Genomic DNA, 55,955 nt, shown 5'->3' with positions numbered 1-55,955 from the left:
CACGGCCGAGTCGGTGGGCGGTGTTCATGTCGCGGGTCCACACGCCCGCACCGAGACCGTAGAGGGTGTCGTTGGCGATGCGGATCGCTTCGTCGACGGTATCGAAGCGGGTGACCGCGACGACCGGGCCGAAGATCTCCTCCTGGAAGATCCGCATCGTATTGTCACCGGAGAAGACCGTGGGTTCGATGTAGTACCCACCCGGTAGACCGTCGACCTTGCGTGCTTCCCCTCCAGTGAGCACGCGGGCGCCTTCGGCTCTGCCGATGTCGAAATAGGACAGAATCTTCTCGTACTGGTCGTTGCCGGCCTGTGCGCCGATCATCGTCTCGGTGTCGAGTGGATGACCGGACACGATGGCCTCGGTGCGGGCGATGGCGCGGGCGAGGAATTCGTCGTAGATCGACGAGTGGATCAGCGCCCGCGACGGGCACGTGCACACCTCACCCTGGTTCAGGGCGAACATGACGAACCCCTCGACGGCCTTGTCGAGGTAATCGTCGTCGGCGGCCAGCACATCGGGCAGGAAGATGTTGGGGCTCTTGCCGCCGAGTTCGAGAGTGACCGGAATGATGTTCTCGCTGGCGTACTGCATGATCAACCGGCCGGTGGTGGTCTCGCCGGTGAAGGCGATCTTGGCCACCCGCGGGCTCTGTGCCAGCGGTTTGCCCGCCTCGACACCGAAACCGTTGACCACGTTGAGCACTCCGTCGGGCAACAGATCCGCGATGAGTTCGACGACGAGCAGCAGTGACGCCGGTGTCTGTTCGGCCGGTTTGATGACCACGCAGTTGCCCGCCGCCAGCGCGGGCGCGAGTTTCCAGGCGGCCATCAGGATCGGGAAGTTCCACGGAATGATCTGCCCGACCACACCGAGCGGTTCGTGGAAGTGATAGGCGACCGTGTCGGCGTCGATCTGGGACAGCGATCCCTCTTGGGCGCGCAGCACACCCGCGAAATACCGGAAGTGATCGATGGCCAGCGGGAGGTCCGCCGCCAGGGTTTCGCGCACCGGTTTGCCGTTGTCCCAGGTCTCGGCCACGGCCAGCGGTTCGAGACTGTTCTCGATCCGGTCGGCGATCTTGAGCAGGATGTCGGCCCGCTCGGTGACCGAGGTCGCGGCCCAGCGCTCGGTGGCGCGGTGAGCCGCCTCGAGCGCCATGTCGATGTCGGCGGCGGTGGAACGGGCCACCGCGCAGAAGGTCTCACCGTCGACCGGTGAGGTGTTGTCGAAATAACGGCCTTCGACAGGGGGCGACCAGTCACCTCCGATGAAGTTGTCGTATCGGGCGGCATAGCTGACTATGCCGGTATCCGATCCGGGTTTGCCGTAGATCATTCGCCTCGCTCCTCGCGACCTCTGCGTGGTGCCCCACACTATGGTCGGCGAAGGTTGGTACGAGGTTGGTGACGGCGTCTGCGCAGGTCAGCCCTGGCGTGCGGTGAAAAGTCGGGCCGTCACGACGGCGCGGCGGACATCGTCGCGAGGCAGTAGCCGCAGGGCGTGCTCGTGCACGGCGACATCGCCGGGGCAGCGCTGCCCGAACGCGACCGCGTGCTCGGGCCGGTCGCTACCGAGCACGGCGTTGCGGATGCCGACATCGAGGTGGGCGCGCCACTGTTCGACGCCGGGCAGATCCGAACCGGGCAGCAGCGGTCCGCGATACAGCCACAGCGCCGAGGTGAGGTCGCCGCCCTCGATGGCGGCCAGCAGGTCCACCGCGTCGCAGGACACCTCGCCGGTGAGCATGTAGCGCCGGTTGGTGATCTCGCCGCGGGTGGCGCGGCGCAGGTGCGACACATCGGCTTTGAGCGTGTTCAGCGACACCGACCGCTCTCCGTAGACCGCGGCGTGCAGCTGTTCGGGGGTGTACCCGTCGGGCTCGAGCGCCAGCAGCGCCAGGATCTCGAGTTGGCGCGGCGGCAACGGCACCGGTCTGCCGTCGCGCAAAAGGCGTGCGGCGCCGAGACATTCGAGCCGAACACCCGGTGCCGGGGTGGGTGCCTCGGCGCGCAGCATCGTCTCCACGGCGGTGACCAGCGCGCGGACCGAGGTCATCACCATCGGATGCGAACGTTCCCAGGTCGAGGACAGATCGAGCACACCCACCGTGCGGCCGTCGGGGCCGTGAATGGGCGCGGAGTAGCAGACCCAGCCGTGCAGCGCGGCGACGAGATGCTCGGCGGAGAACACGGTGACGGCCCTGTCGTCGTGCAGGGCCAGCGATAACCCGTTGGTACCCATATGGCTTTCGTCCCAGACCCCGCCCGGCGCGAAGTTCACCGCTTCTCCTTGACGGCGCAGCGTGCGATCGCCCGCGGTCCACAGGATGGTGCCCGATTCGTCACTGACGACTGCCAGATAGCCCGATTCCTCGGCCATTCCGCGCAGCTGACCGGCGAGTTCGGTGACCGGCCTGCGCAGCGGGGATTCCGACCAGCGGTCGCTGATGTCGTTGAATCCGGGAGCGACCTCGGTGGCGGGGTCGACGGTGTGCAGGGAACGTTGCCAGGACTTGGCGACATCGTTGCGCACCGCGCCGGTGTCGCGGGGCAGCGTCAGCGGGCGTGAGGGTGCGGCGAGGCGATTCCACTGCTTCTCGAGTTCGACCCGGTAGTCCGAGAGCCGTTCGGGCCGGTGCGGTCCGGCGATCGGGTCGTTGTGGGCGCCTGGTGCCCTTCCCAGTTCCTCGCCCACGTTCACTCCCTGCTCGTCGGTGACGCACCGTTCCAGCGACGAGAACGGGTGTGGCGCTTACTGTCTATCAGCTGTGCCACCGCCGCGGGAACATTTGTGCCGAGGACGACCGATCACCGGTCGCCGGGCTGTCGCGTCGCCTTGACGTCGCTGACTACTTGTTCAGGAAGATCCCGGCGATATCGGCGTTCTTGATCGGGGTGTCGACATTGCGCTGAGTCGCGCACAGCAGATCGACCTGCACGATCATCGAGTCGACGACGGTGCCCGCCGGTTCGTTGTCGTTGCCGGTCTGCTGCTTGATCGCCTTGGTGATGGTGATCCGCTTGGTGTTCGCGTCCTGGTTGACGTAGTCGCGACAGCTCGTGTCACCGCCCTGGTTGAGCACTCGCTCGACCTCGGCGCATCCGGTGGCCAGTGCCGCCAGCACCGCGACGCCCACCGCGATGGCGCCGGTTCGGGTGTTGGCGTGCATGATTCCTCCTGGAATGGTTCGGTGCGCGCGGTTGCGCGTCGACGCCAGCTTATGCGGTGGTGCTCAGGCGCGATGGATTCGCAGGGGAACCCGCAGCTCGGCGGCGGTGAGCGAGCCGTGGTGGCCGAGCATCATCGATTGCAGCGGTTCGGCACCCGACCGCACGACACCGCCGTCGCCGCTCGCGATCACGACGAGATCGCCGATGCGCGCGGCGGCGTCGCGGGTGACGACCGGGCCGAACCAACCTGCCTCGATCGCCTCGTCTCGGGTGCGTACCAGGAATCCGCTCCCGAGGACGCCGCGCCAGGTGTCGGCGACCGCGGCGGGGTCGTCGGTGTAGACGTGGCGGGCGCGTGGTTCACCGCCGAGTGCCGCGACATTGTCCGACAGGTGCGGGTGGGTGTCGAAGTCGACGCGCTCGCGCAGTTCGATCATGCCGTGATCGGCGGTGACGATCAGCGCCGAGCGAGCGGGCAGGCGCGCGGCGATCTCGGCGGCGATCCGGTCGACATTGGCGAGTTCGAACCGCCATGCCCGGCTGGCGGGCCCGCGGGCGTGGCCGGTGGTGTCGAGTTCCGAATGATAGGTGTAGACCAGGGTTTTCGGTGCCGAGGTGAGGGCGTTGAGAACTCCGTCGACGAGATCGCCGACCGAGTAGGCCGTGCGGAATTCGCCGCCGCGCCAGCCGGCCAAGGTGAGGCCGGAACCGTCCTGGTAGCTCGGTGCGACCTGCACGGCGGCGATACCCGCCTCGGTGGCGCGCTCGAAGACGGTGCGATGCGGCTGGATCCGGTCCGGTGGGAGCGTGGCGCGTGCGTCGACCTTCGGTCCGTCGCCCATGAGTTGCCACCTGAGCGAATTGAACAGGCGTTCCTCGCCGGGCAGACGCATGCAGTAGCCGACGATGCCGTGCTCGCCGGCGGGCAGGCCGGTGCCGAGGGTGGTCAGGCTCGTCGCGGTGGTGCTCGGGAACCCGGCGTCGATGCTCGCCTCGGGCAGGCTCGTCAGGAACGGGGCCGCTGCGGATTCGGCCGCCAGCGCTTGTGCGCCGAGCCCGTCGACGAGCAGTACGCAGACCCGGTCGACATCGAGATCGAGGCCGAGCCGGTCGGTCTCGCCGGGGACGCCGAGGCAGCTGAGTATCGACGGGAGGAGATCGGAGAGTGCGGCTGTGCCGTAACGCGGGGTCAGCAGAAGATCGTCGCTCACGCCTGTCCTGTTTCGAATCGGCTGATCAGCCCGTCGCGCAGGACGAACTGCCAGGTGGTACGCATCGAACCCCACCGGCTGTTGGTGTAGTCGGCGGTGAGGGCGAGGCCGTCGTCGGAGTCGACCGTGTCCACGACCAGATGTCCGTTGCTGCTGAAGATCTCGGCCTCGGTCCACTGGGCGAGATTGCGTTCGACACCGTCATCGGACATCGTCGCGTCCTCGGTGAGCACACCGTAGAACTGATCGGTGTCCTGCGCGTTGAGCGCGTCGACGAACGCTTCGACCACGGGATCGAGTTTCGCGGTGCCGGACATCGGGCCTCCTGCTCGAAACGGGTACGCGAGGACAAAGACGGTCCTACCCACTCTAGGTGAGCGCACGCACCGGGACGCCGGAATATCGGCGGCGCGTCAGTCGGTGGCCGGGCCCGGCGCGATCAGCGCGGTGAAGGTGCGCATGATCGTGTCGACGAGGTCGGGCGCGTGCGTGCCCATCTGTTCACTGCGCTTTTCGAGATGTCCGTCGAGCCACAGCGATGCCAGCCCGTGTCCCAGTCCCCACCAGGCGACGGCGAGGGTTTCGGCGCGATCGGCGGGCAGCGCCCCGACGGCGACACAGTCGGCGACCGTCCGGACCAGCACGTCGAAGGCGGCGTCGCCGGCGGCGTGGGCGTCGGGGTGTTTTTCCGGCTGGGACAGTTCGGGCCGGAACATGAGCCGGAACTGGGCCGGGTGTTCGCGGGAGAACCGCACGTAGGCCTCGCCGAGTTCGGTGAGGGCCGCCAGCGGGTCGGTGGTCGTGGCCCTGGCGGCGGTCAGATAGGCCGCCAACTGCTGGAAGCCGTCGATCGACAGGGCGGAGAGCAGCGCGGCGCGGTCGGCGAAATGGTGATAGGGCGCGCCGCTGCTGACTCCGGCCTCCCTGGCGACCCGGCGCAGACTCACCGCGGCCAGGCCCTCGCTCTCGATCAGGCGCAGGCAGGCGTCCATCAGCGTGGCGCGCAGATCGCCGTGGTGGTAACTGGTGCGCTTCACCCTCCGAGCGTATGCGAGACCGCCGCCGGAATTGGCACTGGACAGGAAATCTATGCAGTGTTTAGATTAATTGAGCATCGCTTAGATGTGTGCTCCACCGAATCGACGGAATGGATGATCACCATGACCACCCGGGTACTCGTCACCGGCGCGACAGGTTTCGTCGCCGGCCACTGCATCGCCGAACTCCTCGACCACGGCTACGCCGTCCGCGCCACTGTGCGCGACCTCGCCGCCCACACCACCCGCGCCCACCTGACCGAACTCGCCCGCCGCACCGGGGGTGAGCTGGAATTCGTCGCTGCCTCCCTCGACGACGACGCGGGCTGGGCCGCGGCGGTCACCGGCTGCGACACCGTGCTGCACGTCGCCTCGCCGTTCCCCGCGACACCGCCCGAGAACGAGCAGGACCTGATCGAGCCCGCGGTGCAGGGCACCCTGCGAGTGCTGCGCGCCGCAGCGGCCGCCGGTGTACGCCGCGTCGTGCTGACTTCCTCGGTCGCCGCCGTCGCCTACGGCCACGACACCGACGAAGTGCGCACCGAGGACGACTGGTCGGTGGTCGAGCGCATTCCCGCGTATCAGAAGAGCAAGACCCTCGCCGAGCGCGCGGCCTGGGACTTCGTCGAATCCCTGCCCGCCGCATCGGATCTGGAACTGGTGGTGGTCAATCCCGGCATGATCCTGGGCCCGCTGCTCGAGGCCAGGACCAGTACCTCCCACGAGCCGGTCCGCAGGCTGCTGGCCCGCGACGTCCCCGGTTCGGTGAAAACCGGCTGGACCCCCGTCGACGTGCGCGACCTCGCCGTGGCGCACCGGCTGGCGATGGAAGTCCCCGAGGCCGCGGGCAATCGATACATCTGCGCGGCCGACCCGCTCTGGATGGGGGAGCTGGCCGGCCTGCTGGCCCGCGACTACGCCGCCGAGGGCTTCCGTGTCCCCACCCGGGTCCTGCCGAACTGGGTGATCCGCCTGGTCGCCGTCTTCGACAAAGGTGTGCGCCTGACCGTGCCGGTCCTGGGCCGCACCGAACACGTCAGCGCCGACAAGGCCCGCCGCGAACTGGGCTGGACCATGCGCCCGATCGAGGACACCGTGCGCGACACCGCCGACAGCCTGATCGCGTTCGGCATCGTCACCGCACCCGGACGGCCCGCGAAGTCGTCGCGTGCTGCTGTCGGAACTCGTTGAGCGGGCAGGCAAGACGATGTTGATCACCGCACTCGTCCTCGCTCTGCTCGGCGTCGTCCGCCGGAAGCTGCGCGGCCGCGCGGACAACGAGACCACGGGGCGTCCAGCCCTCGGAACCAGGCTCGGACGGGCCGGTGTCGCAGTGCGGCGCGGCGCGACCCGGTTGGTGCGAGAACCGGCCCCGGCGTTGTCGGCGGCGGTCGCCCTCCTCGGGTTAGTCGTCGTCGGTACGCACCTGGCTTGTTCGGGGCAGGTCTGAGCTCAACGCCATTCTTGGCGTTGCAGATCCAGGATCACCGGCCGCATCAGCGTCGAGACCTCGGGGTCGACCGCTCGGCGGTCCGGTGGGAAGACGGTGGCCGCGGTGAGGGTGGTCTCGTCCAGGGAACGCAGGGGACCGGGGCTGCGCAGGGACGGAGCCGGCGCCGCGCCGGCCGAGGCCAGTACGAAGCCCCAGTCGCCGAAGCTCGGGACGTCCACGTGATACGGGGTGGTGTGCAGGCCCGCGGAGCGCACGGTGGCGTCGATGGTCCAGAAGGAGCGCGGGGCGAAGAAGGGCGAGCCCGATTGGACGACCATGCGGGCGCCGGGGGCCAGCACGTTGGCGGTCATCGCGTAGAACTCCTGCGAGTACAGCTTGGCCACCGAGGTCTGGTCGGGATCGGGCAGGTCGACGATCACCGCGTCGAAAAGCCCTGGGGCACTGCGTAACCAGGTGAAGGCATCGGCGTTGACCACGGTGACCCGTCGGTCGTCGAACGCGCGGCGGTTGAGATCGGTGAGCCGGTCGTCGGTGCGGGCCAGCTCGATCATCGCCGGATCGAGTTCGACCAGGGTCACCTCGGCGATGTCGCGATAGCGCAGGATCTCACGCAGCGCGAGGCCGTCGCCGCCGCCCAGCACCAGCACCGAACGGTGCGGGCCCGCCAGCACCGGATGCACCAGCGCCTCGTGATAGCGGTATTCGTCGACCGAGGAGAACTGGAGTCCGCCGTTGAGATAGAGGCGGGTGTCGGTGGTGGCGAACGGGGAGAACGATTCGGTGAGCACGATCTGCTGATAGGGCGTGCGCGTCTGCCACACGATCGGGTGGGCGAACAGCGCCTGCTGCGCGGTCGCCTCGAAACGGTCGGCGTAGAGGTAACTTCCGGTCAGTCCGCAAGCCACCACGACGGTCGCGGCGATCAGGGTGTGGCGGGCGCCGCGCGTCATCGTGTCGCGAAAGAAGAAGAACGCCAACGCGAGTCCGGCGATCGCGTTCACCACCCCGACCACCAGGCTGCCGCGGATCTGCCCGAACACCGGCAGCAGCAGGAACGGAAACGCCAGGCCACCCAGCAGCGCACCCACGTAGTCGGCCGCGAACAGGTCGGCGACCGCACTGCCGGCCTCCTGCTCGCGGATGTCCTGGAGCAACTCCATCAGCAACGGAATCTCCGCACCGACGAGCATCCCGATCACAGCCGACGCCAGCACCAGCGTGCCGGTATAGATATTGAGCCACGCGTAACTGGCGTACAGGGCAGCCACCGACAGGCCGCCGACGACGGCCAATGCCAGTTCCACGGCCACGAAAGCCGCGGCGGCACGCGACCGGAGCGGTTTCGCCAGCAGCGCGCCGACACCCATCGAACAGACCATCACGCTCAACGTGATCGACGCCTGCGCGGCGGTGTCACCGATCAGATAGCTGCCCAGGGTGACCAGCGACAGCTCGTACACCAAACCGCATGCCGCGCAGACGAACACGGTCGCCAGTAGCGCCGCCCTGGCCAGGCGGTGCCGGGGCATCAGGTCAGGCCCGCGGCCACCACCAGCGCGACCGCGACATGCGCCGACGCCGTGACCCACACCGCCGGATGCGGTTCGGCGTCGGCGACGACGGCCCGGAAGTCACCGGGGGTGAGCGCGTCGAGCAGCACGAACGCCACCGTCATCGCGGCCAGCCCGATCACCCCGTAGATCGCGCTGGACAGCAGCGCCTCGGCGATCTTGCCTTCCGAGGTCCAGATGGCCACGGCCACGATGATCCCGACCCCGAACAGGTTCGAGGCGAGCAGGATCGCGGCGTTGCGGTTGCGTTCGATCCAGATCTGGGCGCGCAGGTCGCCCGGGGTGAGCAGGTCGACGACGCCGAATCCGACGGCCATCAACACGATTCCCACCGCGGAATAGGCGAGCGCGGCGCCCGCGTCCGCCGCCAGGTCGGCGAGCATGAGTGTCCTCCTGTGCTGTGCGGGCGAGATGCCCCGAATGAACTACTTGCCGCCGTTGTCGCTGCCGCCGCCGCGGTAGTCGCCCGCCGCGGAGCCGCTGGTCCAGCCGTAACCGCTGGTGTGGGCGTGATGGCGGCGCGTGCCGTTGGCGTAGCTGTCGACGAGGATCAGGGAGCCACTGGCATGCGGTGACACCGCGACGAGATCGTGGTCGAAGCGCAGATAGTGGTTGTCGCCGGTATTGCGCCGGCCGCGTGGGTCGGTGGCTTTCGCGATCGTGGCGGCCACCGCGGCCGGTGCGGCGGTGGCGAGGAAGGCCAGGCCGTTGTTCGCCTGATCGAGTTGTTGCGCTCGCCGGTACTTCTCCGCGACGAATTCACGTGGATCCTCGTCGCGGGTGACCACCACGACGACGACCACCGCCACGACGACCGCGACCACCGCCACCAGGCTCGCGATGATCCACCTGGTGCGATTCATCGAGCCGACCCCCCCGAACCCGGTGCGCCACCCAACTGTCCGTGTTGCGTTGATGACTGACCCTCCCCATCGAAAAATCCTGCCGGACTGTATCACCGGGTGGGCGGACCTCCCGCATCGATTCGGACAATACGGACCGACGGAGGGGGTCGGGTCAGCCAGCGGTGTCGCGGTGACAGCTCAGCGTGGGCGCTGCCAGCGCAGCGTGTAGCGCCACATCAGGCGGCGGTGGATCTCGGCACCGGGCAGGTGTTCGGCGGCGGCGGAACGGATTTCGGCGAGGGTCTCGCGTGGATCGGCCAGCGCGACATCGGGGCCGCCGCGCGACCGGCGCCGCCACCGATCCAGGCCCCAGATCGCGGGCAGGAGGGGGAGATAGTGGAAGTCGCTGACCGGGTGCATCTTCCAGAGGCCGACCACCGCGAGGGTGCCGCCGGGGGCGACGAGATGGCGCAGGGCGGTGACGCCCTCCCGTACCGGGACATGGTGCAAAGTGGCGACGGCGGTGACCACGTCGAAGGTTTGGTCGAGGTCGCGGAAGTCGGCGTGTTCGAGGTGGACGTTGGGGGCGGCGGGTGCGTTGGCGATGACCCGGTCGTCGATGTCGACGCCGAGCACCGCGTCGCAGCGGGTCGCTAATTTGCGGGCGAGTAACCCGTCACCGCAGCCGATGTCCAATGCCGTGCGGGCAGTGTCGGGCACCTGATCGAGTACCCAGGGGTGGTAGTGCGTGTTGTGGTTCCAGTAGGGGTCGGTCGGCATGACCGGTGAACGCGCCGGGCCGCGGATGGGTTCCGGAACTGGTGTGCGTCACAAGCTGTTTCGAGGACTATCGCCCGGAGGCGTGATCGGACAGCCATTCGCCGAACCGGGTGAGATCGTCCAGGACCACATCGGCGCCCGCGGTCCACAATCCGTCGGCGTCGTAGGGTCCGGTCGTGACGCCGACGGCCACCACGCCCGCCGCCTTGGCGCCGCGCATGTCGCCCGCGTGGTCTCCGACGAAGATGTGGGCCGACTCCTCGCGCAACACATCGGCCTTTCCGGTCGCCCACAGGTCACCGGCGAGGCGATCGACCTGCCAGCCGAGATGATCGACGTGCAGGCGCGCGTGCGGCTCGAATTTCCCGGTGACGACCAGCGTCCGACCGCCGCCCGCCCGCACGGCGGCCAGGGCGTCGTCGGCGCCGGGGAGGGCGCCGATGTGGCCGATGACATCCGGGTACAGCTCGCGGTACCGGGTGACCAGGTGGGGGATCAGATCGTCGGGCGCGCCCGCGTCGCCGAGCAGCGTCGCCAGTGGCGGGCCGAGGTGCTCGGCGAAGTGTGAGCCGACCATCGGGAGATCGAACTCGCGCGCGAGGGTGTCGATCGCCAGGGCGACGCCCGGACGTGAATCGATGAGAGTCATGTCCAGGTCGAAGCCGACGGTGAGAGTCACGCTGTCGAGCCTATCGCCGCGGGCCACCGGCCCTGTCGGTCACTGCCCGACCCGCCCCGAACTGCACTGATTCACGTGGAACCCCGGCTGCACTCGATGCCGAAAACGGTTGGGGGAGTGCGGTGCAGCCAAGCACGGTGTGCGTCATGGCATTTGAGTCCTACCGCCTGGTCACCGGAAAATCCGCAGGTCACACCCTCATCGAAAGATGTTGGGCCAGCGCGCCACCCGGCGAACGGCAGCAAGGGCAAGGGTGCAGAGACTGCCATTCCAAGGGCTCGGCTCGAACCTCGAGGCGCGCCCCTGAACCGGGGTGCGCCCTGAGGCGTCAGCTACTGGCGGCCGCGGTGAACGGCGCGACGGTGGGCACCGACACCGGCCGCGAGGGGTGAGTCCACACACCCTTGCGCTCCAGGATCGGCAGCACGCCCTCACCGAACCAGTACGCCTCCTCCAGATGCGGATACCCGGACAGGATGAAGTGGTCGATCCCGATGGCGGCGTACTCGAGCAGTCGATCGGCCACCTCGGCGTGCGACCCGACCAGCGCCGTGCCCGCGCCCCCGCGCACCAGGCCGACGCCCGCCCACAGATTCGGGGCGATCTCGAGCCCATCGGTGCGCCCGTTGTGCAGACGCGCCATCCGGCGCTGCCCCTCGGAGTCGCTCTTGGCCAGGTTCGCCTGCACCCGTTCGATCTCACCGGGGGAGATGCCGTCGAGGAGCCGGTCGGCCTCGGTCCACGCCTCGGCGGCGGTATCGCGGCTGATCACGTGGATGCGCAGGCCGAAGTCGACGCTGCGGCCCTCGATCGCGGCCAGCCCGCGAATCCAGTCCAGCTTCTTCGCGACCGCGTCCACCGGTTCGCCCCAGGTGAGGTAGGTGTCGGCGTAGCGGGCGGCGATCGGCCCGGCAGGCCCTGACGAACCGCCGAAGAACACCGGCGGAACCGGATCGGGGCGGGCGCTGAGGATCGCGTCCTTGACCCGCAGATGTTCGCCGGTGAAGCTGAACGGCTCGGTCGACGACCACAGTTCGCGCACGATGTGCAAGAACTCGCCGGTGCGCGCGTAGCGCTCGGTCTTGTCCAGGAAGTCGCCGTAGGCCTCCTGCTCGCGCTGCTCGCCACCGGTGACGACATTGAGCAGCAGACGCCCGGCGGAATGCCGCTGGAACGTCGCCGCCATCTGGGCGGCCAGGGTGGGGCTGGTCAGGCCGGGACGCAGCGCGACCAGGAACTTCAGCGTCTCGCTGGTCTGCACGAGCATGGCGGTGGTGAGCCACGCGTCCTCGCACCAGGCGCCGGTCGGGGTCAGTACACCTTCGAAGCCGTTGTCCTCGGCCGCGGCGGTGAGCTGGTTGAGATAGCGCAGCGTCGCGGGGCGGTCACCGGACATGAAGCTGCCGTGTCCGCCCGCCATCAGGCCGCGTGAGTCGCCGTAGGTGGGCAGGAACCAGTGAAACGACAGTCGGTGATCGGTCATCCCTCGATGCTGACCGGTGCGCCCGCCCTCGTCACGGATTCCGATCACCGTGCGCGCAACCCCCGACACGCCGCGGCGCAGCCACACCGAACTAGACGTAACTATGCGAAACACGTAACCTCGTGGAAAGCTCGGGCGACGGTGCTCGGGCCGGCGACCCTACGAAACGAGTTTCCTCAATGACGCGGCATGTCGACGTACTGATCATCGGCGCTGGCCTCTCCGGAATCGGTACGGCCTGTCACCTGACTCGCGAGCAGACCGGACGCACCTACGCGATCCTCGAGCGCCGCGAGAACATCGGTGGTACCTGGGACCTGTTCAAGTACCCCGGCATCCGCTCGGACTCGGACATGCTCACCTTCGGCTTCGGTTTCCGCCCCTGGATCGGCACCAAGGTGCTCGCCGACGGCGCCAGCATCCGGCAGTACGTCGAGGACACCGCCAAGGAATACGGCGTCACCGACCACATCACGTTCGGCCGCAAGGTCGTCACCGCCGATTTCGATCGTGGCACCGCGCTGTGGACCGTGCAGGCCGTGATCGAGGCGACCGGCGAGACCGAGACCTGGACCGCGAACTTCGTCGTCGGCGCCAGCGGCTACTACAACTACGACAAGGGCTACCAGCCCGAATTCCCCGGTCAGGACGACTTCAAGGGTCAGATCGTGCACCCCCAGCACTGGCCCGAGGATCTGGATTACGCGGGTAAGAAGGTCGTCGTCATCGGTTCCGGCGCCACCGCGATCACGCTGATCCCGTCGATGGCCGACACCGCCGCGCACGTCACCATGCTGCAGCGTTCGCCCACCTGGATCCAGGCACTGCCCTCGGACGACCCGGTCGCGATCGGATTCAAGAAGTCGCGCGTGCCCGACGCGATCGCTTACAAGATCGGTCGCGCCCGCAACATCGCCCTGCAGCGCGCCAGCTTCCAGCTCTCGCGCACCAACCCCGAGCTGGCCAAGAAGCTGATGCTGGCTCAGGTGCGCCTGCAGCTCGGCAAGAAGGTGGACCTGCGCCACTTCACCCCCAGCTACAACCCGTGGGATCAGCGCCTGTGCGTGGTGCCCAACGGCGACCTGTTCAAGGTGCTCAAGAGCGGCAAGGCCGACATCGTCACCGACCGCATCGCGAAGTTCACCGAGAAGGGCATCCTGACCGAGTCGGGCCAGGAGCTCGAGGCCGACATCATCGTCACCGCCACCGGCCTGAACGTGCAGATGCTCGGCGGCATCACGCTCACCATCGACGGCACCCCGGTGAAGTTCAACGAGACGGTCGCCTACAAGAGCGTCCTGTACTCCGACATCCCGAACTTCCTGATGATCATCGGCTACACCAACGCCTCCTGGACCCTGAAGGCCGACCTCGCCGCCGCGTACCTGTGCCGCGTGCTCAACATCATGCGCGACCGCGGCTACACCACCTTCGAGGTGCACGCCAACCCTGACGACATCGCCGACGAGTCGCTCATGGGTGGCGCCCTCACCTCGGGCTACATCCAGCGCGGCAACGACGCCATGCCCCGCCAGGGCGCGCGCGGTGCCTGGAAATTGGTCAACAACTACTACCGGGACCGCACCCTGATGCACAAGGCCCCGATCGAGGACGGTGTGCTGCGGTTCAGCAAGACCGGCACCACCGTGCAGCCGGGCGAGGAGCGCATCGGCGCCTAGGTGCGCTACTGACGATGGCGCTCGTCCTTCTCGGCTTGGCGCCGTGCCCCCGCGGCGATACTGGAGGCCTCGAACTTCTTTCGACCGGAGGACTCGCGGGTGGCATCGGTGCGCGCTTTCCCCGCGGAGCGCACCTTGCCGTCACCGGTGCCGATCTCGCTGAACGATGGCGCGTCCTTGCGGGCGCGGGCGAGCCTCTCGGCTTTCAACTTGCGGGCATTGCGCTTCGAGGCCGTGGCCAACTGGCGGCTCACCCTGCTGAGCGCGCTTTCGAAGACTTCCGCTTTGCCCGCGTTGTGGGTGTTCGCCGATTTTCCGGCGCCGCGCGCCCCTTTGGCTTCCACCTTGGCCGCGCCGGCGCGGCGATACAACTTGACGAATTTGTTGCGTGCCCGCCGCACCCGGGTGTGCAGCCGGATCAGGGCCTCTTCGTCGAGGTCGGCCAACTGCGCTTTCTTTGTGCCGCGAATCAGGACGTACTCGTCTTCGGACAAGGAGTTCAGCAATTTCGACATGTCAACTCCGATCTACCCGAGGGTCACCGTAGGAAAAGAGTCTAGTCCTACCCGTTAGCGGTCACTGTCGACGATTTTGTTCCACGAATTCGGGGGATGTCGCGGTCAGGAATCGGCCGCATCGGATACTTGCGTGTCCACACCGTGGCCGTTGGGTCGCGAGGTGGCCCTTCTCGCTGTCTCGTTTCAGCCGATTTCCTTCACCCGGGCGAACTTTCAGCGGCTCCCGTACTATCGCGGTCGAAGACACCGCCCGGGGAGATGAAGGAGGACGGTGTGGGATCTCGCCTACCGGCGACCATCCGTGACGCGGGGACGTGGCTGCGGCGATTCGCCGCGACGACACCAGGTGCGATCGGGGTGGTCCTCGTCGTGACCACGGTGGCCTGTCTGGTTGCCGGATCGACGGCGGGCCAACAGCTCGACGCCAAGATCGTACGCACCGAACAGGTGCTGGAGCGGACCGAGCCGCTGGCTTTCGCCGCGCAGAGCCTGTACGTGTCGCTCTCGGCCGCCGACGCGGGCGCCGCGACGGCGTTCCTGTCCGGCGGCATCGAATCACCGCAGGTACGCGACACCTACGAGCAGGCGCTCGCCGAGGCCGCCGCCGCGCTGGCCGAGGCGACCGCCGGCGCCACCGACGCGCAGACCAGGGCGATCGTCGCCCGCATCGCCGCCGACCTGCCGACCTACACGGGCTTGGTGGAGACCGCGCGCGCCAACAACCGTCAGGGCTTCCCGGTGGGGTCGGCATACCTGCGTCAGGCTTCGGATCTGATGCAGACATCACTTCTGCCCAATGCCGAACAACTCAGCAAGGCACGCTTCGCCGCGGTGCGCGAGGATCAGCAGCGCATCGGCGCGTTGCCGTGGACGAGCATCGTGCTCCTGTTGCTGGTCCTCGTGGTGTGCCTGGCCGGGTCGATCGTGTTGCTGCGCCGGACGAACCGCCTGGTCAACACCGGCATGGCGATGGCGGCGCTGGCCGCCCTGGTGGCGCTGCTGTGGACCGCGGGCGCCACCCTGACCGCCGCGCAATTGCTCGAGGACGGCAGTTCCGGCGCCGGAGCGCGCGTGGAGAACCTGGCGGGGGCCCGCATCCTGGCCCAGCAAGCTCGCACCGACGAAACCCTGGCCCTGATCACCCGTGGCGACATCACCGCCACGGAGAAGGCCTTCCAAACCCACAGCGGCGACCTGCGTGGGCGTCTCACCGCGGCCGGTGGCGGCGACTCCGATGCCGAACGCGCGCTGACGAATTGGAACGCGGGGCACAATGCCCAGCGCACCGCCTACGAGAAGGCCGACTATCCCGGCGCGGTGACCCAGGCGATCGGCACCGGCCCCGACAGCTCGGCCACCAGCTTCGCCCGCCTCGACCAGGAACTGCGCGACGACCTCGCCCAGGCCCGCGACGACCTGCGCGACGGTGTCGCCGCCGCCGGAACATCGTTGACCCTCAGCCCCTTCGGCACCCTGCTCCTGCTGCTGGCCGCGGCCGGCGCGGTGATCTCCGGACTCTGGCCACGACTCAAGGAGTTCTTGTGAGGCGTCCACTGCTGGTCGTGCTCGCCGCGGCCGTCACGCTGGTCGCGGGCTGTGCCGGCGCCCCCGAACCGTCGACCATCGCCGCCACCGCCGTCGCCCCGCCGTTGCCCGGCGCCGAAGCGATCACCTCGGCACCGACGGCCGAGGGCACCGGAACCTGCGATACCGAAGCGACATTGGCACCGACCACCCAGCCGCGACCGGGTGCGATGCCCGCGGGGTCGGCGATGGCCGCCATCATCGCCAACGGCAGGCTGCGGGTCGGGGTCGATCAGAACACTTACATGTTCGGGTTCCGCAACCCGTCGACCGGCAAGCTCGAGGGTTTCGACATCGACCTGGCCAGGGAGATCGCGCGCGATCTGTTCGGTGACCCGGACAAGATCGAACTGCGCTCGGTCACCGCGGCCGACCGGATCCCGCTGTTGCAGGAGAAGAAGGTCGACATGATCGTGCGCACCTTCTCGGCGACCTGCGAACGCCGCCGTGAGGTCGACTTCTCGAGCGTGTACTACCGTGCGGCGCAGCGCATCGCGGCCCCGCACGGCGCGGGCATCACCAACGGCGCCGGGCTCGCGGGCAAGCGGGTCTGCGTCGCGAAGGGCACCACCGCCGCCGCGCCGCTGTTCACGCTGCCGACCCCACCCACCGTGCTCGGCGTGACTAATTGGACCGACTGCCTGGTGGCGCTGCAGCAGGGCACCGTCGACGCGATCAGCGGGGACGAGCCGATCCTGGCGGGGCTGGTCGCCCAGGACCACAACCTCGAGGTCGTCGGCGACCCGATCGGCGCGGGCGCCTACGCGGTGGGGGTGCCGCGCGGCAGCGACGAGCTGGTGCGGTTCGTCAACGGCGTGCTCGACCGCGCCCGTACCGACGGCACCTGGCAGCGGATCTACGCCCAGCACCTGTCGACTCTGGGCCCCTCGCAAGGCCCGCCGGTGCCCCGGTACGTCGGATGAGCTGGCCGATGCTCGGCGTGCTCGAGATCGATCGTGAACTGGCGGGGCGCACAGCGGAATTGGCGACGGTGACCGCGACCCTGCTGGAACTGGACCGCCACCCCGGCCTGGCCCTGGTCCGCCGCTATCCGCCGACAGGGGAGACCGCGCGTCGGTGGGCGCCGGTGGAGAAGGCACTGGGCGAACTCTGGGAGGACCTGGGGCGGGTGCGCGCCATCCTCGGCGAGGCGCAGACGGTGCGTGCCGGTCGCGGCAGGGTCGACGACCGGTCGCGGGGGCGGCTCACCGAACTGCTGCGCGGTCGCCCGCACGAGGTGGCGAGGATCCCGATCCCCTTGGCGCAGCGCGGTCTGACCGGTCCCAGTGAGACCGTCGTGACAGTCGGCATCGCCGATTGCCTGGACCGGATGCGCGCCGCGTTCGCCTTCGTCGCCCCGTTCGCCGACGAGGTCGCGGCCGTCGATGAACAGGTGCTCGGTGCACTCGCCCCGCTGCAACAGCGCGTCGAGCAAGCTCGTGGCGCGCTGGACGCGGCCACCGAACCACTGTCGACGCTCTTGCGTCGCGCGGGCACCGATCCGCTCGGTTTCGGGCCGGGCGAGATCGACACCGCCCTCGCGTCGCTCACGGCGCTGATCGACACCGAATCCGCCCGCCACAGCGGCTATCTCGCCGTTGCCGCCGATCTGCCCGGCGCTGTCGCCGCCCTGCGCGCACAGCTGGCCGACCTCGGCGAACGGCAAGATCGCGCCGACGACACTGTCACCCAGGCTCAGCACAAGGTCGCGACCGGCGAGCTACCCGACGGCGGCGAACCGGCCACGAGACTGCGCACCGAACTCGACACTCTCGGCGGTACACCCGATCGGCCGACAGTGGAACATCTGCTCGCGCTGCGCGTGCGGGCAGGCGACGCTGCCGAAAAGGCCACACGGCGTGAGGAATTGGCGCGTGGTCTGCTCGATCGGCGCGCCGAACTGCGCGGCAGACTCACCGCTTACCGCGCCAAGGCCTCGCGGCTCGGGGTGAGCGAGGACCGGGATGTGCTCGCCGCCGACCGGATCGCGGCCGGTCTGCTCACCCGCACACCGTGCGATCTGGCCGCGGTCACCCGGGCCGTCGCGGACTATCGTTCGATCATCGGGGAGAAAGCGGGGCGGACAGCATGAGGTGTAGTGAACCGGGGTGCGACGGCGCGATCGAGGACGGCTACTGCGCACTGTGCGGTACCGCGCCCGTCGCGAGCGCTCCACCGGTACCGCAGGCAGGCCACGCGGGCAACGGCCGATCGGGACGCACGACAGCGCAGCCGCGCAGTGCGAAACCGCAGCCGCCACCGATACCCGTGCCGGTTCCCGGCGGCTGTGGCGAACCCGAGTGCGACGGCACGATCGCCGACGGCTACTGCGACACCTGCGGTACCGCGCCGGCCACGGTGAGGGGGCCGATGCACAGCCCGTCCGCGTCGACGGTCAGCGCGAGCGGGCGCACCTCGAGTCGCTCGGTCCGAACCCGGTCGGGCTCGGCGCGTTCGGCCGCGCGCGGCAGGCTCGGCGCCGGGCTCGTCGAAGTGCCGCCGGTCCCCCGCGTGGACCCGGCCACGGCAGTGCTCACCGACCCCCAGGTGCCCGAATCCGACCGCTTCTGCGGCAAGTGTGACAAGCCTGTCGGTCGCGGCCAGGCCGGTGTTCCCGGCCGTACCTCCGGGTTCTGCCCGCACTGCGGCACCCGCTACTCGTTCGTGCCCCGGCTGCGGGCAGGCGATCTCGTCGGCGGCCAGTACGAAGTGGCGGGGGCGCTGGCCCACGGTGGTCTCGGCTGGATCTATCTGGCCACCGACCGCGCCGTCAACAAACGCTGGGTGGTCCTCAAAGGCCTCATCGACACCGGCGACGCCGACGCCCTGGCCGCCGCCCTGGCCGAACGGCGTTTCCTCGCCGAGGTCGACCACCCCAACATCGTCAAGATCCACAACTTCACCGAACACGCCGACGCCGACGGCGAACCCGTCGGCTACATCGTCATGGCCTATGTCGGCGGTACCTCGCTCAAGCAGATTTTGCGCGCCCACCGCGCCGAAACCCAGCGCTACCTGCCGCCCGCGCAGGCGATCGCCTACGTGCTGGAAATGCTGCCCGCGCTCGGTTATCTGCACGCTCGCGGCTGGGCCTACTGCGATTTCAAACCCGACAACGTGATGCAGACCGAGGAACGCCTCGAACTGATCGACCTCGGTGCGGTCATCGCGATGGACGACCGCACCAGCCCCATCTACGGCACCCTCGGCTACCAGGCGCCCGAGATCGCCGAAACCGGGCCGACCGTGGCCACCGAGATCTACACCGCGGGCCGCACACTGGCTGTGCTGATGATGCGAGTGCCCTCCGTCGACGGCAAGCTCGGCCCGATCCCCGGTCCCGAGAGCGAACCGCTACTGGTCGAGCACGATTCGCTGTACCGATTCCTGCGGCGGTCCACCGACCCCGACCCACTGGCGCGTTTCGCTTCGACGAGCGAAATGGCCGACCAGCTCACCGGTGTGCTGCGGGAGGTGCTGGCGACCGGCGACGGCATTCCACGTCCCGGCATGTCGAGCCAGTTCGGTCCCGCCCGTGCCGTCTTCGGCATCGACAGCGTCACACCCGAACCGGGCGCCCTCATCGCCGGCCTGCCCGCCCCGCTGGTCGACCCCGGCGACAGTGGTGCCGCCCTGCTGGCGACCACCGATGCCGCGACCCCGGCCGAACTCGAGCGGGCACTCACCGCCGGATTGCGCGCGGTGGTGACCGGATCGGGCGAGTCGGTCGAGATCCCGCTGCGACTGGTGCGCGCCGAGCTCGAAGCGGGTGACGCGGCTGCGGCGCTGACCCGCCTGGCCGCCTTGGACGCCGAGCTCGAATTCGACTGGCGGCCCGTCTGGTATCGAGCCCAGGCCGCCCTGCTCACCGGCGACTATGCCGATGCGGCCGCGGATTTCGAGTCGGTCTACGCGGCACTGCCCGGTGAACCCGCTCCCAAACTCGCGCTGGCGGCCGCACTGGAGCTCGGTGCCGCCGCCCGCGGCGAGCAGCCCGACACCGCAACCTTCGAGCTCGGCCGCGCGCTGGCGCTCTACGAAATGGTCTGGCGCACCGACCACACCTACCTGTCCGCCGCCTTCGGCGCCGCGCGACTGCGCCGCGCCGGCGGTGACCGCACGGGCGCGGTGGCGGTCCTCGATCAGGTCGACCGCACCTCCTCGATGTTCACCGAGGCTCGGGTCTCCGCCGTCGAAACGCTGCTGACGCACCGGGATCCGGCCGACCTCGACGAGGATCTGCTCCGCCGGACCGGCGAGCGGGTCGACCACTTGCGCCTCGACTCGCGCAAACGCACCGCACAGGTGCGGATGTTCGTCCTCGAGGCGGCACTGAACTGGATCCGGTCGGGACAGCTGCCGAGTACACCAGGCAAGCTGTTGGACGTGGAATTCACCGAGCAGGGCGTGCGGACGGGATTGGAACGATGCTTGCGGACACTGGCGCGCGAGGCCGACGACATGTGGACCCGATTCGTCCTGGTGGACCAGGCGAACTCGGTGCGCCCCAGGACCACCCTGTGACGGCGCCGGGCTGTGCCGACTGCGTGGGCTCGGCGCGGGCGGGGTACCGCTTCTGCGAAGGCTGCGGTCGCGAACTCGGCGTGCGCAAAGTCGCACTGCCCGTGCATGATCCGGTCGCGGTGCCGCAGTGCTCGACCTGCGGTGAACGCCGCTACGAGGGCGGCTACTGCGTCAAGTGCGGCAGCCCCAAGCCGGTCCCCGACCGTTTCGAGGAAGACCTCGGCGCGGTGTATGTCCTCACCGACCGCGGAATCAGCCACTCCCGCAACGAAGACGCGGTCGCGGCCGCGGTACGCGAGGGCGACGGCATCCGGGTGATCGTGGTCAGCGACGGCGTCTCCACTTCCCAGGATCCGCAAGCGGCCTCCGGCAATGCCGCCCGCACCGGTGTCGATGCCGCTCTGGCCGCCCTGGCCGAGGGCAGGGCCGACTCCGATGCCGCGATGGCGGGCCTGGCGGCGGCGACCGCCGCGGTGCGCGGCATGTCACGCACTCCCGAGTACGCGCCGTCGTGCACCTACGTGTCCGCGATCGTGCGCGAGACGAGCCTGGGCACCGACATCACCGTCGCCAATGTCGGTGACAGCAGGGCATTCTGGCTGGCGGCGGGCGATCCGACCGCGTCGCGCCGGCTCAGCGTCGACGATTCCTGGGCCCAGGCTCTCGTCGACGCGGGCGCCCTCGACGAGACCGCGGCGATGAACGACCCGCGCGCCCACACCCTGCTGCGCTGGCTCGGCGCCGACGGTGGCGAAGCGCCGTGGTCGGCGAACTGCCTGCAACGCATGCTCGCCACCGAACCCGGCACGCTGCTGCTGTGCAGCGACGGCCTGTGGAACTACCTGCCCGAGGCGGTCGCGCTCGCCGGCTTCACCGTCGAGACCTCGCCGCAGGCCGCCGCTCGCGCGCTCGCCGACTTCGCCCTCAACAGCGGGGGCAGTGACAACATCACGGTCGCCCTGGCTCCGGTGCCCGTTGCCGTATCGCCCGAACCAGGAGTGTCATGAGTTCCCCTGAGACAGCCGGTATCTCGATCGCCGTCGACCAGAACGAATTCCTCGCCGAAGGCGCGAGCGTGGTGGACGCGGTGCTGACGGTGACCACCGGTCCCGAACTCGCCGCCGTCGCGACACCGCCGCCGCGGCTCGAGATCCTGATCATCGACTGCTCCGGGTCGATGGGCAACAAGCGCAAATTCGAGAACGCGCGCAACGCCACCCGCACCGCGCTCGACGAGATCCCCGACGGCACCGCGTTCGCCATCATCGAGGGCACCGAGTCGGCGCGGATGATCTACCCGAGCGACAACACCCTGTCCGCCCCCGCCGACCGCGCACACCGCGCCTCGGCCCGGCGGGCCCTGGATCGGTTGCGGCCCGACGGCGGCACTGCGATGGGTTCGTGGCTGGCGCTGGCCCGCGAGGTCGCCGCCGCGCACCCCGGCGCGCAGGCGCACGCGATTCTGCTCACCGACGGCAAGAACGAACACGAGACCCCCCAGGAGCTCGCGACCGAACTCGACCGCGCCGAAGGGCTTTTCGTCTGCGACTGCCGTGGTGTCGGCGACGACTGGGTCGCCGAGGAGCTGCGCAAGATCGCCTCGAAACTGTCCGGTGACGCGAACATCGTCGCCGATCCGAAGGATCTGGCCCGTGATTTCGCCGCGATGATGCGATCCTCGGCCGCGCGCGTGATCCCGGAACTGACGCTGAAGGTATGGACTCCGGCTGGTGCGCGGGTGCGGATGGTCAAACAGGTCTCGCCGGTGCTCGAGGATCTGACCGGGCGCCGGACCGACGTGGGCGCGCAGGTGGGGGACTACCCACTGTCGTCGTGGGCCGCCGAGGAACGCGAATATCACGTGCAGATCGAACTGGAACCGGCCGCGCCGGGCCGGGAGAAGCTGGCCGCGCGGCTGAGTGTGCTGGCCGGTGACGAGGTTCTGGGCCAGGGCCTGGTGCGCGCGGTCTGGACCACCGATTCGACCCTGTCGACCCGCATCAGTACCCGCGTGGCCCACTACACCGGCCAGGTCGAACTGGCCCAGGCCGTTCAGGAAGGTCTGGCGGCGCGCCGCAACGGCGATGTCACCACCGCGACCGCGAAGCTGCGGCGCGCGGTGGAACTGGCCGCCGCCTCCGGCCACGAGTCCACCGCCAAACTGCTGCGCGGTGTGGTCGAGGTCGAGCACGACGGCACCGTGAAGCTGCGCGGCCAGGTCGCCGCGGCCGACGAACTCGCCCTCGACATCCGCTCCACCAAGACCGCCCGGGTGCGGCCGGAGGGCGGCTGACATGCCGATGTGCGCGGACGGACACCAGTCGCGGTCGACGGACTACTGCGATGTGTGCGGATCGGCTCTGGGCGCGGCACCCGCGCCCGACCCGGCGGCTCTGCGCCTGTGCCCGAACTGCCACGCGCCGACCAGCGGACGCTTCTGTGAAGGATGCGGCCACGACAGCGCCCTGCCGCCGCCGGCCGTGAGGTCGCCGCGTCCCGGTGACCTGCCGGACTCGGCCGACCGCGCCCGGGCCGACTTCGGCGATCCCTCGGCCGGGGGGCGGCTCGAATCGTCACGTGCGGGTGCGCATCCCGATCATCGGAGCGGGTTCGACCCCACCATGATCGCTACCGGCGCGCCGCCCGAGTCCGGCCGATCCAGGGTGTGGGTCGCGCGGATCTTCGCCGACCGCGAGTTCTACGCGCGCGTCCAAGCCCGCAAGGGACCCGATGCCGAACGTGTCGAATTCCCGGATTTCTACCCCGAACGTCGAATCATCCTGCGTGGCAGCCAGTTCCTGATCGGAAAACGATCGGCCTCGCAAGGGATCGTGCCCGAGATCGACCTCGGCATCGCCCCGGCGGATATCGGCGTCTCCCGCGCGCATGCGATGATCCAGGTCGATCAGAGCGGCGCGCTCACCATCACCGACCTCGGTTCCACCAACGGAACCAGCTTGGACGGCGCCGAATCACCGATCACACCGCAGCAGGCGGTCGCACTGCGCGAAGGCAGCCGGATCCATGTCGGCGGCTGGACCACCATCGCGATCACCGCGGAACCGTAGACGCATCTGTTCACCAAACGTAGGGTCGGGGTCATGACGAAGTTCGACGGGAAGACCTGCCTGATCACCGGTGCCGCCAGCGGCCTCGGCCGCGCCACGGCGTTCGCGGCCGCCGCGAAGGGGGCCTCGCTCGTCCTCACCGACATCACGGCCGACGCGCTCACCACCACCGCCGAGGAACTGCGCGCGGCCGGGGCGACGGTGCATCTCGCGCACGCGGCCGACGTGAGCGACCATTCCGCGGTCGTCGGTCTCGCCGCCCATACCTTCGAGGCCGTGAGCCATGTCGACATCGTCATGAACGTCGCGGGCATCGCCACCTGGGGCACGGTCGACAAGCTCACGCCCCAGCAGTGGCGCCGCACCGTCGACATCAACCTGATGGGCCCCATCCACATCATCGAGGAGTTCGTGCGCCCGATGATCACCGCCGGTCGCGGCGGTCACCTGGTGAACGTGTCCTCGGCGGCGGGCATCTTCGGTCTACCGTGGCACGCGCCCTACAGCGCCACCAAGTTCGGCCTGCGCGGTGTCTCGGAGGTGCTGCGGTTCGACCTGCGCCGCCACAAGATCGGCGTCAGCCTGGTCTGCCCCGGCGCGATGGCCACCCCAATGGTCGACAGCGTCGACATCGCGGGCGTCGACCGCGACAACGCGGCGCTGAACAAGGCGATCAGGCTGTTCATGCGCCACGCCGTCACCCCGGAGCAGGCGGCCACGTCGGTGATCAAGGGTGTCGAGCGCAACCGCTACTGGGTCTACACCTCCCGCGACATCCAGTTGGCCCACTGGGGTCAGCGGTACTTCCCTTACGGCTACACCTTGGCCATGCGCGGCCTGAACTCCGCGATGACCAACTACGTCGACAAGAACGCCCTGGTCCGCTAGACGAGGTCGCTGGGGTCGGTATTGGCCCCACACAGGATCACGCACACCCGTTCGCCGGGTTCGGGCCGATAGACCGGGCCCGAACCGGTGTCGAGCAGCGCCGCCATCGCGGTGGCCGCGCCGTTCTCCACGACGATGCGATGGGAATCCCACAGCTGCTGCCTGGCCGCGCGGATCGCCTCGTCGGGCACCAACACCGACCGCACACTCGGATGCTGGGCGGCGGCCAGGGCCATCGCCGACACATTCGGGGCGCCGAGGGAATCCGCGGCGATCGAGTCGACGGTGACATCCACCGGGTGACCGGCTTCGAGCGCGGCATTCAGCGATCGACAGCCCTGTGGTTCGACGGCCACCGTGCGAATCCCGAAATGCTGTGCTGCGACCGCTGTTCCGGTGAACAACCCGCCACCACCGACAGCGACGAGCACCGTATCCAGGTCAGGGATCCGCGCCTGGATCTCGCGCATCAGTGTGCCCGCACCCGCCGCGACGAGCGGATGGTCGTAGGCGTGGGCGGCCAGCGCACCGCTGGTCTCGGCGAACTCCCGGCACGCAGCCAGCGCCTGCTTGTACTCCGGACCGATCAGTCGAACCTCGGCGCCGTAGTCACGAAGTCGACCAATTTTGACCGGGGGAGCGGTCTCGGGCAGAAACACCGTCGCGGGCACCCCTGCCTCGCGCGCCGCCCACGCACACGCCAGCCCGGCATTGCCACCTGAGGCGATCGTCACACCCGCGTCCGGCAACGTTCCCGCGGCGGCATGCGCACGGACGAAGTTCTGCGCCCCGCGCGCCTTGAAAGTGCCGGTGAACTGCAAGAACTCCAGCGCGAACCACAGCGGGTCGGGCCCTGGTCCGGCAGGTGCGACGGTGAGTGGGCGAACCAGCCCGTCGATCCGCGCCGCGGCGGCTTCGATGTCAGCAAAAGTCGGGGTCACGCCCACGACTATGCCATCGGAGCGGCACCGCTGAACCGCCGATCGACCGGGCGAATTGTTACGACGGGTTTACGCCGGGGGCAGTCTGGGTACATAACAGATCGGTAACAAGCTCGAAGGCGGGTAGTCGTGTCGGTCTGGGGACGCGAAACCCCCCAGTGCACCGGCGCACGCCCGGCGTGTCAGCAAAGGATGTGCACACACATGAGCGCGAACCTGATGATCGTGGACGACGATGTCCAGATGCGCGGCGACCTGCGTCGCGCGATGGAAGACGAAGGGTATGCCGTAGCCGAGGCAGGCGTCCCTTCCGACGCCCTCGATCGGCTGCGGAACGACGGGCCACCCGATCTGATGATCGTCGACCTGATGCGCGGCGAAGCCGACGGCTTCGACTGCATCCGGGAGATCCGTCGTGACCACGACGTGCCGATCATCGTGATCAGCACCCGGTACGACACCCACGACGTGGTCGCGGCCCTGGAGGCGGGGGCCGACGACTTCGTGAGCAAGCCGTTCGAAATCAAGGAGATCACCGCCAGGATGCGCGCGCTCCGCCGCCGCGCCCGCATCACCGCCGATCGCGACACGACCCCCGAGGCCGTGCTCGACGCCGATCCGCACGCGCCACTGGTGCTGGCGGCCGACGCGGGCGCGGTGCGCCGCGGCGCCGAGGAGATCCACCTCACGGTCACCGAATTCCGGTTGCTGTGTGAACTGGCGGAGACCCCCGGTCGCGTGCTGAGTCGATCCGTACTGCTCGAAAGAGTGTGGGATCAGGGCTTTTTCGGTGACGAGCGCATCGTCGACGTCCACGTGCGGCGCCTGCGTACCAAGATCGAACGCGACCCGTCCGACCCGCGCATCGTGGTTACCGTGCGCGGTCTCGGGTATCGCCTCGACGTGCAGTCGTAGTAAACGATTCGTCATACAACCGCAAAGAGCTCGACACAAAGACCGCAAAGTCGGCTGGGCACGTTAGATATATGACAACGTCCACCATGTCCATCGAGCCGGCCGCCAGCGCGGCGGCCCCTGGTTCGGAACCGAGATTGCGTCATCCACGGCTGGGCGACGGTGCCCAGCTGTGGCGGATCGCCCGCGATTCGCAGGTACTCGACGTCAATTCCAGCTACGCGTACCTGCTGTGGTGTCGCGATTTCGCCGCAACCTCGTTGGTTGCCGAAAGTGACGGTCAGCCCGTCGGATTCGTCATCGGATATGTGCGTCCGGAAGCTCCGGACACGCTGTTCGTCTGGCAGATCGCCGTCGACGCGCAAGCTCGTGGCCGCGGCCTGGCCGCCGCCATGCTGCACGCGCTGCTCGATTCGGTTGCCGGCGCGGGCATCACCACCTTGGAAACCACGATCTCACCCGGAAACACCGCCTCGCATGCGCTGTTCTCCGCGGTGGCCCGGGAACGCGGTGCCGATTTGCGCACCGAGGACCTGTTCGAAGAAAACGATTTCCCCGATTCACACGAGGCAGAGCTGCTGTATGTGATTTCACCGGCTCAGCGCCAGGAGGAACGACGATGATCACGACCACCGACACCAGCATTTTCGAGGCCATGGAATCGAACGTGCGCGGATACTGCCGTGACTGGCCGGCCATCTTCAGCACCGCCGAAGGCGCCTGGTTGCGCGACGAGCAGGGCCGCGAATACCTCGACTTCTTCGCAGGCGCCGGCGCGTTGAACTACGGACACAACAACCCGATTCTGAAAAAGGCGCTGCTGGAATACATCGGCAGCAACGGCATCACCCACGGCCTGGACATGTCGACGGTGGCCAAGCGTGAACTGCTCGAGACCATCCGCGACAACCTGCTCTCGCCGCGTGGCCTCGACTACAAGGTCCAGTTCCCTGGCCCGACCGGCGCGAATGCCGTCGAAGCGGCGCTCAAGCTGGCCCGCAAGGTCACCGGCCGCAAGACCATCCTGAGCTTCACCAATGCCTTCCACGGCATGACCCTCGGTGCGCTGTCGGTGACCGGCAACGCCGCCAAGCGGGCCGGTGCCGGGGTGCCGCTCGAGCACTCCACCCCGATGCCCTACGACGGCTACTTCGACAACACCATCGAGGACTTCGGCTGGATGCAGCGCGTCCTCGACGACAGCTCCTCGGGCTTCGATCGCCCCGCCGCGGTGATCGTGGAGACCGTGCAGGGTGAGGGCGGCGTCAACCTGGCCCGCGCCGAATGGCTGCGTCACCTGGCCGGACTGTGCGCCGCGCGCGACATCCTGCTCATCGTCGACGACGTGCAGATGGGCTGCGGGCGCACCGGCCCGTTCTTCTCCTTCGAGATCGCCGGCATCACCCCCGACATCGTGACGCTGTCCAAGTCGATCGGCGGCTACGGGCTGCCGATGGCGCTGGTACTGCTCAAGCCCGAGCACGACCAGTGGGCGCCCGGTGAGCACAACGGCACCTTCCGTGGCAACAACCCCGCCTTCGTCACCGCGACCGCCGCCTTGCGCGAGTACTGGTCCGACGACAAACTCGCCCAGCGCACCGCCGAGAACGGCGCCTACGTGGGCCGCACGCTCGACGCGGTCGCGCAGCGGCATGCCGGAGTGTCCACTCGTGGACGCGGCATGGTGCACGGCATCGTCTTCGACGACCCGTCGCAGGCGGGCAAGGTGTGCCGCACCGCGTTCGAACAGGGTCTGCTGGTGGAGACCTCGGGGTCGATGGACGAGGTCGTGAAACTGTTGCCGCCGTTGACGCTGGGCAGCGACGAACTCGATCAGGGCCTGTCGGTGCTGGTCTCCTCGATCGACACCGTTTGTGGCGGTGCCGCATGATCGTGCGCACCACCGAAGAGATCACCGGCACCGAACGCGATGTGGCAGGTCCGGGCTGGCGCAGCAAGCGCATCGTGCTCGGCGGCGACAAGGTCGGTTTCTCCTTCCACGAGACTACAATCGAGGCAGGCACCGTCCACCGGTTCCATTACCAGAATCACGTCGAGGCGGTGTGGCTGGTCGAGGGCGAGGGCAGCCTGCTCGATCTCGACAACCAGACAACGTACGAGCTTGGCCCGGGCTCGATGTACCTGCTCGACGGCCACGAACGTCACCAGGTCACCGCCCGCACCCAGCTGCGCATGTTGTGTGTTTTCAATCCGCCGGTCACCGGCCGCGAGGTACACGATGAGAACGGGGTGTATCCGCTGATTATCGAGGAGGATGGCGCCAGTGTCTGATCAGCTCGACCGCTACCCGACCCGGTTGTCCGAGCCGGCCCCGCATATCGAACGCACCGATCCCACGGTGTGGGGCCAGGTCACCTCGCCGGAGCTGATCGGGTTCGACGCGAACGGTTTCGCGACGATCCCCGACCTGCTCACCCCCGACGAGGTGGCCGCCTTCGGCGCCGAGGTCGGCCACCTCGCGGCCGACCCCGTGCTCTACGGCGACGAACGGGTGATCGTGGAACCCGTTGCGGGGCAGGTCCGTTCGGTGTTCCAGGTGCATCAGCTCAGCAAACCGATCGCGGAGCTGGTCGCCGAGTCGCGGATCGCCGGCCTGGCCGAGCAGATCCTCGGTTCGCCGGTGTACCTGCATCAGACCCGGGTGAACTACATGCCCGGTTTCGGTGGTAGCGGTTTCGGCTGGCATTCCGATTTCGAGACCTGGCACGCCGAGGACGGCATGCCCACCCCTCGTGCGGTGAGTCTGTCGATCGCGTTGACCGACAACTACCCGTTCAACGGCAGCCTGATGCTGATGCCCGGTTCACACCGCACCTTCGTGCCGTGCCTGGGCGAAACGCCGAGCGGTCACTATCGGGAGTCGTTGCGCGAGCAGCGAATCGGGGTCCCGACGACGGACGACGTCACGTTCCTGGCCGCCCGCTACGGCATCACCCAGTTCACCGGGCGGGCCGGTTCGGCGCTGTTGTTCGACTCCAACATGATGCACGGTTCGTCGAACAACATCACCCCGTTCCCGCGCTCGAACATCTTCCTGGTGTTCAACAGCGTGGAAAACGCCCTGGTGGAGCCTTTCGCGGCTCCCCAGCGCCGCCCGCACCACATCGCCGCCCGCGATTTCACGCCCTTGCGTGAGGTCTCGGCCGAAGCCGGTGCGGTGCTGGCGGACCAGGCGCCCTAGACAGGCCGGCCACGAAGCCGCCGCCCGCGGATCACCGCGGGTGGCGGTTTTCTCGTCCTAAGGCTGTTCGGACAGGGCGGAGAGGGAGGCCGCGGCGCGTGGGTCGTCGTGGGCGGCGGCCTTCCACCATCGTTCGGCGGCGGCGCGTTCGCCTTGCTGGAGGAGCAGGGCGCCCAGGTCGTAGGCGGCGCCGCTGTGGCCTGCCTGTGCGGCTTGGGTCCAGAGGGCGCGGGCCGAGTCGTGTTCGCCGCGTTCGTGCATGGCGGTTCCCAGTTCGTGGAGGGCGCCGCCGACGCCCTGGCTGGTTCGTGGGGGCTGCGGCGGGTCGGCCGGCGCGATCGAGATTTTCGGTAGGGGAGCCGATGGTGTCGGTTCGGTGGAAGCGGCTGGGGGACTCGGTTCGACGGGGGGAGTCGAAGGGGCCGGGCTGAGCGGTGTCGTCGCCGGGTCGACCATGTCGAGGGGTGGTTCGAGGCGTGCCGGTTCGGCCGGGCCGGTGCTGAGTTCGACGACCAGTTCGTTGAAATCGGGTGTGCCGGGACCGGTGCTGCACCACAGGGTCGAGGCCCCGTCGGGGAGCAGGTCGACGACCATGCCGTAGTTGCCGGTCCAGGATTGGTGTGTGCCCGATTCGGCCACCCAGACCGGTGTGAGGGTGAACAGCGCGTCGGGTGCGTCCGCGGTCACCGAGATGTCGATGCCGTCGGCGAGGGCTTCGTACCAGATGTCGACGCCCGCCAGCGATTTCCCGTTCAGATTCACGTGCCCGTCGTGGACGGAGAGGCCGAGGCCGAGACCCGACACGTCCTCGGGTGCCATCACCGACAGCGCGCGCAGATGCACCGCCGTCGTTCCGGCGGGCAGCGCCTCGGTGTACATGGGATAGACCGCCGCACCGCACCATTCGATCGGATCGGCGCCGTCGTAGCGCTGATCGAGGGGGAGTGGGTCGCCAGGGCGTTGCGCGTCGGGATCGTTCATCGGTGGCACCCGCCCTTTCCGCTGTTACACCCCCTCGCGGCGCCAGACTGTCCGCGGTTGCGCGCTACACCGTACTCGTGTCTACGTGGAGTCGTGGTCGATTCACGACAAGACTGCCACTGAAAACGACAGTGCCCCGGCGACCCCGGTCGATGAGGTCCGCAACAGTGTGTCCGGATGTCGGGCAACGGGATTCGCCGGGGCCTGACCTGACTGATCAGGCGTGGTAGCGACGGCTCAGACGGCGACCGATTCGCCGATCTCTTCCTCGACCGCGGCAGGTGCGACCGGCTGGGGAGCGTGGCGGGCCTCGTACCGACCGGCCACCACGACCAGCGCCACACCCACGACCAGCCAGGCGAACAACCCGAACAGGCGGGAGCCGAACCCGGCGCCACCGTCGAAGTAGAGCAGACTGCGCAGGCCTTCGACGAAGTCGGCGCCGTTCCAGAACGAGTGCAGCGCACCGAAGAACCCGTTCTGGAGTTCGGGCCCGTAGACGCCGCCGGAGGTGGTGAAGTTCAGCATCACGAACAGGGTGATCAGGGCGAGGGTGGTCCAGCGCTTCAAGAACGTGTGCAGGCCGATGCCGATCAGGATGATGCCCGAGGCGTAGACCCAGGCGATGGCGAACACGCTCGCGAGATCGGTGTCGATCACGCCGAACACCGGACCTGCCACCACAACGCCGATGAGGCTGACGATCAGCGCGGTCACCACGCCGATCGCGGCGCGCACCCGCATCCGCAGCAGCGCGCCCGCCGCGCCGATCACCGCGACGCTGCCGTACGCGCCCACGCTCAACGCGACCAGCAGGAAGAAGATGCCCTGCCCGGTCGGGTCACCGCCCGCCTTGGTCGTCACATCGGTGACCACCAGCGGTACGCCCTGATGATCCGACACCGACCGGAACGCCACCTCCGCGGCCATCGCGCCGGTATCGGAGCTCGCGGTGGCGACCAGCAGCTCCGGCCTGGTGCCGTCGGGCACATAGGCGCCGACGAGCTCGCGATTGCGCAGCGCGTCGATGGCCGCGTCGCGATCGGGCACGGTGACCATGTCGAGCCCGGCGCCGCCCTTGTCCTTCATCGTCTGTGCCAGCACCATCGTCTGCGGGGAGTCGCCGACCACGGCGAGCGCGAGATTGTTCGGCTCGGGCTGATGGAACGCGCCGAGGTAGGCCAAAGCCATGCCGAGACACATCAGCAGCGGCGTCAGCAGATGTCCGGCGACGTGCCGGAACTGGGTGCGAGTCATCGGGACAGATCTCCAAACAGTTGGTAAATGCAACTATGTATGGTTGTATGATACAACTATGAACGCGCGGAGCACAAGAACCCAGGCTGTCGACACCATCCAGCGGGAACTCACCGCCTTCGCCCGCCGTGCCCGCGGCCGCGCCGCCGAACTACATCCCGAGCTGAGCCTGGTCGCCTACAGCATTCTCGACCTGATCCTCGAACGCGACGGTTGCCTGGCCACTGACCTGGCCGAGCAGTTCCTGCTCGACAAATCGACAGTCAGCAGGCAGGTCGGCGCACTCGAGAAGCTCGGCTACCTCGAACGCGCGGTCGATCCCGGTAATCGGCGCAATCACGTCCTGCGCGCCACCCTCGAGGGCCGAGCCGTCGCCGGCGAGGCAGAACGTCGGCGCCGGGAGGCCTTCCAAGCGCGTTTCGCCGACTGGACAGACGAGGATGTCGCGGCCATGGCCGGTTACCTGACCCGCTACAACCGCGGTGACTGACCAGCCCTGCATTCAGCGCGTTCGGTTCGTGGGCGGGCATCCGCCTGGCTATTGCGCACGTCACCGCCGCCGATGGGCGGTGCCCCGGTAGCGCGCGCGAGTCGGTATAGTCGCCGCGGATGAGTAGTGACACCACCCACCCCGAGCAAGAGCGTTCCCCGCGCCCGATCAATCGAGCATGGTGGCTGGTGCCGGTGTTGCTCACCATTGTGTCGGTGGTCTGTGTCAGGACGCCGATCTGGCCCTTCGAACGCTATTCCGACGGATTCATCGATCTCCAGGTCTACCGCCTCGGCATCGAGGCGATGCGCGACGGCGCCGATATGTACGGTCAGCTGCCCAAGACCACGATCGGCATCGGTCTGCCCTTCATCTACCCGCCGTTCGCGGCCATCGCGCTCGCGCCGTTCGCGCTGCTGCCGTGGGGCACGGCGAAGATCCTCTACGTCGTGGTGTCGATCGCCGCGGTCGCCTGGACGCTGTATCTGGTCGCCCGCCGCTACCACCCGGACCGCAAGCAGGTCGCCCTGCTCGTCACCGCCTGCGCGGTTCCGCTGGCGATGCTGCTGGAACCGGTTCGCTCGACCATCGACTTCGGTCAGGTCAATCTGTTGCTGATGGTGCTGGTCGCCACCGACTGCCTGCTGCCGAAGACCCGCTACCCGCGCGGCATGCTGATCGGCCTGGCTGCCGCCATCAAACTCACGCCCGCCGCGTTCGTTCTCTACTTCCTGGTCCGCAAGGACTACAAGGCCGCCGCGACCGCCGCGGGCACCGGTGCGATCGCCACCATCGCGTCCTTCGCGTTCCTGCCCACCGAATCCACCCGCTACTGGTTCGGCGGCCTCGGCAACGTCTCGGGCCTGAGCGGCTCGGCCTTCCACACCAATCAGTCGATCCAGGCGGTCATGGCCCGCCTGCACATCACCGGCCTGCCGTTCGACGCGCTGTGGCTCGTGCTGGGCGCCCTGCTGCTGGTCCTGGTCGTCGCCGCGATGCGCAAGGCCGCCGACGCCCCCGCGATCGCGCTGTCGCTCAACGCGGTCTTCACGCTGCTGCTGTCGCCGATCTCGTGGTCGCACCACTGGGTCTGGATCGCGCCCGCGTTGCTGGCGATGGTCTGCCACGCCCGCACCCTGCCGCTCAGCAGCGCTCGCGGCTGGTACGCCACGACCGTCGTCGTCGCCGCGGTCTTCGTGATCGCGCCGCACAGTTTCCTGCCCGACGGCGAACACCGTGAGACCTCATGGACGTGGGATCAGCACATCATCGGCGACACGTATGTGTGGCTGGCGGTCGGGCTGGTTGTCTTGTTCCTCGTCACCGGACGTCGGCCGGCGCAGCCGGTGCAGGAGCCCGCGGCGGTCGAGGAACACGCGCGCGTCGCTTGAAATGCCGGTGAACCCGGCGCCTCATCCCGGGTGGTGCACGACGGCGACCGGGGGCCGGACAGTGATTCCGTCGGCGTCGGCGATGTCGGCCAGGTTCCGGAGGTTCGCGTCGAGCCCGCGTTGGAGGGCGTCGCGAAGCACGACCGCGTCGGCGTCTCGTAGCACCCGGCCGTGCAGGCCGGTGCGAAGAGTGGCGCGCGAGAGGTCGCGCGAGTGATCGAGTTCGACCGCGAAGGTGACCGCGATGCCGGTTACCCCGCCGCACGTCATCGTCCAACTGCGGGTCGGGCTGTATTCGGTGACGACCAGCCGCACGTCGTGGCGCATGTCGAACATCTGGACCTGTGCGGCGAGTTCGAGATCGGCACCGACTCGATCCGGTCCCGGGCCGCTCCAGGCGTGGAGTTCGGACATCCACGCGGCGATACTGTCCGGTTCCGACAGCAGGTCCCACAGCGCATCCGGGGGGACGGGCAGGGAGATCGCACCGCTGACGTGCACCTGGTCCACGCCGTCGCCGGGCGCGCCGTCAGGCGTGATCAGCTGACCGGTCTGCTTGCGATGACTCCGCTGGGCCATGATCCCCCACTTCATCGGGACCCGGCGTGCGGTGGTCGCACGTCGACCGGTCCCGAACGGCGTGCGACAGACGATAGCCGACCCACTCGAAATGTCCATTCGGACAGTGGATTTCGCCGACGAGACCATATCCGCACCGTGTTCTTCGTGGAAAGTCACCATCGCCCCACGTGCGATCCACGCGGGGCGATGGTGACCGACTCGGGTGCTTCAGACCGTGACGGCGGCTTCGCGCTGGAGTTCCAGGGCGATGTCGATGAGTTGGTCTTCCTGGCCGCCGACGAGTTTGCGTTTGCCCGCGCGGACGAGCATTTCGGCGGCGGAGACGCCGTAGCGTTCGGCTTGGCGTTCGGCGTGCTTGAGGAAGCTGGAGTAGACGCCCGCGTAGCCCATCATCAGTGACTGCCGGTCGAGCAGGCATTCTTGGGGCATGGCGGGGCGGACGACGTCTTCGGCGGCATCGGCGATGGCGAAGAAGTCGACACCGGTTGTGATGCCGAGTTTGTCGGAGACGCCGACGAAGGCTTCGACGGGGGTGTTGCCCGCGCCGGCGCCGAAGCGGCGCGTGGAGCCGTCGATCTGGGTGGCTCCGGCGCGCACCGCGTAGACGGAGTTGGCCACGGCGAGGCCGAGGTTTTCGTGGCCGTGGAACCCGACCTGGGCGTCGGTGCCGAGTTCGGCGACGACGGCGGCGACGCGGTCGGAGACTTGTTCGAGGACCAGCGCGCCGGCGGAGTCGACGATGTAGACGCACTGGCAGCCGGCGTCGGCCATGATCCGAGCCTGTTCGGCGAGGGCTTCGGGGGGTTGGGTGTGCGACATCATGAGGAAGCCGACGGTTTCCAGGCCGAGGTCGCGGGCGTAGCCGAAGTGCTGGATGGAGACGTCGGCTTCGGTGCAGTGGGTGGCGATGCGGCAGATCGAGGCGCCGTTGTCCTGGGAGATCTTGATGTCTTCTTTGACGCCGACGCCGGGCAGCATCAGGAACGCGATCTTGGCGTTGTTGGCTGTTTCGGCGGCGATGGTGATGAGTTGTTGTTCGGGGGTTTTGGAGAATCCGTAGTTGAACGAGGAACCACCCAGGCCGTCGCCGTGGGTGACTTCGATGACGGGGACGCCGGCGCCGTCGAGGGCGGCGACGATGTCGCGGACTTCGGTGGCGGTGAATTGGTGGCGTTTGTGGTGGGAGCCGTCACGCAGGGAGGTGTCGGTGATCCGGATGTCGAGTTCTGCTGAATAGACCATGGTTTCACAAGCTCCTTACACCCGGGCCGAGAGGATCTGACCGGCGATGACCTCGCCGACCTCGGTCGCGGCGGCGGTCATGATGTCGAGGTTGCCCGCGTACGGGGGCAGGAAATCGCCGGCGCCTTCGACCTCGACGAATACCGAAACCTTCGCCAGTCCACCGGAAACGACGGAGGGTTCGTCGAACTGGGGTTCGTTGAGCAGGCGGTAGCCGGGCACGTATTGCTGGATGTCGGCGACCATCTGGTGGATGGAGGCGGTGATCGCGTCGTGGTCGGCGTCGTCGGGGATGGCGCAGAAGATGGTGTCGCGCATGATCATCGGCGGTTCGGCGGGGTTCAAGATGATGATCGCCTTGCCGCGCTGGGCGCCGCCGATCGTTTCGACGCCACGGCTGGTGGTCTTGGTGAACTCGTCGATGTTGGCGCGGGTGCCGGGTCCGGCGGAGACCGACGACACGGAGGCGACGATCTCGGCGTAGGGCACCGGCACGACGCGAGAGACGGCCGCGACGATCGGGATCGTCGCCTGGCCACCGCAGGTGATCATGTTGACGTTCGGTGCTTCCAGCAGCGAGGCCAGGTTCACCGGTGGCACCACGGCCGGACCCACCGCGGCGGGGGTGAGGTCGACGGCGCGAATGCCGAGTTCGGCGTAGCGGGGCGCGGCGGCGCGGTGGACGTAGGCCGAGGTCGCCTCGAAGACCATGTCCGGCTTCTCGTCCTGGGCCAGCAACCAGTCCACGCCCTCGGCGGAGGTTTCCAGGCCGAGCCCGCGAGCGCGTTTGAGCCCCTCGCTGTCGGGGTCGATGCCGATCATCCAGCGGGGCTCGATGGACTCCGAGCGCAGCAGTTTGTAGAGCAGGTCGGTGCTGATGTTGCCGGATCCTACGATCGCGGCGGTGACGGAACCGTGGGACACGGTTGGCCTCCTCGAGGAATGGCGGCCCGGACAGGCCGCGGGTGGGATCGGCTCAGGTGAACGACAAGCGGACGGAGCCGAGTCCGGTGAAGTCGGCGCGGAAATCGTCGCCGGGTCGGGCGTCGATGGCGCGGGTACAGGAACCGGGCAGCACGATGTCGCCCGCTTTCAGCCGGACCCCGAAGGTCGCGACCTTGCGGGCCAGCCAGGCGACCGCGATCGCCGGATCCCCGAGGACCGCGTCGCTGCGCCCTTCGGCGACGATCTCACCGTTGCGGGTGAGCACGGCGTCGATCGCGGTGATATCGATATCGCCCGGGGCGACGCGTTCCTTGCCGAGGACGAACCCGGCCGACGAAGCATTGTCGGAGATGGTGTCGGCGAGTCCGATCTTCCAGTCGGTGATCCGCGAGTCGATCAGCTCGATCGACGGCGCGTAGGCGACGGTCGCGGCCAGCACGTCTGCTTCGGTGCAGTCCTCGCCGGGCAGATCGGCGCCGAGAACGAACCCGACCTCGACCTCCACCCGGGGCAGCAGGAACTTGGTGCTGTCGACGGGGACGTCCTCGAAGACCTCCATGTCGGCGAGCAGGTGACCGTAATCGGGCTCGTCGACGCCCATCATCTGCTGCATCGCCTTCGACGACAGCCCCACCTTGTGCCCGACGACCTTCCCGCCGTCGTCCAGCCTGCGCCGGATATTGAGCAGCTGGACCTCGTACGCGTCCACCACATCGATGCCCGGATACCGGTCGACGACGGGGGACACGGCCACCCGATCCAGCTCCGCCCGCGCCAGTTCGGCGGCGAGCTCGGTGCGCATGCCGGTTGTCAGCATCCTGGCTCCCTCTTCTCGTCTGGTGATGCCACCCCATGCTCGTGGTCCAGACGGCTCACCGGGCCGGGCTCTCCCGCTGGATGGACAGGAAATTCCCCGGCCCGGCGCGGGATCGCCGCGCACGCGGCCACCAGCACAACGGTCATGACAGCGATGGACACGAACACGAGATGTATTGCGGCGGAGAGTGATTGCGGGGTCGGTGCACCGACCCCGGCGAGGCGTGCGTTGACGATCGCACCGAAGACCGCGACTCCCACCGCGCTGCCCAGCGATCGCGCGAACATGGTGGCGGAGGTGACGACCCCGCGTTCGGCCCAGCGCGCGCTCGTCTGCGCCGCGATGAGCGTGGGTGTGGCCACCAAGCCCATGCCCGCGCCCACCACGAAACACGACACGGCGACCTGCCACAGCGCCGAATCCTCGTCGAGCAGCAGGGTCGTCACCGCGCCGATTGCCGCGACGGTACTGCCCAGCACCGCGCACGTGCGAAACCCGAAGCGCAGATACACCTTTCCAGCTCTGGCCGCGGCCAACGGCCAGCCGAGGGTGAGCGCTCCGGTGACGAGGCCCGCGACCAAGGCGCTCGACCCGAGCACGCCCTGATTGAACATCGGCACATACGTCGTGAACCCGAACAGCAGCGCCCCGCCCAGCATTGCCGCGACACTGCCGGCGATCACCACCCGCCGGGTGAACACCCACAGCGGCAGAATCGGTTGCGTGGCAAGCGCTTCGACGACGACGAACAGCGTGAGCGACAGTCCGGCACACCCGAAGACCGCGATACCGACCGGCGATCCCCACGTCCACGCGTGACCGCCCTCGAGCAGTCCGAGCACCAGTGACCCCGCACCGAGCGTCAACAGCACCGCCCCGGCGTAGTCGATGCTGCGCCGGCGCCGCGGTACGGACTCGTGGAAGTTGCGGATCAGCATCCAGGCGGCGAGCGCGGCCAGCGGCAGGTTGACCAGGAAGATCCACCGCCACCCGAGATAGTCGGCGCAGATACCACCGAGCAGCGGGCCCGTCACCGATGCCACCGCCCACACCCCGGCCAGATAGCCCTGGACCGTGGCACGTTCGGCCAACGTGTACAGATCACCCGCGATGACCATGGTGGTGGGCTGGATGGCGCCGGCGCCGATGCCCTGGACGGCGCGGAACACGATCAGGGCGAGCATGCTGCTCGCCAGCCCGCACAGCAGCGAGCCCAGCGCGAACACCACGATGCCGAACAGCATCACCGGCTTGCGCCCGAAGGTGTCGGCGAGCGCGCCGTAGATCGGCACGGTGACGGCCTGGGCGAGCAGATAGCTCGTGAACAGCCACGGGAACAGCGTGAAGTCGCCGAGACTGTCGGTGATCGACAGCACCGCGGTCGCCAGGATCGTCGAATCGAGCGCGACGAGTCCGGTGGCGAGCATCAGCGACGCGAGCACCGGCCCACGGTCCGAGCCGAAGCCGACATCGGGCCGCGCGGTATCGGTTGCCACAGAACACCTCTCGCTCAGAAGCGGATACGGACCCGGTCGGTGCGCGGGCGGGCCTGGCAGGCCAGGGTGTACCCGGCGTCGATGTCGTCCTGATCGAGGATCGCCGAGTCGGCCATGGTGACCTCGCCGTCGACGACGGTGCACGCGCACGATCCGCACTCGCCCTCGCGGCAGGAGTAGGGGACATCGAGCCCGTCGGCGAGCATGACGTCGACGAGGGTGCGCGAGCGCGGCCAGCTCAGCGCGTGCACCGTCCCGTCGAGCTCCACCTCCACGCGTGCGGCATCCGTGTCGTCGACGGGGTCGAGCGGCTCGGGTTCGGCGAACGGATCACCGGACAGCGAGACGAACACCTCGGTGGTGACGCGTTCGCGCGGCCACCCGGCGCCCGAGAGCGCCTCGGTCACCGCCGACATGAACGGGCCGGGCCCGCACACGAACGCCGCGAAGGAAGAATACGGCGCGGCGAAGTCGGCCAGCTGGGCCGCGGTCGGCAGGCCCTGCAGCGATTCGAGCCAGTGCGCCACAGTGATCCGGCCCGGGTACCGCGCGACGAGATCGCGCAGGGCGTCGGCGAAGATCACCGATTCCTGCTCGCGATTGGCGTAGAACAACACCACCTTGCCCGTGCCGCGGGCCAGGGCCGAACGCAGGATCGACATCACCGGTGTGATGCCGCTGCCCGCTGCCCACAACAGCAGATCGGTGTCGAGCGAGGCCGGGGTGAAGGCGCCCTGCGGCGGCAGCACATCGAGGGTGTCGCCGACAGCGATGTTGTCGCACAACCAGTTCGAGCCGTAGCCCCCGGGTGTGCGCTTGACCGTGACCTGCGGCGGATCGCCCGTGAACGGCGAACTCGCCAGCGAATAGCAGCGTGCCACCGGTTCGGGCCGCTCACTCGGGATCCGCAGTGTGAGGAACTGGCCCGGACGGAAGGCAAAGCGGTCGGCGACCGCCTCGGGCACCTCGAACACCAGCGTTCGCGCGTCCGCGGTCTCCTCGATCACCGCGGATACGCGCAGCGTCACCACCCGCGAGCTCCGCGGAACGTCGACAGTCGCCCTCGTCACTGGTGTTCTCCTCGATCTCGGAACCGGTCTTGCCGAGCAACCGTCGCAGGCTCGCCTACGTGGCGGAGCCCGTGGCTCCCGGTGGCCGGGAGATCGCGGCGCACTGCCCGCTGACCGGGAAGACCAGGGCGGATACGGTGGGCGGCGACCCTAGCGTCGGGCTCGTGGACACCAGATTCTCCGGGGGCACCCGATGAACCGCATGCAGCACACCGTCGCGCTGGTGACCGGCGCGGCCGGGGGAATGGGCCGCGCCCATTGCCGTCGGCTGGCCGAGGAAGGCGCCGAGATCATCGCCCTCGACATCGAGGCCGCCGCGCCCGAGCTGGCCGAGACCGCACGCGAAGTCGAGGCAACGGGTCGCCAGTGCGTCACCGGCATCGCCGACGTACGCGATCAGGCAGCCCTGGACGTGGCGGTCGCCGACGGCGTCGCCGCACTGGGCCGCCTCGACGTGATCGTGGCCAACGCCGGCATCTACACCGACCTCGGTCTGTCCTGGGAACTGTCGGATCAGGCCTGGCAGCGCACCATCGACATCAACCTCACCGGCATGTGGCACACGGTGCGCGCGGCCGTTCCCGCCCTGTCCGACGGCGGCTCGGTCGTGATCGTGAGCTCCACCAACGGCATCGTCGGCGCGGCCGCCGCCGCGCACTACTCGGCGAGCAAGCACGCCGTGGTGGGCCTCGCCCGCACCTTGGCCAACGAACTCGGCCCGCGCGGGATCCGGGTGAACACGGTGCATCCCGGCTCGGTCGCCACGCCGATGATCCTCAACGACGCGGTGTACGCGAAACTGCGCCCCGACCTGACGAATCCGACGCAGCAGGACGCGGCGGAGGCGCTGGCCCGGCGCACGATTCTGCCCGTTCCGTGGGTGGACCCGGTCGACATCAGCAATGCCGTGCTCTTCCTCGCATCCGACGAGTCCCGTTACGTGACGGGAATCCAGCTCGTGGTGGATGCCGGACTTACTCAGAAGGTGTGACATGGGACGGGTTTCGGGCAAGATCGCGCTGATCACCGGCGCGGCGCGCGGTATCGGCCGCGCACAGGCGATCCGGCTGGCCGAGGAAGGCGCCGACATCGTCGCCGTCGACATCTGCGGGCCGGTCGAGACCGTGGTGTCGCCGGGAGCGACCCACGACGACCTCGCCGAGACCGTGCGCTCGGTCGAGGCGACCGGCGCGCGGATCGTCGCCGCGGCCGTCGACGTCCGCGACGGCGCGGCGCTGCGGGCCGCGGTCGATGCCGCCGTCGAGCAGCTGGGCGGCCTCGACATCGTGTGCGCCACCGCCGGAATCAGTTCCAGCGGCGGCGCACTGGAACTGACCGAACAGCAGTGGCAGACGATGATCGACGTCAATCTGACCGGGGTGTGGCAGACGTGCAAGGCCGCCACCCCGCACCTGATCGCGCGCGGCGGCGGCGCGATGATCCTGACCAGCTCGATCGCCGGACTACGCGGCTTGGTGGGCGTGGCGCACTACACCGCCGCCAAACACGGGGTGGTGGGGCTGATGCGCTCGCTCGCGAAAGAGCTGGCCCCGCACCATGTCCGGGTGAACTCGGTGCATCCGACCAATGTCGACACCCCGATGATCCAGAACGACATGGTGCGCAAGGTGTTCCGGCCCGACCGGGAGAACCCCACCCGCGAGGAATTCGCGGAGGCGGCCGTGACGATGAACATGCTGCCCATCCCGTGGGTCGACCCGGTCGACATCGCCAATGCCGCCCTGTTCCTCGCCTCGGACGAGGGCCGCTACATCACCGCGGTGACGTTGCCCATCGACGCGGGCAGCACCCAGCGCTAGTGCGCTAGCAACGTTCGTACTGACGCGCGAAGTGCTCCCACTCCGGTGCGACCTCGCGCTCGGATACGGGGCAGCCGCCGACAAGGACAGCGACCCTGGGGCCGTCGCGCGTCACGATCGTGTAGTCGGCGACAGCACCAGGCCGGGCCAGGTAACGAAGGTGCCGGTCGGCGAGTTGCGTCGCTTGCGCGGTGCTCAATTTCTCTCCGACGGGCGGGAATACCGTGATGTCCAGGGTGCGGCCCGCGGCGTCGGGCGGGTCGAGCACCGACACCTCGGCGAGGAACGGAGTGGGTTGATCGGTCAGGAACCACTCCCACAATTCGAGTTCGCCGTCGGAGGGGAAACGGGGGCGGCGGTCCGAGTGGGTCAGACTGGGTGCCAGTCGCGAGTACTGCTCGGACATGCCTTCCCCATGAACGGGGGACACTGTCCAGTTGTTGGGTGCCAGTTCGGGGAAGTCCTGGATGATTCGGCGCATCGCCGCGGTGGCACGCTGGGGTTCGGCCTCGGAGCCCGCTCGGACACTGATGGATTCGGTCAATTTGGGGGCGTCTTCGGTGGCGGTGAAGCCGGGAGTGGCCCAGTGAATCTCCGCACCGGTATCGGCCGCTGACACCCGAGTCCAGGTGTATGCCGCGTTCGCTTCCACTTCCATGTCCTGCCCGAACCGCCAGTCCCCGGAAAAGGAGTCCGTCATCCGGTGGATCTTGAACATGGTCGAGTCGTCTTGATAGTGCGGCGGCAGTTGCTGAGCACCCATGGCGCGCACGACAGACGCGGTCTCGGCGGGTGTGGCGCTGTCCTCGAGCCGCACGACGAGTCGGGATGTGTAGTAGGAGTTGGGGCCGTATGGGTGGTACTGGAACGCATGTGACGCGTCGGCCACTCCGGGAAGGGCCTCGATGGCCGTCTCGATCACCCGCGACCAGCGGTTACGCTCGGCCTGATCGGGCCCTTGCGGAAAGAGCGAACATCCGGTGAGCAGGACTGCCGCCATCATCGACACGATGGTCGGCACGGTGAAGCGCATAGCAGTTCATCCTGCCAGCATGGGTCAGCTGCGAAAACTGCAATGCGCGGGCTGCCTCATGGCGGCCCGCGCATTGTGCTGGTTCAGTGTGCGGTGTCCTTGCGGGTGAGGAAAGCCAGTACGGCCGACTCGAATTCGTCCTTGCGTTCGATCATCGCCCAGTGCCCACAGTGGGGGAACACGTGCAGTTCGGCGCGCGGGATGGTACGCATCGGGATCAGTGCCATATCGAGGGGGCTCACCCGGTCGTCGCGGCCCCAGGTGATCAGCGTGGGTGCGGCCACCTTGTGCAGCATGGCCCACGGCGGCGGTGTGTCGGAGGCCTCCATCGCCCGCACCATCATCGCGAACGCGGCCTTGCTGTACATCCGGCGAGCGCTGTCCAGCGTCGCGGGATCGGTGGCCTGGGCCCAGCGCTCCTCGATCAGCTCCTCGGTGACCATCGCCGGGTCGTACACCATCGAATGCAGCCACTGGATCAACCGCTCGCGGGTGGGTTCCTCGGTGAACTCCTGCAGCAGCTTGATGCCCTCGCCGGGGCCGGGGCTGAACAGGTTGCGGCCGATGCCGCCGATCGTCACCAGCTTGCCGACCCGCTCCGGGTGGGCGATGGCGTAGTTGAGGGCCACGCCGCCACCCATCGAGTTGCCGATGATGTCGACGCTGTCCAGGCCGAGCGCGTCGACGAAACGGACCACCGCGTCGAGCGCGGTGACCATCGGGTGCCCGCCGAAATCGTCGCTCACCCCGAAACCGGGGAATTCCAGGACGAGGCAACGGAATCGTTGTGCGAAGACCGCGAGATTGCCGCGGAAGTTGCGCCACCCGGTCACGCCGGGACCTGATCCGTGCAGCAGTAGCAGCGGCGGTCCCTCGCCGGCCTCGTGGTAGCGCAACACACCCGCGTCGGTGGTGATCTCGCGCAGCGTGCCCTCGTAGCTCAGGTCGGTCATGCGTGGGTACCGCCGTCGATGCGGATCTCGGTGCCGGTGATGAAGGCGCCGTCCTCGGAGACGAGCATCGCGATCACACCCGCCACCGCGGTGGGGTCACCCATGCCCGCGCCGCCGGATTCACGGTCGGTCGGCAGGACGGGCGACAGCTTGCCGAACAGGGCCCAGTCGGCGTCGGCGGGCACGTATCCCGGTGTGGCGTCGGTGATTCCGGACTTGATGCTGCCGGGCGCGACACAGACCGCGCGCAGGCCCTTGCCGCCGTACTCGAGGGCGATGGCGTGGGTGAAGGACTGGATGCCGCCCTTGCTCGCCGCGTAGGCCGCCATGTACGGGTGCGCGAAGGCCGCCGACGTCGAGCTGAAGTTCACCACGGTGGCGCGTGGGTTGGCCAGCAGCGCGGGCAGCGCCTCGCGCACCACCAGGAACGTGCCGGTGAGGTTCACCCGGATGATGAGGTCCCACAGGTCGAGGGAGGTCTGCTCGGTGTGCGAGGCCCGCAGGATGCCCGCCGCGTTCACCAGCGAGTCCAGGCCGCCGAGGGTGTCGATCGAGGACCGGACGCCCGCGATCACCGACTGTTCGTCGCCGATGTCGAGGGTGAGGGTGGTGAGCCGGTCGGCGGTGCCGCGTTCGGCGGCCTGTGCGCTGGTCGCGGCGAGGCCGTCGGCCGACACGTCGGCGGCGACCACCGTGGCGCCCTCGTCGAGCAGCCGGAGCGCGGTGGCCGCGCCGATGCCCGAGGCGGCGCCGGTGACCAGCGTCCGGTGGTTGTCGAGTCTGTTCATGGGGTTCTCTCCTGGTCTTGGGTGTCAGCCGAGTCGGCCGGGAACCGGTTCGTGGCGGAGCTGATCGGTCGCCAGCGCGCCGACGCGGACGGCGTCCTCGATGGAGTCGCGCAGGGCGGGGCAGGTGGGGATCCAGCTGCTGTGCTCACCGAGGGCCGCGCGCCGAGCGAACTCGGGGCACGCGGACTCGGCGTCGTCGAGCCACTGGATACTGGTGTGGCTCGGACTGAACTTCTCTGCCAGCACCTTGTTTCCGCAGGAAGCGCATTCGACGGGTTGCATGGCCGCCCCCCTCATCGCTCGCCGGCGGCATGGCGGGCGCCGATGTAGCCGAACACCATGGCCGGGCCGATCGTCGCGCCCGCACCGGCGTAGTCGTTGCCCATCACCGCGGCGGAGGTGTTGCCCACGGCGTAGAGGCCGGGGATGGGGGACCCGTCGGCGCGCAGCACCTGGGCGTCGGCGTTGTAGACCAGGCCGCCCTTGGTACCGAGGTCGCCGATCCGCACCCGCAGCGCGTAGAACGGGCCCTTGTCCAGCACATCGAGTGCGGGCGTGGCCAGCGTCGGATCACCGTAGTAGTTGTCGTAGGCGCTGACACCGCGGCCGAAGTCCGCGTCGTGCCCGTCGCGGGCGAAACCGTTGAAACGTCCGACGGTGTCGCGCAACGCATCGGCGGGCACGCCGATCGCGGCGGCGAGTCCCTCGATATCGGGCGCGGACTGGATCAGGCCTGCCCCCGACCACGAGGCCGGGAACTTCTGGCCGGGCACGATGCCGCCGATCGGGTAGCGGCTCTTGGCTTTCGCGTCGAAGACCAGCCAGGCCGGATCGTGGCCGCCCTTCAGCTGGGCGTGCACGAACGTCACATACGGCGATGCCTCGTTGGTGAACCGCTTGCCCGTGCTGTCGACGATGATCGAGCGCGGGATCGAGCGCTCCGACACCAGCACCTGGTTGATGCCGTCCGGTCGCTGAAACGACGGCATCCACCACGCGTCGTCCATGAGATCGACTGCCGCGCCGACCTTTTCGCCCGCGATGATGCCGTCGCCGGTGTTGTCCGCCGACGCCGCGCTGAAGTTGTCGCGCCCGCCCTCGGGCAGGTGGTCCTTGCGCATGGCCTGGTTGTACTCGAACCCGCCGGTGGCCAGCAGCACACCGTCACGCGCCCTGATCCGGATCTCGCGGCCCTCGCGCTCGGCGAGCACGCCGAGCACCGCGCCCGTGTCGTCGGTGATCAGCGAGCGCAACGGGGTGTCGAGCCACAGCGGCACTCCCGCATCGCGCACGGCCAGGCGCAGCCGGGCGATCAGGGCCCGGCCGAGCGTGTCCATGTGTCTGCGCAACACGATCGCCTTGATCGCCCGCAGGCCGGTCAGCAGCGCGGTCCAGCGTGCCTTCCAGGTGCGCGTCACCATATTGAGCTGGACGAAGTCCTTGGAGGTGATGAACAGCCCCGGCGGTGTCGCGAGCGCGGCCGGACGCAGCAGGTCCTCATCGGCGCCGAGCTGTTTGAGATCGACCGGCAGCGGCTCGATGGAGCGGCCCGCGGGCCGTCCGCCCGGTGCTTCGGGGTGATAGTCGGAATAGCCGGCGCACCACTGGAAACGCAGGTGCGGGCTGGTCTCGAGGAAGGCCAGCATGCGCGGGCCCTCGTCGATGAACGCGTCGAGGTTGGCCGACGGCACCCGATCGCCGACCACGGCGTCGAGGTAGGCGCGCACGTCGGCGCGGGAGTCGCCGAGGCCCTCGCGCAGCAGCGCCGGGTTGTTGGGCACCCAGATGCCGCCGCCAGAGAGCGCGGTGCTGCCGCCGTAGACGGCGGCCTTCTCGATGACCAGGGTGTCCAGGCCGCGATCGGCGGCGGCCAGCGCGGCGGTGAGCCCGCCCGCGCCGCTGCCGACGACGAGGAAGCCGACCTCGTGATCCCAGTGTTGTTCTGTCTCAGTCATCTTCGCCTCGCTCAGCCGACGACCATGTCGTCCTGGGACCAGAACGCGCGCATGCTCACGATGCGGGCGTCCTCGTCGAAGGTCATGACATCGATCGGATCGAGGGTGAAGGTCTGCTCACCGAACTTGGTGACCACCCGGAAGCTGAACGCGGCGCTGTGACCGGCGACGCGGACGGAGAACAGTTCGGTCGAACGCTCCAGCGGCTCGATGTTCTCGTAGAACTTCGTGATCGCCGCGTGCCCGACATGCGGTTCGGTGCCGACCGGGTCCTCGACCGTCGCGTCCTCGCGGTAGAGGGCGACGACGTCGGCGGCCGTACCGCTGCCGACGGCCTCCACATATTTGCGCACCGTTGCGCGAATGTCGTCCGCTGAAGCCATCGTGTCGCTCCTGAAATGTCGAAAGGGATGTGTCTGTGAACCGAACCACATCCGGTGGCTCGGATGCCCCGGTCTCTCCCGTCCAGCGGGAAAGACCGGGGGTGGATCATTCGCCGAGGATGTGGCGGACGGCGAGGTGGCTGAACAGCATGGACGCGCCGATCGGATTACCGCCGCCGGGGTAGACCTCGCCGCTCACGGCAGCCATGGTGTTGCCCGCGGCGTAGAGGCCGGGGATCGGCTCGCCGTCGCGGCCGAGGACCCGTGCCGCGCTGTCGGTGCGCAGCCCGCCCTTGGTGCCCAGATCGGAGATGCCGAACGCCGCCGCGTGGTACGGCCCTTTGTCGATGGTCACCAGCGGCGGTTCGCCGTTGGAGAAGGCCCGATCATAGGCCTCGTCGCCGCGCCCGAAATCGGGGTCGACACCGGTGGCGACGCTCGCGTTGAACCGCTCCACGGTGGCCTCCAGGTTGGCCGCGGGCACGCCGATCTTCGCGGCCAGCTCGGCGAGGGTGTCGGCGGTGTGCCACAGATCGGCCTCGACGTACTTCTCGGTCTCGACCATGGAGACATTGGTGGCCTTGATCGGCGGCACCTCGCCCTCCTTGTCGTCGTAGATCATCCAGAACGGCAGGGTGAGCCCGCGGTCGTTCATCTGGCGGATCACCTCGCGGCCGAGCCGGTCGTAGGGGGCCGATTCGTTGACGAACCGCTTGCCGTCCTGATCGACGAAGATGCCGCCGGTGAACCACAGGGCGAACGCCGAGCGGCCGTCCGGATGGGTCAGTCCGGGCGACCACCACGCCTGATCCATCAGATCGGTGTCGGCGCCCGCCGCGATGCCCGCCTGATGCGCCCTGCCCTGATTTCCCCAGGGCCCCATGGTGTCTCGCGCCTCGCCGGGCACACCGTAGTGCTTGCGCAGCTCGGCGTTCTGCTCGAAACCGCCTGCCGCCAGGATCACGCCGCGTCGCGCGCGGATCGCGACGCGGCCGCCGTCGCGTTCGACGATCGCGCCGGTCACCACACCCTCCTCGACCACCAGTTCCACCAGCGGCGAATCCAGGTGCAGCTGTGCGTGCGGGTAGCTCGAGATCGCGCGCAGCATCCGCCCGATCAGCGCCTGACCGCCGATCAGCAGGTCCTGCGGGGGAGCGCCGAGCCGTTCGGTGTCCAGCGTTCCGCGCAACGATTCGCGCAGCGGGCCCATCTCCGCGGCAGGCAGCGGTGTCGGCATGATGTGGCGCTGGCCGTCGAGCCGGGCCTTGGGCGCCTTCCCGAAGTAGTCCGGCCACGGCAGCACCATGAACGCGAAATGGTCGTCGGCTTCGAGGTATTCGATGAGATCGCGACCTCGCCGCACGTAGGTCTGCTGTAGTTCGTCGGGGGTGCGGTCACCGACCACCGCGCGGTAATAGGTCACTGCGTCGTCGAGGGTGTCGTCGGTGCCCGCGCGCTCCAGCACGGGGTTGCAGGGGAACCACACCCCGCCACCGCCCGAATACGCCGTCGTCCCGCCGAACTTGTCGGTCGCCTCGACCACCGCGACGCTGAGTCCCTCGCGGGCGGCGGTGTACGCGCCGGCCAGGCCACCACCCGACCCCGCGACCAGCACATCCACCTCGTCGTTCCAGTCCACCACTGTTTCCTCCTGGTACCACCTCGAATTGCGCTCGACGGTAGGCCCGGCGCCGGTGGTCGTGGGGCGGCTCTCCCGATCACCGGGAGAGCATCGATGCGCGAATGTGCCGGTCAGCGGGAAGGGGACCTGCTCGAACGCGGTGCGCGTCCTTAGCGTCGCCCGCAGAGAAACCGGTCTCCATCGAAAGGTAGGCACTGTGAACCCCGAGACCCCATCGGCACCAGCGAAAGGCCCGGCCGACGTCGACGTGGTCGTCGTCGGTGCGGGCATCGCCGGCCTCTACGCGCTGCACCGCTTCCGCGGCAGCGGCCTCACCGTGCGGGTGTTCGAAGCCGGCGACGGCGTGGGCGGCGTCTGGTACTGGAACCGCTACCCGGGCGCACGCTGCGATGTCGAGAGCGTCGACTACTCGTACTCCTTCGACGACGCGCTACAGCAGGAGTGGAACTGGAGCGAGAAGTACGCCACCCAGCCCGAGATCCTGTCCTACCTCGAGCACGTCGCCGACCGCTACGACCTGCGCCGCGACATCGAGTTCGGCACGCGCGTCACCGATGTCGTGCTCGACGAGGCGACCCTGCGCTGGCAGGTCGACACCGACACCGGCCGGGCGGTCTCGGCGCGGTTCGTCGTGCTGGCCACCGGCCCGCTGTCCAACGCCAACACCCCGGCCATCGACGGACTCGACACCTTCGCCGGACAGATCCTGCACACCTCGCACTGGCCGCACGAAGGGGTCGATCTCACCGGCCGACGGGTTGGCGTGATCGGCACCGGTTCCTCCGGTATCCAGACGATCCCGTGCGTGGCCGAGCAGGCCGAGCGGTTGCACGTGTTCCAGCGCACCGCCAATTACAGTGTGCCCGCGGGTAATACGCCGCTGACCGAACAGGACCGGGCCGCGCAGAAGGCGAACTATCCCGAGCGCAGGCGGCTGTCGATGGCCAGCGGCGGCGGTTCACCGCACCAGGCGCATCCGGAATCCGCGTGCGCGGTGAGCGAGCGGGAACGGCGCGAGGCCTACGAGAAGCGCTGGGCGCTGGGCGGTGTGCTGTTCAGCAAGACCTTCCCCGACCAGCTCACCACCCTCGCCGCCAACGACACCGCCCGCGAGTTCTGGGAGGAGAAGGTGCGGGCCGTGATCGAGGACCCCCGGGTCGCCGATCTGCTCGTCCCGCACGATCACCCCATCGGCACCAAGCGGATCTGCACCGACACGAACTACTACCAGACCTTCAACCGCGACAATGTCGAGCTGGTCGACCTGAAGGCCACGCCGATCACCCGGATCGACGCCGCGGGCGTGCACACCACCGACGCGCACTACCCGCTCGACACCCTGGTGCTCGCGACCGGATTCGACGCGATGACCGGCTCGGTGTCGCGGATGAACATCGTCGGCCGGGGTGGCGAGACACTCAACCAGGCGTGGCGGGAAGGGCCGAAAACCTATCTGGGATTGGGGATAACGGGCTTTCCGAACCTGTTCAACCTCACCGGTCCCGGCAGTCCGTCGGTGCTGGCCAACATGGTGCTGCACTCGGAACTACACGTCGACTGGGTGGCCGAGGCGATCGGCTTCCTCGACGGCAGGGGAGCGGTGGCCCTGGAGGCACGCCGGGACGCGGTAGCGGAGTGGGTGCTCGAATGCGTGAACCGGGCCGCGGGAACGCTGATGACACAGGCGAATTCGTGGTATCTGGGTGCGAACATCGAAGGCAGGCCACGGGTGTTCATGCCCTTCGTCGGCGGCTTCGGCGTCTACGGCGAGATCATCGCCGAGGTCGCGGCCGCCGGGTACAAGGGTTTCGACATCATCGAGGCGTGAGCGGCGACGACGGGGTGGTCCGCACCGGACCACCCCGTCGTCGTGTCAGGCCGTGAAGCCGCCGAACCCGCCCTTGTAGAACAGCAGCGGCTCGGCGCCCTCGGTGGCCCGCAGGGCACCGATACGGGCGAGCACCACGGTGTGGTCGCCCGCGTCGTGCTCGAGCTCCACCGTCACCTCGATCTGGGCCAGCGCCCCGGCCAGCGCGGGCGCGCCGTTGCCCGCCCTGCCCCACGCGACGCCGGCGAACTTGTCGGCCCCGCTCACCGCGAACTGGCGGCACAGCGCGCTCTGCTCCTGCGCCAGGATGTTGATGCACAACGCGCCCGCCGCACGCAGCAGCGGCCAGCTCGTGGAACTCTTGGCCGGGCAGAACGACACATACGGCGGGTCCAGCGACACCGACACCACCGACTGACAGGTGAAGCCGAGCGGTCGCGTCCCGTCGTGGGCGGCGATCACCGCGACGCCCGTCGCGAAGTGCCCGAGCACTCTGCGCAGGTCCGCGGGGGCCGGGATACCTGCGTCGACGACGACGTTGTCCGCATTCATAGAGGTCCTTCCGAACGGAATTCGATGCCTCCCAGAATCCGGGAAGATCGGGCGGCGCCTCAAGACGGCCTCCCGGTCAGCGGTTGCTGATGGGTGAATTCCGGCAAGACCGGTTGCTAGCATTCAGCCATGGCTACCCCCGACCCCGACTCCGGCGTGCCCAATCTGCCGCCGACCAGCTGGGCGGTGCTCGCCATGCTCTCGTACGAGGAGGAGATCTCCGGCTACGACCTGAAGAAATGGGCGGACTGGAGTCTGCGCTACGTCTACTGGACTCCGTCCTACAGCCAGATCTACGCCGAGCTGAAGAAGCTCGAACAGCACGGCTTCGCGAGTTCGCGGCTCGATCCCGACAACACCATGCGCGCCAGACGGCTGTACCAGATCACCGCGGCGGGCCGGGCCGCGGTGACCACGTGGTGGAACAAGGCGCCGGTCGATCCGTCGGTGCTCAAACACCATGTGCTGCTGCGCGTGATGTTCGGCCATCTCGGGTCCCCGGATCGGCTCAAGCAGATCCTGCACGACCACATCGCCGACGTCGACAAACTCGCCCAACGCGCCGCGATCGATGCCGAAGCCGCGAAATCCGAACCGGGCTGGGCCTATTCGCAGCTCGTGCTGCAATGGGCGCAGCGCCACTACGCGACCGAACGCGACCTCGCGCAGCAGTTGATCGATGACATCGACAACGCGGCCACCGTATTGGCAGGCGCCGAACACGACGACCGCGCCGACTACCCCCATCCGACGCCGGGCCGCTGGCGCGAGATCGAGCAGAGGGTGCGCGCGGAGGAGCTCGAGGAACACGACCCGGCAACAGACTAGGCCGTGTTCTTCCACTGTGGGTGAACGCCGGTACTGTCGCACGGAAAAGGAGAGAAATCATGATCGCAGTCATCGCCGAAGTGACCGTCAAAGCCGGTGCGGGTGCGGAGTTCGAATCCGTCGTCGCCGATCTCGTCGAACAGATCAAGGCCAATGAGCCGGGCAATCTGACCTACCAGCTGGTGCGTTCGAAGACCGACGCCGACCACTACCGGTTCTTCGAACTGTATTCCGACGACGCTGCCGTCGAAGCCCACGGCCGGTCGGAGCACTTCCGCGCGGCGGGCAAGCTGATGGCTCCCTTGCTGGCGGCCGCGCCGAAGATCGAGTACTTCACCGCGGTCTGAACCTGAACCGCCTACTCGGAACGCGGGCCGGAAAGATCTCGGCAGGTGCGCTACCGGTGCCGATCACCGCGGGTCCCGAGGGAGGTCGAGCATCTCGCGCACCATAGCCCAGATCTCGGTGCGCGCGGCGACGGTGGCGGCGAGGGACGGGATGCTGAGGAATCCGTGGAACAGCCCGGCGTAGCGGCGATAGCGGATCGCGACACCGTCGGCTGCCAGGCGCTGGGCGTAGGCGTCCCCGGCCGAACACGGTGGGTCCAGTTCGGCGGTGATCACGACCGCGGGCGGTAGACCGGCCAGCGAGTCCGCCCTGGTCGGCACGAGACGTACGTCGTCGGTGCCGTGCGGTGCGTAGTTCGCCCAGTACCACCGCATGGCGCTGGTCGTGTTGTAGTGGCCCGTGCCGAATCGCCGGTAGGACTCGGTCTCGAAATCGTCGTCGATCACCGGATAGATCAGAATCTGGGCCGCGATCCTCGGCCCGCCCGCGTCCCTGGCCGCGATGGCCACGGTGGCGGCGAGATTGCCGCCCGCGCTGTCACCGGCCACCGCGATCCTCGACGGGTCGCCGCCGTAGTCGCCGGCGTTGGCGGCGGCCCAGCGCAGTGCCGCGAACATGTCGTCATGGGCCGCGGGGCCCGCGTGCTCGGGCGCGAGCCGGTAGTCGACCGAGACCACCACCGCACCGACACCGGCCGCCATCGAGCGGCAGAACTCGTCGTGACTGTCGAGGTCGCAGAACACGAAGCCGCCGCCGTGCGCGAACACGATCACCGGCAGCGGTTCGCCGTCGTGGTGCGGCCGGAACACCCGCAGCGGCAGCGGTCCACCGGGTCCGCTGATCGTGAGGTCGCGCGCCAGCGCCATATCGGGAAGTCGTTGTAGCGGAGCGCGTCTGGCGCGGATCGCGGCACGCGCCTCGGTCGCGGCCATCGTGGCGACATCGGGGAATCCGGCGTCGAGCGTGGCGAGCACGGCCGCGACTTCCGGATCGGGAACCGCACCGGGCCCGGTGGTCGGGAACGTTCGCACAGTCACTGGTCCTCCTGAATTTCGGCGACGGAATCGGACGTCGTCGGCCTCACCGTAGGGTCGGTGCCGCGCGATCCGTACCGCGTTCTCCCACTGGGCGGAAACACCAGGTCGATGCCCTTCGGCGGCTGCCTACGGTCGGTGCATGGAAGCCACGAAGATCTACGTGATCGACACCGTAGTGACCAAGCCTGGGCGGGCCAGGGAATTCGTCGACGCCTATCTGCGTGACTACGCCCCGGGCGCGCGCGAACGCGGCATGACGCTGGAGCGGATCGTGGTGAGTCCGCCGGTGTGGTTTCCGGACGAGTCGAACACGATCATCGCGAGCTGGGTGCTCGACGGCGCACAGGGCTGGTGGGAGATGACCTGGCAGGGGCGTTCGGATGAGTCGGTGCGGCAGTGGTGGGCCTCGGCGCAGGAGCTGATCGTCGAACGGACCCGCTCGACCGGGGCGCTCGCCACCGACATCGACAGGCTCGGCGATGTTTGAAGTGACTCGGCTGGTGCATCTCTCGCCCGGCACCGATGCCGTGGTGCGCGACCGGCTGATGACCGGGGTGCGCGAAATCGCCGCACCGGCCGCGCGCCGCGTGCTGGTCGAGCCCACGTTGCCGGGCGTGCGCAACGGTGGTGATGTCCTGGTGCACTTGCGCTTCGACGAGTCCGCGGACTGGACAGGGACCACCACCGAGGTGGATACCCTGCTGAGCGAGAGTCCGGTCGCCCACGTCGACGGCGCCGAATATCAAAGCGGCACAGCGGGTACCGCCGAGCCGGACGCCACCGGCTCGGTGTACCGGGTACTGCTGCTGCGAGTAGAGCAGGACACCCCGTGCGCGACGGTCGAGCGCTTCGAGGCAGATCTGCTGCGGATGCCCCGCTACCTGCCGGGTATCCGGTCCTGGCAGTTGAGCCGGGTCACCCGTGGCACCGGACTGGCGGCGTGGACGCATGTCTGGGAGCAGGAGTTCGCCGACCTCGACGCTCTCGTAGGCCCCTATTTGATGCACCCGGTCCACTGGGCGCACGTCGACCGCTGGTTCGACCCCGAATGCCCGGACATGATCGTCCGCGACCGGATCTGCCACAGTTTTTGCGTGAACCGCCCGCTCTGACGGAAGTGATTGTCCGCGAACGGTTCTGCCCTCGTTGCCGCGTGCACAACCGAGTCTCGTCCGTCGCGCCGTACGCCGCCCGCGTTCGGGCGGCACACGGCGCGACGTGGGATCACGCCGTACGCGGCCCGCGATGGTCGGCATACGAACGGCTCACGCCCAGTGGACGAGGATGCTGCTGCAACGTCGGATGCACCCGGACCCGGCCGTCGTCGACATGACGCCAGATATTGAGCGCGGTCGTGCGCACCGGCGCGCTGAGCCGGTGATCGAACAGCATCCGATCCACCGGTCCACACACCGACACCGCCGCCACAGCGGTCTCGCCGAGATCGCCGATGGGCGCCGCGATACAGCCGAAGCCGGGCAGCGACTCCTCGCGTTCGACGGCGATCCCGTGCGCGCGCACCTTGTCCAGTTCGGTGTCGAGCTGGGCCTTGGTGGTGATCGAGTAGCGGGTGCGTGCGCCGGCCTGGCCCGCGAGGGCGTCGGCGATGCGGCGCTCGTCGGAGTAGGCCAGGATCGCCTTGCCGACCGCGGTACAGGCAGCGGGCCGCCTACCGCCGACGCGGGTGGGCACCACCGCCGACAGCTCGCCGCCGACCTTGTCGAGGTACACGACGTCGGGACCGTCCAGCACGGCCAGATGCACCACGAACCCGGTGACCCGGTGCAGTTCGTGCAGGAACGGCATCGCCGCGCGGTGCAGCCGGTCCTGGTGCACCGCCAGCGAGCCGAGCTCCATCAGCCGGATGCCGAGCTCGTAGTCGCGCCCCTCGCGACGTAGCCAGCGCAACTGCACCAGCCGATCGAGCATGCGATGCGCCGAGGACCGGGGTAGACCGGTGCGCCGGACGATCTGGGCGAGCGTGAGCCTGCCCGGGCCGTCGAAGGCGTCGAGCAGCAGGGACGCGCGATCGAGGATCGCGCTCGGGGTGGTGGCCTCGGCCTGGATGACCATGAGCTCTCCATTCGGATCTACGAGCTGATGCCCAGTCGCATATTTCGATTAGGCATATACCTATTCATACCATCCGTTGTGGTCGTTGTCACATGAATCGGCAGGCCAATATGAAAAAGACGGCCCCTGGCCCGAGCGAGAAGCTCGGGCCAGGGGCCATCGTGGGACTACCTGCGGAATTACATCGCCGCGAGCGGCTCGCTTCCGGACCAGTCGTGGCCCCAGTAGCTGTCCGCGGTGATCTCCTCGGCGCTGTAGTACGTCTCGTCGACCCGCATGCCTTCGGTGCCGAACTCGATATCCCAGCCGCCGGGCGCGCGGACATAGAACGACACCATCTTGTCGTTGGTGTGCCTGCCCAGCGTCGAGGACACCGAGAAGCCGTCCTTGGTCACCCGATCGAGAGCCTGGCCGACGGCGTCGAGGGAGTCGACCTCCACCATGATGTGCACCAGGCCCGGCGCGCCACCGTGCGGAGCCGGGCACAGCGCCAGGCTGTGATGGCGTTCGTTGACACCGAGGAACCGCACCCGCATCGGGCCGTACTCCGGCGGCGCCGGGATCCGGAACGCGCCGCGCGGCAGGAACCCGAGCACGTCGGTGTAGAAGCCGAACGCACCGTTGGGGTCCATGGTCGGCAGCACGACATGGCCCAGACCCTGTGCGCCGGTGACGAACTTCGCGCCGAACGGGGTGATCACCGGGCTGTGGTCGAGCACCGCGCCGTGGAAGATCTCGAGGGTGGCGCCGGTCGGGTCCTGGAAGGTGATGACCTCCTCGACCCGGCGCGCGTCGGCCTCTTCGACCGACAGCGGTTTCACCGCGATCCCGGCCGCCGTCACGGCTTCCTGCACGCGGACCAGGGCCGCGTGGTCGCGGACTTCCCAGCCGA

The 55,955-nt window shown here is 68.6% G+C and carries 58 protein-coding genes (2 of these 58 running past the window's edge); 25 read left to right on the top strand and 33 right to left on the bottom strand.

Translation table 11 applies throughout. The features are described 5' to 3' along the window. The 6 genes from ACFULV_RS08625 to ACFULV_RS08600 all read right to left on the bottom strand — a co-directional run. A protein-coding gene (locus tag ACFULV_RS08625) for an aldehyde dehydrogenase family protein (protein ID WP_378654660.1) crosses the window boundary here: on the bottom strand, positions 1-1,339 show its 5' portion. It extends 179 nt beyond the left edge of the window; only the first 1,339 of its 1,518 coding nucleotides appear in the window; it begins with the start codon at positions 1,337-1,339; its stop codon lies off the left edge, out of view. 87 nt (positions 1,340-1,426) lie between these two features. Then, positions 1,427-2,698, bottom strand: a complete 1,272-nt coding sequence (locus tag ACFULV_RS08620) for a transcriptional regulator (RefSeq protein ID WP_378627617.1) — start codon at positions 2,696-2,698, stop codon at positions 1,427-1,429. Positions 2,699-2,852: 154 nt separating this feature from the next. Further along, entirely contained in the window at positions 2,853-3,173 is a 321-nt protein-coding gene (locus tag ACFULV_RS08615; RefSeq protein WP_378654658.1) for a hypothetical protein, read from the bottom strand. Positions 3,174-3,236: 63 nt separating this feature from the next. Then, positions 3,237-4,385 carry an alkaline phosphatase family protein gene (locus ACFULV_RS08610; RefSeq protein WP_378654656.1) on the bottom strand — a complete coding sequence of 383 codons (1,149 nt, stop codon included), beginning with the start codon at positions 4,383-4,385 and terminating at the stop codon, positions 3,237-3,239. Further along, the gene (locus ACFULV_RS08605) at positions 4,382-4,702 is read right to left on the bottom strand and encodes a nuclear transport factor 2 family protein (RefSeq protein ID WP_301900910.1); all 321 of its coding nucleotides are present in this window, start codon (positions 4,700-4,702) and stop codon (positions 4,382-4,384) included. Before ACFULV_RS08605 ends, ACFULV_RS08610 begins: the two co-directional genes overlap by 4 nt. Before the next feature lie 96 nt (positions 4,703-4,798). Then, on the bottom strand, positions 4,799-5,422 hold the full coding sequence (locus ACFULV_RS08600; protein WP_378654654.1) for a TetR/AcrR family transcriptional regulator: 624 nt from the start codon (positions 5,420-5,422) through the stop codon (positions 4,799-4,801). 123 nt (positions 5,423-5,545) lie between these two features. On the opposite strand from ACFULV_RS08600, the gene ACFULV_RS08595 reads away from it, so the two are divergent. Both ACFULV_RS08595 and ACFULV_RS08590 read left to right on the top strand, forming a co-directional pair. Beyond that, positions 5,546-6,613: an NAD-dependent epimerase/dehydratase family protein gene (locus tag ACFULV_RS08595; protein ID WP_378654651.1), complete on the top strand. Its 1,068-nt coding sequence runs from the start codon at positions 5,546-5,548 to the stop codon at positions 6,611-6,613. Next, positions 6,591-6,872 (top strand): hypothetical protein, encoded by a 282-nt coding sequence (locus ACFULV_RS08590; protein WP_378654648.1) that lies wholly within the window; start codon positions 6,591-6,593, stop codon positions 6,870-6,872. Before ACFULV_RS08595 ends, ACFULV_RS08590 begins: the two co-directional genes overlap by 23 nt. 2 nt (positions 6,873-6,874) lie before the next feature. Here ACFULV_RS08590 and ACFULV_RS08585 read toward each other — a convergent pair whose 3' ends face one another. The 6 genes from ACFULV_RS08585 to ACFULV_RS08560 all read right to left on the bottom strand — a co-directional run bounded on the left by ACFULV_RS08585 (position 6,875) and on the right by ACFULV_RS08560 (position 12,233). Beyond that, the gene (locus ACFULV_RS08585) at positions 6,875-8,404 is read right to left on the bottom strand and encodes a polyamine aminopropyltransferase (protein WP_378654646.1); all 1,530 of its coding nucleotides are present in this window, start codon (positions 8,402-8,404) and stop codon (positions 6,875-6,877) included. Beyond that, the gene (locus ACFULV_RS08580; protein ID WP_378654643.1) at positions 8,404-8,829 is read right to left on the bottom strand and encodes a DUF350 domain-containing protein; all 426 of its coding nucleotides are present in this window, start codon (positions 8,827-8,829) and stop codon (positions 8,404-8,406) included. Before ACFULV_RS08580 ends, ACFULV_RS08585 begins: the two co-directional genes overlap by 1 nt. A 42-nt stretch (positions 8,830-8,871) precedes the next feature. Next, the gene (locus tag ACFULV_RS08575) at positions 8,872-9,309 is read right to left on the bottom strand and encodes a DUF4247 domain-containing protein (RefSeq protein ID WP_378654641.1); all 438 of its coding nucleotides are present in this window, start codon (positions 9,307-9,309) and stop codon (positions 8,872-8,874) included. 180 nt (positions 9,310-9,489) lie between these two features. Then, positions 9,490-10,071 carry a class I SAM-dependent methyltransferase gene (locus tag ACFULV_RS08570; RefSeq protein ID WP_378627633.1) on the bottom strand — a complete coding sequence of 194 codons (582 nt, stop codon included), beginning with the start codon at positions 10,069-10,071 and terminating at the stop codon, positions 9,490-9,492. 67 nt (positions 10,072-10,138) lie between these two features. Then, positions 10,139-10,750 (bottom strand): HAD family hydrolase, encoded by a 612-nt coding sequence (locus ACFULV_RS08565; protein WP_378654638.1) that lies wholly within the window; start codon positions 10,748-10,750, stop codon positions 10,139-10,141. Positions 10,751-11,078: 328 nt separating this feature from the next. Further along, complete coding sequence (locus ACFULV_RS08560; protein WP_378654635.1) at positions 11,079-12,233, bottom strand: LLM class flavin-dependent oxidoreductase; 1,155 nt, start codon at positions 12,231-12,233, stop codon at positions 11,079-11,081. 179 nt (positions 12,234-12,412) lie between these two features. Here ACFULV_RS08560 and ACFULV_RS08555 point away from each other — a divergent pair, with 179 nt between their 5' ends. Beyond that, entirely contained in the window at positions 12,413-13,912 is a 1,500-nt protein-coding gene (locus ACFULV_RS08555) for a flavin-containing monooxygenase (protein ID WP_378654632.1), read from the top strand. Positions 13,913-13,917: 5 nt separating this feature from the next. Here the strand turns inward: ACFULV_RS08555 and ACFULV_RS08550 are convergent, their stop codons facing one another. Beyond that, entirely contained in the window at positions 13,918-14,427 is a 510-nt protein-coding gene (locus tag ACFULV_RS08550; RefSeq protein ID WP_378654629.1) for a hypothetical protein, read from the bottom strand. 276 nt (positions 14,428-14,703) lie between these two features. On the opposite strand from ACFULV_RS08550, the gene ACFULV_RS08545 reads away from it, so the two are divergent. From ACFULV_RS08545 to ACFULV_RS08510, 8 genes are read left to right on the top strand one after another with little or no spacing between them, the layout of a single operon-like run. Then, positions 14,704-15,975, top strand: a complete 1,272-nt coding sequence (locus ACFULV_RS08545; protein ID WP_378654627.1) for a hypothetical protein — start codon at positions 14,704-14,706, stop codon at positions 15,973-15,975. Continuing rightward, complete coding sequence (locus ACFULV_RS08540; RefSeq protein WP_378627650.1) at positions 15,972-16,937, top strand: glutamate ABC transporter substrate-binding protein; 966 nt, start codon at positions 15,972-15,974, stop codon at positions 16,935-16,937. Before ACFULV_RS08545 ends, ACFULV_RS08540 begins: the two co-directional genes overlap by 4 nt. Beyond that, a complete protein-coding gene (locus ACFULV_RS08535) occupies positions 16,934-18,106 on the top strand; it encodes a hypothetical protein (RefSeq protein WP_378654624.1) in 1,173 nt (390 codons plus the stop codon). Before ACFULV_RS08540 ends, ACFULV_RS08535 begins: the two co-directional genes overlap by 4 nt. After that, positions 18,103-20,538 carry a tetratricopeptide repeat protein gene (locus ACFULV_RS08530; RefSeq protein WP_378654621.1) on the top strand — a complete coding sequence of 812 codons (2,436 nt, stop codon included), beginning with the start codon at positions 18,103-18,105 and terminating at the stop codon, positions 20,536-20,538. The genes ACFULV_RS08535 and ACFULV_RS08530 overlap by 4 nt, the downstream gene beginning before the upstream one ends. Then, the gene (locus ACFULV_RS08525; protein WP_378654619.1) at positions 20,535-21,545 is read left to right on the top strand and encodes a PP2C family protein-serine/threonine phosphatase; all 1,011 of its coding nucleotides are present in this window, start codon (positions 20,535-20,537) and stop codon (positions 21,543-21,545) included. The genes ACFULV_RS08530 and ACFULV_RS08525 overlap by 4 nt, the downstream gene beginning before the upstream one ends. After that, the gene (locus ACFULV_RS08520; protein WP_378627661.1) at positions 21,542-22,831 is read left to right on the top strand and encodes a VWA domain-containing protein; all 1,290 of its coding nucleotides are present in this window, start codon (positions 21,542-21,544) and stop codon (positions 22,829-22,831) included. The genes ACFULV_RS08525 and ACFULV_RS08520 overlap by 4 nt, the downstream gene beginning before the upstream one ends. 1 nt (position 22,832) lies before the next feature. Then, entirely contained in the window at positions 22,833-23,606 is a 774-nt protein-coding gene (locus ACFULV_RS08515) for an FHA domain-containing protein (RefSeq protein WP_378654616.1), read from the top strand. A gap of 33 nt (positions 23,607-23,639) precedes the next feature. Then, positions 23,640-24,494 (top strand): SDR family oxidoreductase, encoded by an 855-nt coding sequence (locus tag ACFULV_RS08510; protein ID WP_378627665.1) that lies wholly within the window; start codon positions 23,640-23,642, stop codon positions 24,492-24,494. Here ACFULV_RS08510 and ACFULV_RS08505 read toward each other — a convergent pair. Beyond that, the gene (locus ACFULV_RS08505; protein ID WP_378654613.1) at positions 24,491-25,435 is read right to left on the bottom strand and encodes a threonine/serine dehydratase; all 945 of its coding nucleotides are present in this window, start codon (positions 25,433-25,435) and stop codon (positions 24,491-24,493) included. The two genes, ACFULV_RS08510 and ACFULV_RS08505, sit on opposite strands and share 4 nt — an antisense overlap. Positions 25,436-25,639: 204 nt before the next feature. Between ACFULV_RS08505 and ACFULV_RS08500 the strand changes: the two genes are divergently transcribed. The 5 genes from ACFULV_RS08500 (at position 25,640) to thpD (ending at position 29,552) form a co-directional block, all read left to right on the top strand. After that, complete coding sequence (locus ACFULV_RS08500; protein WP_357369059.1) at positions 25,640-26,350, top strand: response regulator transcription factor; 711 nt, start codon at positions 25,640-25,642, stop codon at positions 26,348-26,350. A 71-nt stretch (positions 26,351-26,421) separates the two neighbouring features. Beyond that, the gene (gene ectA / locus ACFULV_RS08495) at positions 26,422-26,973 is read left to right on the top strand and encodes a diaminobutyrate acetyltransferase (RefSeq protein ID WP_378627670.1); all 552 of its coding nucleotides are present in this window, start codon (positions 26,422-26,424) and stop codon (positions 26,971-26,973) included. Then, positions 26,970-28,241 carry a diaminobutyrate--2-oxoglutarate transaminase gene (gene ectB / locus ACFULV_RS08490; RefSeq protein ID WP_378627672.1) on the top strand — a complete coding sequence of 424 codons (1,272 nt, stop codon included), beginning with the start codon at positions 26,970-26,972 and terminating at the stop codon, positions 28,239-28,241. The genes ectA and ectB overlap by 4 nt, the downstream gene beginning before the upstream one ends. Further along, the gene (locus ACFULV_RS08485) at positions 28,238-28,642 is read left to right on the top strand and encodes an ectoine synthase (RefSeq protein ID WP_378627675.1); all 405 of its coding nucleotides are present in this window, start codon (positions 28,238-28,240) and stop codon (positions 28,640-28,642) included. Before ectB ends, ACFULV_RS08485 begins: the two co-directional genes overlap by 4 nt. After that, positions 28,626-29,552 (top strand): ectoine hydroxylase, encoded by a 927-nt coding sequence (gene thpD, locus ACFULV_RS08480; RefSeq protein ID WP_378654610.1) that lies wholly within the window; start codon positions 28,626-28,628, stop codon positions 29,550-29,552. Before ACFULV_RS08485 ends, thpD begins: the two co-directional genes overlap by 17 nt. Positions 29,553-29,609: 57 nt before the next feature. On the opposite strand, the gene ACFULV_RS08475 is transcribed toward thpD, so the two are convergent. Both ACFULV_RS08475 and ACFULV_RS08470 read right to left on the bottom strand, forming a co-directional pair. After that, positions 29,610-30,533, bottom strand: a complete 924-nt coding sequence (locus ACFULV_RS08475; protein WP_378654607.1) for a hypothetical protein — start codon at positions 30,531-30,533, stop codon at positions 29,610-29,612. Positions 30,534-30,770: 237 nt separating this feature from the next. Beyond that, positions 30,771-31,790: a hypothetical protein gene (locus ACFULV_RS08470; protein ID WP_378654604.1), complete on the bottom strand. Its 1,020-nt coding sequence runs from the start codon at positions 31,788-31,790 to the stop codon at positions 30,771-30,773. A 58-nt stretch (positions 31,791-31,848) separates the two neighbouring features. Between ACFULV_RS08470 and ACFULV_RS08465 the strand changes: the two genes are divergently transcribed. Both ACFULV_RS08465 and ACFULV_RS08460 read left to right on the top strand, forming a co-directional pair. Next, on the top strand, positions 31,849-32,280 hold the full coding sequence (locus tag ACFULV_RS08465) for a MarR family winged helix-turn-helix transcriptional regulator (protein WP_378654601.1): 432 nt from the start codon (positions 31,849-31,851) through the stop codon (positions 32,278-32,280). Positions 32,281-32,399: 119 nt separating this feature from the next. Beyond that, entirely contained in the window at positions 32,400-33,671 is a 1,272-nt protein-coding gene (locus ACFULV_RS08460) for a glycosyltransferase 87 family protein (RefSeq protein ID WP_378627686.1), read from the top strand. 21 nt (positions 33,672-33,692) lie between these two features. Here the strand turns inward: ACFULV_RS08460 and ACFULV_RS08455 are convergent, their stop codons facing one another. The 6 genes from ACFULV_RS08455 to ACFULV_RS08430 form a co-directional block, all read right to left on the bottom strand. Next, positions 33,693-34,250 (bottom strand): SRPBCC family protein, encoded by a 558-nt coding sequence (locus ACFULV_RS08455; RefSeq protein ID WP_378654598.1) that lies wholly within the window; start codon positions 34,248-34,250, stop codon positions 33,693-33,695. Positions 34,251-34,460: 210 nt separating this feature from the next. Then, the gene (gene dmpG, locus ACFULV_RS08450; protein WP_378654595.1) at positions 34,461-35,495 is read right to left on the bottom strand and encodes a 4-hydroxy-2-oxovalerate aldolase; all 1,035 of its coding nucleotides are present in this window, start codon (positions 35,493-35,495) and stop codon (positions 34,461-34,463) included. Positions 35,496-35,510: 15 nt separating this feature from the next. Continuing rightward, positions 35,511-36,419, bottom strand: a complete 909-nt coding sequence (locus tag ACFULV_RS08445) for an acetaldehyde dehydrogenase (acetylating) (protein WP_378627693.1) — start codon at positions 36,417-36,419, stop codon at positions 35,511-35,513. Positions 36,420-36,471: 52 nt separating this feature from the next. Next, positions 36,472-37,257, bottom strand: a complete 786-nt coding sequence (locus tag ACFULV_RS08440) for a 2-keto-4-pentenoate hydratase (RefSeq protein WP_378627695.1) — start codon at positions 37,255-37,257, stop codon at positions 36,472-36,474. Continuing rightward, entirely contained in the window at positions 37,251-38,753 is a 1,503-nt protein-coding gene (locus tag ACFULV_RS08435) for an MDR family MFS transporter (RefSeq protein WP_378654592.1), read from the bottom strand. Before ACFULV_RS08435 ends, ACFULV_RS08440 begins: the two co-directional genes overlap by 7 nt. Before the next feature lie 14 nt (positions 38,754-38,767). Continuing rightward, positions 38,768-39,823 (bottom strand): 2Fe-2S iron-sulfur cluster-binding protein, encoded by a 1,056-nt coding sequence (locus ACFULV_RS08430; protein ID WP_378654589.1) that lies wholly within the window; start codon positions 39,821-39,823, stop codon positions 38,768-38,770. Positions 39,824-40,016: 193 nt separating this feature from the next. Here ACFULV_RS08430 and ACFULV_RS08425 point away from each other — a divergent pair, with 193 nt between their 5' ends. Then, positions 40,017-40,814, top strand: coding sequence for a mycofactocin-coupled SDR family oxidoreductase (locus ACFULV_RS08425; protein ID WP_378654587.1), 798 nt, complete (start codon positions 40,017-40,019; stop codon positions 40,812-40,814). Between the two features lies 1 nt (position 40,815). Next, positions 40,816-41,643, top strand: a complete 828-nt coding sequence (locus ACFULV_RS08420; protein WP_378654584.1) for a mycofactocin-coupled SDR family oxidoreductase — start codon at positions 40,816-40,818, stop codon at positions 41,641-41,643. A 4-nt stretch (positions 41,644-41,647) separates the two neighbouring features. Here ACFULV_RS08420 and ACFULV_RS08415 read toward each other — a convergent pair whose 3' ends face one another. The 7 genes from ACFULV_RS08415 to ACFULV_RS08385 all read right to left on the bottom strand — a co-directional run bounded on the left by ACFULV_RS08415 (position 41,648) and on the right by ACFULV_RS08385 (position 48,397). Further along, positions 41,648-42,676 (bottom strand): hypothetical protein, encoded by a 1,029-nt coding sequence (locus tag ACFULV_RS08415; RefSeq protein ID WP_378654581.1) that lies wholly within the window; start codon positions 42,674-42,676, stop codon positions 41,648-41,650. A gap of 83 nt (positions 42,677-42,759) precedes the next feature. Next, positions 42,760-43,629 carry an alpha/beta fold hydrolase gene (locus ACFULV_RS08410; RefSeq protein ID WP_378654578.1) on the bottom strand — a complete coding sequence of 290 codons (870 nt, stop codon included), beginning with the start codon at positions 43,627-43,629 and terminating at the stop codon, positions 42,760-42,762. After that, positions 43,626-44,417, bottom strand: a complete 792-nt coding sequence (locus ACFULV_RS08405; protein WP_378627705.1) for an SDR family NAD(P)-dependent oxidoreductase — start codon at positions 44,415-44,417, stop codon at positions 43,626-43,628. The genes ACFULV_RS08410 and ACFULV_RS08405 overlap by 4 nt, the downstream gene beginning before the upstream one ends. A gap of 24 nt (positions 44,418-44,441) precedes the next feature. Further along, positions 44,442-44,699: a hypothetical protein gene (locus ACFULV_RS08400; RefSeq protein WP_378627708.1), complete on the bottom strand. Its 258-nt coding sequence runs from the start codon at positions 44,697-44,699 to the stop codon at positions 44,442-44,444. Positions 44,700-44,710: 11 nt separating this feature from the next. After that, the gene (locus ACFULV_RS08395) at positions 44,711-46,372 is read right to left on the bottom strand and encodes an FAD-binding protein (protein ID WP_378654575.1); all 1,662 of its coding nucleotides are present in this window, start codon (positions 46,370-46,372) and stop codon (positions 44,711-44,713) included. Between the two features lie 11 nt (positions 46,373-46,383). After that, on the bottom strand, positions 46,384-46,755 hold the full coding sequence (locus ACFULV_RS08390; RefSeq protein WP_378627711.1) for a nuclear transport factor 2 family protein: 372 nt from the start codon (positions 46,753-46,755) through the stop codon (positions 46,384-46,386). Positions 46,756-46,861: 106 nt separating this feature from the next. Further along, positions 46,862-48,397 carry an FAD-binding protein gene (locus ACFULV_RS08385; RefSeq protein WP_378654573.1) on the bottom strand — a complete coding sequence of 512 codons (1,536 nt, stop codon included), beginning with the start codon at positions 48,395-48,397 and terminating at the stop codon, positions 46,862-46,864. 196 nt (positions 48,398-48,593) lie between these two features. Between ACFULV_RS08385 and ACFULV_RS08380 the strand changes: the two genes are divergently transcribed. Then, positions 48,594-50,225, top strand: coding sequence for a flavin-containing monooxygenase (locus tag ACFULV_RS08380; protein ID WP_378654570.1), 1,632 nt, complete (start codon positions 48,594-48,596; stop codon positions 50,223-50,225). Between the two features lie 45 nt (positions 50,226-50,270). On the opposite strand, the gene ACFULV_RS08375 is transcribed toward ACFULV_RS08380, so the two are convergent. Continuing rightward, complete coding sequence (locus ACFULV_RS08375; RefSeq protein ID WP_378654568.1) at positions 50,271-50,777, bottom strand: flavin reductase family protein; 507 nt, start codon at positions 50,775-50,777, stop codon at positions 50,271-50,273. A 129-nt stretch (positions 50,778-50,906) separates the two neighbouring features. Here ACFULV_RS08375 and ACFULV_RS08370 point away from each other — a divergent pair, with 129 nt between their 5' ends. Further along, a complete protein-coding gene (locus ACFULV_RS08370) occupies positions 50,907-51,605 on the top strand; it encodes a PadR family transcriptional regulator (RefSeq protein ID WP_378654565.1) in 699 nt (232 codons plus the stop codon). Positions 51,606-51,664: 59 nt separating this feature from the next. Next, positions 51,665-51,952 (top strand): putative quinol monooxygenase, encoded by a 288-nt coding sequence (locus tag ACFULV_RS08365; RefSeq protein ID WP_378654563.1) that lies wholly within the window; start codon positions 51,665-51,667, stop codon positions 51,950-51,952. A gap of 63 nt (positions 51,953-52,015) precedes the next feature. On the opposite strand, the gene ACFULV_RS08360 is transcribed toward ACFULV_RS08365, so the two are convergent. Continuing rightward, positions 52,016-52,990, bottom strand: a complete 975-nt coding sequence (locus ACFULV_RS08360; protein WP_378654560.1) for an alpha/beta hydrolase — start codon at positions 52,988-52,990, stop codon at positions 52,016-52,018. A gap of 139 nt (positions 52,991-53,129) precedes the next feature. Here ACFULV_RS08360 and ACFULV_RS08355 point away from each other — a divergent pair, with 139 nt between their 5' ends. After that, positions 53,130-53,477: a hypothetical protein gene (locus ACFULV_RS08355; RefSeq protein WP_378654557.1), complete on the top strand. Its 348-nt coding sequence runs from the start codon at positions 53,130-53,132 to the stop codon at positions 53,475-53,477. Then, entirely contained in the window at positions 53,470-54,102 is a 633-nt protein-coding gene (locus tag ACFULV_RS08350) for a Dabb family protein (protein ID WP_378654554.1), read from the top strand. The genes ACFULV_RS08355 and ACFULV_RS08350 overlap by 8 nt, the downstream gene beginning before the upstream one ends. 112 nt (positions 54,103-54,214) lie before the next feature. Here ACFULV_RS08350 and ACFULV_RS08345 read toward each other — a convergent pair whose 3' ends face one another. Together ACFULV_RS08345 and bphC are read right to left on the bottom strand one after the other, a co-directional pair. Further along, the gene (locus ACFULV_RS08345) at positions 54,215-55,063 is read right to left on the bottom strand and encodes an IclR family transcriptional regulator (RefSeq protein WP_378654552.1); all 849 of its coding nucleotides are present in this window, start codon (positions 55,061-55,063) and stop codon (positions 54,215-54,217) included. Between the two features lie 179 nt (positions 55,064-55,242). Beyond that, positions 55,243-55,955 carry the 3' portion of a biphenyl-2,3-diol 1,2-dioxygenase gene (gene bphC / locus ACFULV_RS08340; RefSeq protein ID WP_378627733.1) on the bottom strand. The gene runs 193 nt beyond the window's last position, so the window shows 713 of its 906 coding nt (coding positions 194-906); its start codon lies beyond the right edge, outside the window — the gene reads right to left on this strand; its stop codon occupies positions 55,243-55,245.

The organism is Nocardia sp. NPDC057272, from assembly GCF_042668615.1.
Lineage (GTDB): Bacteria > Actinomycetota > Actinomycetes > Mycobacteriales > Mycobacteriaceae > Nocardia.
The sequence above is the reverse complement of the archived record's forward strand: the minus strand, read 5'-3'. Positions and strand labels throughout refer to the sequence as shown.

Bases quoted from the DNA above. Each gene is read 5' to 3' on its own strand.
- dmpG (WP_378654595.1), bottom strand. From the start codon at position 35,495: ATGGTCTATTCAGCAGAACTCGACATCCGGATCACCGACACCTCCCTG.
- ACFULV_RS08580 (WP_378654643.1), bottom strand. From the start codon at position 8,829: ATGCTCGCCGACCTGGCGGCGGACGCGGGCGCCGCGCTCGCCTATTCC.
- ACFULV_RS08395 (WP_378654575.1), bottom strand. From the start codon at position 46,372: ATGACTGAGACAGAACAACACTGGGATCACGAGGTCGGCTTCCTCGTC.
- ACFULV_RS08470 (WP_378654604.1), bottom strand. From the start codon at position 31,790: ATGACTCGCACCCAGTTCCGGCACGTCGCCGGACATCTGCTGACGCCG.
- ACFULV_RS08560 (WP_378654635.1), bottom strand. From the start codon at position 12,233: ATGACCGATCACCGACTGTCGTTTCACTGGTTCCTGCCCACCTACGGC.
- ACFULV_RS08555 (WP_378654632.1), top strand. From the start codon at position 12,413: ATGACGCGGCATGTCGACGTACTGATCATCGGCGCTGGCCTCTCCGGA.
- ACFULV_RS08410 (WP_378654578.1), bottom strand. From the start codon at position 43,629: ATGACCGACCTGAGCTACGAGGGCACGCTGCGCGAGATCACCACCGAC.
- ACFULV_RS08465 (WP_378654601.1), top strand. From the start codon at position 31,849: ATGAACGCGCGGAGCACAAGAACCCAGGCTGTCGACACCATCCAGCGG.
- ACFULV_RS08475 (WP_378654607.1), bottom strand. From the start codon at position 30,533: ATGAACGATCCCGACGCGCAACGCCCTGGCGACCCACTCCCCCTCGAT.
- ACFULV_RS08485 (WP_378627675.1), top strand. From the start codon at position 28,238: ATGATCGTGCGCACCACCGAAGAGATCACCGGCACCGAACGCGATGTG.
- ACFULV_RS08415 (WP_378654581.1), bottom strand. From the start codon at position 42,676: ATGCGCTTCACCGTGCCGACCATCGTGTCGATGATGGCGGCAGTCCTG.
- ACFULV_RS08605 (WP_301900910.1), bottom strand. From the start codon at position 4,702: ATGTCCGGCACCGCGAAACTCGATCCCGTGGTCGAAGCGTTCGTCGAC.
- ACFULV_RS08460 (WP_378627686.1), top strand. From the start codon at position 32,400: ATGAGTAGTGACACCACCCACCCCGAGCAAGAGCGTTCCCCGCGCCCG.
- ACFULV_RS08515 (WP_378654616.1), top strand. From the start codon at position 22,833: ATGCCGATGTGCGCGGACGGACACCAGTCGCGGTCGACGGACTACTGC.
- ACFULV_RS08615 (WP_378654658.1), bottom strand. From the start codon at position 3,173: ATGCACGCCAACACCCGAACCGGCGCCATCGCGGTGGGCGTCGCGGTG.
- ACFULV_RS08585 (WP_378654646.1), bottom strand. From the start codon at position 8,404: ATGCCCCGGCACCGCCTGGCCAGGGCGGCGCTACTGGCGACCGTGTTC.
- ACFULV_RS08550 (WP_378654629.1), bottom strand. From the start codon at position 14,427: ATGTCGAAATTGCTGAACTCCTTGTCCGAAGACGAGTACGTCCTGATT.
- ectA (WP_378627670.1), top strand. From the start codon at position 26,422: ATGACAACGTCCACCATGTCCATCGAGCCGGCCGCCAGCGCGGCGGCC.
- ACFULV_RS08420 (WP_378654584.1), top strand. From the start codon at position 40,816: ATGGGACGGGTTTCGGGCAAGATCGCGCTGATCACCGGCGCGGCGCGC.
- ACFULV_RS08390 (WP_378627711.1), bottom strand. From the start codon at position 46,755: ATGGCTTCAGCGGACGACATTCGCGCAACGGTGCGCAAATATGTGGAG.
- ACFULV_RS08510 (WP_378627665.1), top strand. From the start codon at position 23,640: ATGACGAAGTTCGACGGGAAGACCTGCCTGATCACCGGTGCCGCCAGC.
- ACFULV_RS08405 (WP_378627705.1), bottom strand. From the start codon at position 44,417: ATGAACAGACTCGACAACCACCGGACGCTGGTCACCGGCGCCGCCTCG.
- ACFULV_RS08425 (WP_378654587.1), top strand. From the start codon at position 40,017: ATGAACCGCATGCAGCACACCGTCGCGCTGGTGACCGGCGCGGCCGGG.
- ACFULV_RS08370 (WP_378654565.1), top strand. From the start codon at position 50,907: ATGGCTACCCCCGACCCCGACTCCGGCGTGCCCAATCTGCCGCCGACC.
- ectB (WP_378627672.1), top strand. From the start codon at position 26,970: ATGATCACGACCACCGACACCAGCATTTTCGAGGCCATGGAATCGAAC.
- ACFULV_RS08355 (WP_378654557.1), top strand. From the start codon at position 53,130: ATGGAAGCCACGAAGATCTACGTGATCGACACCGTAGTGACCAAGCCT.
- ACFULV_RS08570 (WP_378627633.1), bottom strand. From the start codon at position 10,071: ATGCCGACCGACCCCTACTGGAACCACAACACGCACTACCACCCCTGG.
- ACFULV_RS08595 (WP_378654651.1), top strand. From the start codon at position 5,546: ATGACCACCCGGGTACTCGTCACCGGCGCGACAGGTTTCGTCGCCGGC.
- ACFULV_RS08455 (WP_378654598.1), bottom strand. From the start codon at position 34,250: ATGGCCCAGCGGAGTCATCGCAAGCAGACCGGTCAGCTGATCACGCCT.
- ACFULV_RS08440 (WP_378627695.1), bottom strand. From the start codon at position 37,257: ATGCTGACAACCGGCATGCGCACCGAGCTCGCCGCCGAACTGGCGCGG.
- ACFULV_RS08400 (WP_378627708.1), bottom strand. From the start codon at position 44,699: ATGCAACCCGTCGAATGCGCTTCCTGCGGAAACAAGGTGCTGGCAGAG.
- ACFULV_RS08530 (WP_378654621.1), top strand. From the start codon at position 18,103: ATGAGGTGTAGTGAACCGGGGTGCGACGGCGCGATCGAGGACGGCTAC.
- ACFULV_RS08375 (WP_378654568.1), bottom strand. From the start codon at position 50,777: ATGAATGCGGACAACGTCGTCGTCGACGCAGGTATCCCGGCCCCCGCG.
- ACFULV_RS08535 (WP_378654624.1), top strand. From the start codon at position 16,934: ATGAGCTGGCCGATGCTCGGCGTGCTCGAGATCGATCGTGAACTGGCG.
- ACFULV_RS08500 (WP_357369059.1), top strand. From the start codon at position 25,640: ATGAGCGCGAACCTGATGATCGTGGACGACGATGTCCAGATGCGCGGC.
- thpD (WP_378654610.1), top strand. From the start codon at position 28,626: ATGGCGCCAGTGTCTGATCAGCTCGACCGCTACCCGACCCGGTTGTCC.
- ACFULV_RS08345 (WP_378654552.1), bottom strand. From the start codon at position 55,063: ATGGTCATCCAGGCCGAGGCCACCACCCCGAGCGCGATCCTCGATCGC.
- ACFULV_RS08365 (WP_378654563.1), top strand. From the start codon at position 51,665: ATGATCGCAGTCATCGCCGAAGTGACCGTCAAAGCCGGTGCGGGTGCG.
- ACFULV_RS08575 (WP_378654641.1), bottom strand. From the start codon at position 9,309: ATGAATCGCACCAGGTGGATCATCGCGAGCCTGGTGGCGGTGGTCGCG.
- ACFULV_RS08520 (WP_378627661.1), top strand. From the start codon at position 21,542: ATGAGTTCCCCTGAGACAGCCGGTATCTCGATCGCCGTCGACCAGAAC.
- ACFULV_RS08350 (WP_378654554.1), top strand. From the start codon at position 53,470: ATGTTTGAAGTGACTCGGCTGGTGCATCTCTCGCCCGGCACCGATGCC.